Source organism: Ralstonia pickettii (assembly GCF_000607165.1).
Taxonomy (GTDB): Bacteria; Pseudomonadota; Gammaproteobacteria; order Burkholderiales; family Burkholderiaceae; genus Ralstonia; species Ralstonia holmesii.
In genome coordinates, this window is record NZ_JFZG01000006.1 from 796,269 (window position 1) to 852,837 (window position 56,569).

55 protein-coding genes and 1 other RNA gene (2 of these 56 only partly in view) are annotated in these 56,569 nt (G+C 65.1%); 39 read left to right on the forward strand and 17 right to left on the reverse strand.

The annotated features are described in order from the left end of the window. The 22 genes from BG83_RS0110005 to BG83_RS0110115 form a co-directional block, all read left to right on the forward strand. Nucleotides 1-56 carry the end of a 3-oxoacyl-ACP reductase gene (locus tag BG83_RS0110005; protein WP_024976591.1) on the forward strand. The gene continues 1,357 nt to the left of window position 1, outside the view, so only the last 56 of its 1,413 coding nucleotides appear in the window; its start codon lies beyond the left edge, outside the window; its stop codon occupies nucleotides 54-56. 34 nt (nucleotides 57-90) lie between these two features. Continuing rightward, the gene (locus BG83_RS0110010; RefSeq protein ID WP_024976592.1) at nucleotides 91-984 is read left to right on the forward strand and encodes a MaoC/PaaZ C-terminal domain-containing protein; all 894 of its coding nucleotides are present in this window, start codon (nucleotides 91-93) and stop codon (nucleotides 982-984) included. A 4-nt stretch (nucleotides 985-988) separates the two neighbouring features. Then, entirely contained in the window at nucleotides 989-2,308 is a 1,320-nt protein-coding gene (locus BG83_RS0110015; RefSeq protein WP_024976593.1) for an acetyl-CoA C-acetyltransferase, read from the forward strand. Between the two features lie 89 nt (nucleotides 2,309-2,397). Continuing rightward, nucleotides 2,398-4,137: an AMP-binding protein gene (locus BG83_RS0110020; RefSeq protein WP_024976594.1), complete on the forward strand. Its 1,740-nt coding sequence runs from the start codon at nucleotides 2,398-2,400 to the stop codon at nucleotides 4,135-4,137. Nucleotides 4,138-4,157: 20 nt separating this feature from the next. After that, the gene (locus tag BG83_RS0110025; protein ID WP_024976595.1) at nucleotides 4,158-5,063 is read left to right on the forward strand and encodes a DUF1571 domain-containing protein; all 906 of its coding nucleotides are present in this window, start codon (nucleotides 4,158-4,160) and stop codon (nucleotides 5,061-5,063) included. 211 nt (nucleotides 5,064-5,274) lie between these two features. Next, nucleotides 5,275-6,204, forward strand: coding sequence for an OmpW/AlkL family protein (locus BG83_RS0110030; protein ID WP_024976596.1), 930 nt, complete (start codon nucleotides 5,275-5,277; stop codon nucleotides 6,202-6,204). A gap of 140 nt (nucleotides 6,205-6,344) precedes the next feature. After that, complete coding sequence (locus BG83_RS0110035; protein WP_024976597.1) at nucleotides 6,345-7,343, forward strand: NAD(P)/FAD-dependent oxidoreductase; 999 nt, start codon at nucleotides 6,345-6,347, stop codon at nucleotides 7,341-7,343. A 90-nt stretch (nucleotides 7,344-7,433) separates the two neighbouring features. Beyond that, a complete protein-coding gene (locus tag BG83_RS0110040) occupies nucleotides 7,434-7,847 on the forward strand; it encodes a hypothetical protein (RefSeq protein ID WP_024976598.1) in 414 nt (137 codons plus the stop codon). Between the two features lie 52 nt (nucleotides 7,848-7,899). Beyond that, nucleotides 7,900-9,270 carry a tRNA (N6-isopentenyl adenosine(37)-C2)-methylthiotransferase MiaB gene (gene miaB, locus BG83_RS0110045; RefSeq protein WP_024976599.1) on the forward strand — a complete coding sequence of 457 codons (1,371 nt, stop codon included), beginning with the start codon at nucleotides 7,900-7,902 and terminating at the stop codon, nucleotides 9,268-9,270. A gap of 21 nt (nucleotides 9,271-9,291) precedes the next feature. Beyond that, nucleotides 9,292-10,284, forward strand: a complete 993-nt coding sequence (locus tag BG83_RS0110050) for a PhoH family protein (protein ID WP_024976600.1) — start codon at nucleotides 9,292-9,294, stop codon at nucleotides 10,282-10,284. A 12-nt stretch (nucleotides 10,285-10,296) separates the two neighbouring features. Continuing rightward, entirely contained in the window at nucleotides 10,297-11,109 is an 813-nt protein-coding gene (gene ybeY / locus BG83_RS0110055) for an rRNA maturation RNase YbeY (protein ID WP_024976601.1), read from the forward strand. Between the two features lie 371 nt (nucleotides 11,110-11,480). Next, on the forward strand, nucleotides 11,481-12,833 hold the full coding sequence (locus tag BG83_RS0110065) for a hypothetical protein (RefSeq protein WP_024976603.1): 1,353 nt from the start codon (nucleotides 11,481-11,483) through the stop codon (nucleotides 12,831-12,833). A 163-nt stretch (nucleotides 12,834-12,996) separates the two neighbouring features. Beyond that, complete coding sequence (locus tag BG83_RS0110070; protein WP_024976604.1) at nucleotides 12,997-13,890, forward strand: HlyC/CorC family transporter; 894 nt, start codon at nucleotides 12,997-12,999, stop codon at nucleotides 13,888-13,890. Nucleotides 13,891-13,954: 64 nt separating this feature from the next. Beyond that, complete coding sequence (gene lnt / locus BG83_RS0110075) at nucleotides 13,955-15,466, forward strand: apolipoprotein N-acyltransferase (RefSeq protein WP_024976605.1); 1,512 nt, start codon at nucleotides 13,955-13,957, stop codon at nucleotides 15,464-15,466. Between the two features lie 175 nt (nucleotides 15,467-15,641). Then, nucleotides 15,642-16,628, forward strand: a complete 987-nt coding sequence (gene glyQ, locus BG83_RS0110080) for a glycine--tRNA ligase subunit alpha (RefSeq protein ID WP_024976606.1) — start codon at nucleotides 15,642-15,644, stop codon at nucleotides 16,626-16,628. Beyond that, entirely contained in the window at nucleotides 16,625-17,284 is a 660-nt protein-coding gene (locus BG83_RS0110085) for a hypothetical protein (RefSeq protein ID WP_024976607.1), read from the forward strand. Before glyQ ends, BG83_RS0110085 begins: the two co-directional genes overlap by 4 nt. 86 nt (nucleotides 17,285-17,370) lie before the next feature. Next, nucleotides 17,371-19,464, forward strand: a complete 2,094-nt coding sequence (gene glyS, locus BG83_RS0110090; RefSeq protein ID WP_024976608.1) for a glycine--tRNA ligase subunit beta — start codon at nucleotides 17,371-17,373, stop codon at nucleotides 19,462-19,464. A gap of 31 nt (nucleotides 19,465-19,495) precedes the next feature. After that, entirely contained in the window at nucleotides 19,496-20,074 is a 579-nt protein-coding gene (gene gmhB / locus BG83_RS0110095; protein ID WP_024976609.1) for a D-glycero-beta-D-manno-heptose 1,7-bisphosphate 7-phosphatase, read from the forward strand. 11 nt (nucleotides 20,075-20,085) lie between these two features. Continuing rightward, a complete protein-coding gene (locus BG83_RS0110100) occupies nucleotides 20,086-20,838 on the forward strand; it encodes a lysophospholipid acyltransferase family protein (RefSeq protein ID WP_024976610.1) in 753 nt (250 codons plus the stop codon). Further along, on the forward strand, nucleotides 20,835-21,713 hold the full coding sequence (locus tag BG83_RS0110105) for a M48 family metallopeptidase (protein WP_024976611.1): 879 nt from the start codon (nucleotides 20,835-20,837) through the stop codon (nucleotides 21,711-21,713). The genes BG83_RS0110100 and BG83_RS0110105 overlap by 4 nt, the downstream gene beginning before the upstream one ends. 123 nt (nucleotides 21,714-21,836) lie before the next feature. Further along, entirely contained in the window at nucleotides 21,837-22,244 is a 408-nt protein-coding gene (gloA, locus tag BG83_RS0110110; protein WP_024976612.1) for a lactoylglutathione lyase, read from the forward strand. Then, a complete protein-coding gene (locus BG83_RS0110115; protein ID WP_024976613.1) occupies nucleotides 22,228-23,133 on the forward strand; it encodes a DMT family transporter in 906 nt (301 codons plus the stop codon). Before gloA ends, BG83_RS0110115 begins: the two co-directional genes overlap by 17 nt. Here the strand turns inward: BG83_RS0110115 and rsmA are convergent. From rsmA to lptD, 4 genes are all read right to left on the reverse strand, one after another. Then, nucleotides 23,120-23,965, reverse strand: a complete 846-nt coding sequence (gene rsmA / locus BG83_RS0110120; protein WP_024976614.1) for a 16S rRNA (adenine(1518)-N(6)/adenine(1519)-N(6))-dimethyltransferase RsmA — start codon at nucleotides 23,963-23,965, stop codon at nucleotides 23,120-23,122. The two genes, BG83_RS0110115 and rsmA, sit on opposite strands and share 14 nt — an antisense overlap. A gap of 31 nt (nucleotides 23,966-23,996) precedes the next feature. After that, nucleotides 23,997-25,013 carry a 4-hydroxythreonine-4-phosphate dehydrogenase PdxA gene (gene pdxA, locus BG83_RS0110125; RefSeq protein WP_024976615.1) on the reverse strand — a complete coding sequence of 339 codons (1,017 nt, stop codon included), beginning with the start codon at nucleotides 25,011-25,013 and terminating at the stop codon, nucleotides 23,997-23,999. A gap of 87 nt (nucleotides 25,014-25,100) precedes the next feature. Continuing rightward, on the reverse strand, nucleotides 25,101-26,588 hold the full coding sequence (locus BG83_RS0110130; RefSeq protein ID WP_024976616.1) for a peptidylprolyl isomerase: 1,488 nt from the start codon (nucleotides 26,586-26,588) through the stop codon (nucleotides 25,101-25,103). Nucleotides 26,589-26,595: 7 nt separating this feature from the next. After that, on the reverse strand, nucleotides 26,596-29,025 hold the full coding sequence (gene lptD / locus BG83_RS0110135) for an LPS-assembly protein LptD (protein ID WP_024976617.1): 2,430 nt from the start codon (nucleotides 29,023-29,025) through the stop codon (nucleotides 26,596-26,598). Nucleotides 29,026-29,201: 176 nt separating this feature from the next. Between lptD and BG83_RS0110140 the strand changes: the two genes are divergently transcribed. Genes BG83_RS0110140 through murU form a run of 4 tightly spaced genes read left to right on the forward strand, consistent with a single transcriptional unit; the run spans nucleotide 29,202 to nucleotide 32,024 of the window. Next, complete coding sequence (locus tag BG83_RS0110140; RefSeq protein WP_024976618.1) at nucleotides 29,202-30,263, forward strand: aminoglycoside phosphotransferase family protein; 1,062 nt, start codon at nucleotides 29,202-29,204, stop codon at nucleotides 30,261-30,263. Further along, the gene (locus BG83_RS0110145; protein WP_024976619.1) at nucleotides 30,263-30,991 is read left to right on the forward strand and encodes an AzlC family ABC transporter permease; all 729 of its coding nucleotides are present in this window, start codon (nucleotides 30,263-30,265) and stop codon (nucleotides 30,989-30,991) included. The genes BG83_RS0110140 and BG83_RS0110145 overlap by 1 nt, the downstream gene beginning before the upstream one ends. Then, the gene (locus tag BG83_RS0110150) at nucleotides 30,988-31,314 is read left to right on the forward strand and encodes an AzlD domain-containing protein (RefSeq protein WP_024976620.1); all 327 of its coding nucleotides are present in this window, start codon (nucleotides 30,988-30,990) and stop codon (nucleotides 31,312-31,314) included. Before BG83_RS0110145 ends, BG83_RS0110150 begins: the two co-directional genes overlap by 4 nt. A gap of 17 nt (nucleotides 31,315-31,331) precedes the next feature. After that, nucleotides 31,332-32,024, forward strand: a complete 693-nt coding sequence (gene murU, locus BG83_RS0110155) for an N-acetylmuramate alpha-1-phosphate uridylyltransferase MurU (RefSeq protein ID WP_024976621.1) — start codon at nucleotides 31,332-31,334, stop codon at nucleotides 32,022-32,024. A 4-nt stretch (nucleotides 32,025-32,028) separates the two neighbouring features. Here murU and BG83_RS0110160 read toward each other — a convergent pair whose 3' ends face one another. Then, nucleotides 32,029-34,086: a putative bifunctional diguanylate cyclase/phosphodiesterase gene (locus tag BG83_RS0110160; protein WP_024976622.1), complete on the reverse strand. Its 2,058-nt coding sequence runs from the start codon at nucleotides 34,084-34,086 to the stop codon at nucleotides 32,029-32,031. 227 nt (nucleotides 34,087-34,313) lie between these two features. Between BG83_RS0110160 and BG83_RS0110165 the strand changes: the two genes are divergently transcribed. From BG83_RS0110165 to BG83_RS0110215, 11 genes are all read left to right on the forward strand, one after another. Further along, nucleotides 34,314-35,693, forward strand: coding sequence for an aminopeptidase P N-terminal domain-containing protein (locus BG83_RS0110165; protein WP_024976623.1), 1,380 nt, complete (start codon nucleotides 34,314-34,316; stop codon nucleotides 35,691-35,693). Further along, nucleotides 35,690-36,925 carry a UbiH/UbiF/VisC/COQ6 family ubiquinone biosynthesis hydroxylase gene (locus tag BG83_RS0110170; protein ID WP_024976624.1) on the forward strand — a complete coding sequence of 412 codons (1,236 nt, stop codon included), beginning with the start codon at nucleotides 35,690-35,692 and terminating at the stop codon, nucleotides 36,923-36,925. Before BG83_RS0110165 ends, BG83_RS0110170 begins: the two co-directional genes overlap by 4 nt. Before the next feature lie 3 nt (nucleotides 36,926-36,928). Continuing rightward, a complete protein-coding gene (locus BG83_RS0110175; protein ID WP_024976625.1) occupies nucleotides 36,929-38,212 on the forward strand; it encodes an NAD(P)/FAD-dependent oxidoreductase in 1,284 nt (427 codons plus the stop codon). A 194-nt stretch (nucleotides 38,213-38,406) separates the two neighbouring features. After that, nucleotides 38,407-39,474, forward strand: a complete 1,068-nt coding sequence (gene dusB, locus BG83_RS0110180; protein WP_024976626.1) for a tRNA dihydrouridine synthase DusB — start codon at nucleotides 38,407-38,409, stop codon at nucleotides 39,472-39,474. Further along, complete coding sequence (locus tag BG83_RS0110185) at nucleotides 39,471-39,704, forward strand: Fis family transcriptional regulator (RefSeq protein ID WP_024976627.1); 234 nt, start codon at nucleotides 39,471-39,473, stop codon at nucleotides 39,702-39,704. Before dusB ends, BG83_RS0110185 begins: the two co-directional genes overlap by 4 nt. Nucleotides 39,705-39,800: 96 nt before the next feature. Beyond that, on the forward strand, nucleotides 39,801-41,375 hold the full coding sequence (purH, locus tag BG83_RS0110190; protein ID WP_024976628.1) for a bifunctional phosphoribosylaminoimidazolecarboxamide formyltransferase/IMP cyclohydrolase: 1,575 nt from the start codon (nucleotides 39,801-39,803) through the stop codon (nucleotides 41,373-41,375). 93 nt (nucleotides 41,376-41,468) lie between these two features. Beyond that, a complete protein-coding gene (gene ruvC, locus BG83_RS0110195) occupies nucleotides 41,469-42,014 on the forward strand; it encodes a crossover junction endodeoxyribonuclease RuvC (RefSeq protein WP_024976629.1) in 546 nt (181 codons plus the stop codon). Nucleotides 42,015-42,093: 79 nt separating this feature from the next. After that, complete coding sequence (locus tag BG83_RS0110200; RefSeq protein WP_024976630.1) at nucleotides 42,094-43,236, forward strand: glycerophosphodiester phosphodiesterase; 1,143 nt, start codon at nucleotides 42,094-42,096, stop codon at nucleotides 43,234-43,236. 100 nt (nucleotides 43,237-43,336) lie between these two features. Continuing rightward, a complete protein-coding gene (ruvA, locus tag BG83_RS0110205; protein ID WP_012761185.1) occupies nucleotides 43,337-43,918 on the forward strand; it encodes a Holliday junction branch migration protein RuvA in 582 nt (193 codons plus the stop codon). Nucleotides 43,919-43,981: 63 nt separating this feature from the next. After that, nucleotides 43,982-45,055 (forward strand): Holliday junction branch migration DNA helicase RuvB, encoded by a 1,074-nt coding sequence (gene ruvB / locus BG83_RS0110210; protein ID WP_024976631.1) that lies wholly within the window; start codon nucleotides 43,982-43,984, stop codon nucleotides 45,053-45,055. A gap of 23 nt (nucleotides 45,056-45,078) precedes the next feature. After that, a complete protein-coding gene (locus tag BG83_RS0110215) occupies nucleotides 45,079-45,795 on the forward strand; it encodes a queuosine precursor transporter (RefSeq protein WP_024976632.1) in 717 nt (238 codons plus the stop codon). Here the strand turns inward: BG83_RS0110215 and BG83_RS0110220 are convergent. The 3 genes from BG83_RS0110220 to tyrS are packed head-to-tail and all read right to left on the reverse strand — an operon-like array spanning nucleotide 45,792 to nucleotide 48,266. Then, nucleotides 45,792-46,472, reverse strand: a complete 681-nt coding sequence (locus BG83_RS0110220; protein ID WP_024976633.1) for a histidine phosphatase family protein — start codon at nucleotides 46,470-46,472, stop codon at nucleotides 45,792-45,794. The genes BG83_RS0110215 and BG83_RS0110220 overlap by 4 nt on opposite strands. 19 nt (nucleotides 46,473-46,491) lie before the next feature. After that, nucleotides 46,492-47,004: a D-aminoacyl-tRNA deacylase gene (dtd, locus tag BG83_RS0110225; RefSeq protein WP_024976634.1), complete on the reverse strand. Its 513-nt coding sequence runs from the start codon at nucleotides 47,002-47,004 to the stop codon at nucleotides 46,492-46,494. Beyond that, nucleotides 47,001-48,266 carry a tyrosine--tRNA ligase gene (gene tyrS, locus BG83_RS0110230; RefSeq protein WP_024976635.1) on the reverse strand — a complete coding sequence of 422 codons (1,266 nt, stop codon included), beginning with the start codon at nucleotides 48,264-48,266 and terminating at the stop codon, nucleotides 47,001-47,003. The genes dtd and tyrS overlap by 4 nt, the downstream gene beginning before the upstream one ends. 175 nt (nucleotides 48,267-48,441) lie before the next feature. Here tyrS and BG83_RS0110235 point away from each other — a divergent pair, with 175 nt between their 5' ends. Then, nucleotides 48,442-49,596 carry an anhydro-N-acetylmuramic acid kinase gene (locus BG83_RS0110235; RefSeq protein WP_024976636.1) on the forward strand — a complete coding sequence of 385 codons (1,155 nt, stop codon included), beginning with the start codon at nucleotides 48,442-48,444 and terminating at the stop codon, nucleotides 49,594-49,596. 66 nt (nucleotides 49,597-49,662) lie between these two features. Here BG83_RS0110235 and erpA read toward each other — a convergent pair whose 3' ends face one another. From erpA to rplM, 5 genes are all read right to left on the reverse strand, one after another. Beyond that, nucleotides 49,663-50,037, reverse strand: coding sequence for an iron-sulfur cluster insertion protein ErpA (gene erpA, locus BG83_RS0110240; protein ID WP_004633183.1), 375 nt, complete (start codon nucleotides 50,035-50,037; stop codon nucleotides 49,663-49,665). A 126-nt stretch (nucleotides 50,038-50,163) separates the two neighbouring features. Beyond that, nucleotides 50,164-50,568: a bactofilin family protein gene (locus tag BG83_RS0110245; protein ID WP_024976637.1), complete on the reverse strand. Its 405-nt coding sequence runs from the start codon at nucleotides 50,566-50,568 to the stop codon at nucleotides 50,164-50,166. Between the two features lie 43 nt (nucleotides 50,569-50,611). Next, a complete protein-coding gene (locus BG83_RS0110250; protein ID WP_024976638.1) occupies nucleotides 50,612-51,367 on the reverse strand; it encodes a DUF6776 family protein in 756 nt (251 codons plus the stop codon). Nucleotides 51,368-51,598: 231 nt separating this feature from the next. Then, complete coding sequence (rpsI, locus tag BG83_RS0110255) at nucleotides 51,599-51,991, reverse strand: 30S ribosomal protein S9 (protein WP_004633190.1); 393 nt, start codon at nucleotides 51,989-51,991, stop codon at nucleotides 51,599-51,601. 12 nt (nucleotides 51,992-52,003) lie between these two features. After that, the gene (gene rplM / locus BG83_RS0110260; RefSeq protein ID WP_009239122.1) at nucleotides 52,004-52,432 is read right to left on the reverse strand and encodes a 50S ribosomal protein L13; all 429 of its coding nucleotides are present in this window, start codon (nucleotides 52,430-52,432) and stop codon (nucleotides 52,004-52,006) included. 702 nt (nucleotides 52,433-53,134) lie between these two features. Between rplM and BG83_RS0110265 the strand changes: the two genes are divergently transcribed. After that, nucleotides 53,135-53,581, forward strand: a complete 447-nt coding sequence (locus BG83_RS0110265) for an OsmC family protein (protein ID WP_024976639.1) — start codon at nucleotides 53,135-53,137, stop codon at nucleotides 53,579-53,581. 1 nt (nucleotide 53,582) lies between these two features. On the opposite strand, the gene rnpB is transcribed toward BG83_RS0110265, so the two are convergent. The 4 genes from rnpB to BG83_RS0110280 form a co-directional block, all read right to left on the reverse strand. Then, nucleotides 53,583-53,924, reverse strand: an RNA gene (gene rnpB, locus BG83_RS28320) — RNase P RNA component class A. A 13-nt stretch (nucleotides 53,925-53,937) separates the two neighbouring features. Beyond that, nucleotides 53,938-54,735, reverse strand: a complete 798-nt coding sequence (locus tag BG83_RS0110270; RefSeq protein ID WP_419177599.1) for a DUF3025 domain-containing protein — start codon at nucleotides 54,733-54,735, stop codon at nucleotides 53,938-53,940. A 7-nt stretch (nucleotides 54,736-54,742) separates the two neighbouring features. Further along, entirely contained in the window at nucleotides 54,743-55,777 is a 1,035-nt protein-coding gene (gene pyrC / locus BG83_RS0110275) for a dihydroorotase (protein ID WP_024976641.1), read from the reverse strand. A 33-nt stretch (nucleotides 55,778-55,810) separates the two neighbouring features. Then, nucleotides 55,811-56,569: the 3' portion of a glycerate kinase type-2 family protein gene (locus BG83_RS0110280; RefSeq protein ID WP_024976642.1), read on the reverse strand. It continues 540 nt past the right edge of the window; the window shows 759 of its 1,299 coding nt (coding positions 541-1,299); the start codon falls outside the window, past its right edge — the gene reads right to left on this strand; its stop codon occupies nucleotides 55,811-55,813.

The window sequence follows — 56,569 nt, forward strand, 5'->3', positions numbered from 1 at the left end:
ACGGTGTGACAGGCAACATCGTGCGCGTGTGCGGGCAAAGCCTGCTGGGAGCCTGACGCAACCATGCGCTCGCTAGCCCTGCACTCCCCGATGATCGCGACCCAGACGCTGGTGACCGAGCCGCCGTCGCCGGGTGCATTGGCCTGGCGCGCGCTGCTTTCGCAACGCAAGGGCAAGCGCGGCGGGCCGTTGCCGCGCCACACGCTGGTACGCCAGGAAGTGCCGCTTGCGGCCGAACACATCGCGCAGTACGCAGCGGTATGCGGCTTCTCCTCGGCGCATGGCGTGCCGATGACGTATCCGCATCTTCTGGGCTTTCCGCTGCAGCTCATGCTGATGACGGAATCGGCGTTTCCGTATCCGGTAATCGGCCTGGTACACCTGTGCAACACGATCCGCCAGCACCAGCCTCTGCAGGCGGGCGAGCGTGTGCGCGTGGAAGTACGCCCGCGCCGGTTGTTCCACCATGCACGCGGGCAGGCGTTCGGCATCGAAACCGCCATCATCAAGGCTGGCGCAGTGGTGTGGGAATCGCTGTCGACCTACCTGCGCGTGGGCGTGCCGTCGCCACAGGGCGCGCCATTGATTGCACTGCCGAGTGCACAAGACCTGTCGCCCGATGGCCGCTGGGATGCACCCGCCGACACCGGCCGCCGCTACGCCGGGGTGTCGGGCGACTGGAATCCGATCCACGTGTCCAGCATCGGCGCAAAGCTGTTCGGCTTTGCGCACCCAATCGCCCACGGCATGTGGACGAAGGCCCGCGCGCTGGCCGCGCTGCTGCCGGCGGCACCGCTCACCCAGGGCGAGGTGGTGGCCGAGTTCAAAACGCCGCTATCGCTGCCCGGGGCAGCGACGCTGTGGCAAGCCAACGAAGCCACTCCCGGCCGCGCGTTTGAAGTGCGCAACGCCACTGGCGACAAACCCTATCTGCGCGGCATGCTGACGCTGCCGCAAGCACAACAAGAAAACACGGGAGACTGAATCCATGCTCGTCAACGCGCAGGTGCGCCGCGTCGCCATCCTCGGGGGTAACCGCATTCCGTTCGCGCGCTCGAATACGGCCTACGCTACGGCGTCGAACCAGCAGATGCTGACCGCCGCGCTGCAGGGCCTGATCGACCGCTTCAACCTCCACGGCCAACGACTGGACGAAGTCGTGGCCGGCGCAGTCATCAAGCACGCGCGCGATTTCAACCTCACGCGCGAGACGGTGCTCTCAACCACGCTCGCCAAGCAGACACCCGCATACGACATACAGCAGGCATGCGGCACGGGGCTGGAAGCGGCCATCCTCGTCGCCAACAAGATCGCGCTGGGGCAGATCGACGTGGGTATTGCCGGCGGCACGGATACCACCTCCGATGCGCCTGTTGGGCTGAACGAAAAGATGCGCAAGATCCTGCTGGAGGCCAACCGCGCCAAGTCCACCGGCGCGCGCGTCAAGGCGCTGGCCGGTCTGCGGCCGTCAATGTTCGTGCGCCCATTGCTACCGCGCAACAGCGAGCCGCGCACCGGCCTGTCAATGGGCGAACACTGCGAATTGATGGCAAAGCGCTGGGGCATCCGCCGCGAAGACCAGGACGCGCTGGCCCTGCGCAGCCACCACAACCTCACGGCCGCTTACGAACGCGGTTTCTTCACCGACCTCATGACCGCTCACCTCGGGCTGGATCGCGACAACAACCTGCGCAGCAACCTGACCCTCGAGCAACTGGCGAAGCTGCAGCCGGTATTCGACCGCGGCGCGGCCGGCACCATGACCGCCGGCAATTCCACGCCGCTCACCGACGGCGCATCGTGCGTGCTGCTCGCCAGCGAAGACTGGGCGCGTGCGCACAACCTGCCCGTTCTGGCCTACATGACCTGCGCGGATACGGCTGCCGTCGATTTCTTCAGCGGCACGCCGGAGCAGAACGAAGGGCTGTTGATGGCGCCGGCCTATGCCGTCTCGCGCATGCTGCAACGCGCGGGGCTCACGCTGCAGGACTTCGACTACTACGAGATCCACGAAGCCTTTGCCGCGCAGGTGCTCAGCACGCTCGCCGCCTGGGAATCGCCCGAATACTGCCGCGAAAAACTGGGCCGCAGCGCCCCGATGGGCAGCATCGACCGCACCAAGCTCAACGTGAACGGCAGTTCGCTGGGCACGGGCCATCCGTTTGCCGCCACGGGCGGGCGCATTGTCGCGACGCTGGCCAAGATGCTGGCACAGCGCGGCGGCGGGCGCGGGCTGGTGTCGATCTGTGCCGCTGGCGGACAAGGCGTGGTGGCCATTCTGGAGCGCCCCGAAACGATGTCGCATTGAACCTTCGGGCCAATACGGGAACGGCCCGACCCGAGAACCCGCGCGGCACATAACAAAACCACGCCGCGTTTTTCATGGACGGAGACACCATGAACACCGTTGCTGACCGCAACAGCCTTACCGACCGCATCTGGCTGAAGTCGTACCCCGAGGGCGTACCCGCCGAGATCAATCCCGATCGCTATCACTCGCTGGTCGAGGTGTTTCGTGAATCGGTCGAGAAGTACCGCACCCGCGTCGCCTACGTGAGTGTCGGCACCCAGATGACCTACGACGAATGCGAACGCCAGGCCAAGCAGTTTGCGGCATGGCTGCAATCGCGCGGCGTGAAGAAGGGCGATCGCGTGGCGATCATGCTGCCCAACAGCCTGCAATATCCCGTGTGCCTGTTCGGCACGCTGCTGGCCGGCGCCATCGTCGTCAACGTCAACCCGCTGTACACCGTGCCGGAACTGGCACACCAGCTGCGCGATTCCGGCGCACAGACGATCGTCGTGCTGGAGAACTTCGCACGCACGCTGGAACAGGCGCTGCCCGGCAGCGAGATCCGCAACATCGTCATTACCGGTATTGGCGATCTGATGGGCGGCGCGATCAACCTCAAGGGCCGCGCGCTGAACTTCGTGATGCGCAACGTGCAGAAGCAGGTACCGCCCTACAAGCTGCCCTCGCCGGTCTGGCTGCGCGATGCGCTGGCCGTAGGCCGCTCACGCGCGATGCAGCCAGTGCAACTGGCGCCGGAAGACATCGCCTTCCTGCAATACACCGGCGGCACCACGGGCGTGGCCAAGGGCGCGATGCTCACCCACCGCAACATCATCGCCAACCTGCTGCAGGCGGAAGAGTGGTCCAAGAGCATGCTCAACGGCGGCGTGGAAACCAACGTCACGCTGCTGCCGCTGTATCACATCTTCTCGCTCACGGTGAACCTGCTGATGTTCATGACGCTGGGCGGGCGCAATATCCTGATCGCCAATCCGCGTGACACCAAGCGCGTGATCTTCATCCTGCGCAATGAGCGCTTTTCGGGCATTGCGGGCGTGAACACGTTGTTCAATGCGCTGCTGGAAGATCCGGACTTTGCCAAGCGGGATTTCTCGGCCATGAAGATCACCATCGGTGGCGGCATGGCAGTGCAGCGCGCGATCGCGCAGCGCTGGAAAGAGGTGACGGGCCATACCATCGTTGAAGGCTACGGGCTGACGGAGTGCTCGCCAGTCGTGTCGATGAACCCGCCGCACGTAACCGAATTCAGCGGCACGATCGGGCTGCCCGCGCCGTCCACCGAAGTACGCTTCAAGCGCGACGACGGCACGATCGCGCCGCTGGGCGAACCCGGCGAACTGCAGGTGCGCGGGCCGCAAGTCATGCGCGGCTACTGGCAGCGCCCGGAAGAAACCGCCAAGTCCATCGATGCCAAAGGCTGGTTCTCCACTGGCGACATCGGCGTGATGGACGCCAACGGCTACATCCGCCTGATCGACCGCAAGAAGGACATGATCCTGGTCTCGGGTTTCAATGTGTACCCGAACGAGATCGAAGACGTGGTAGCGCTGCACCCCGAAGTGCTGGAGGTGGCGGCCATTGGCGTGCCAGACCCGGTGGCTGGCGAACGCGTGAAGATCATCGTGGTGCCGCGCACCGGCGCACTGACCGAGCCCGCACTGCTCGAACACTGCCGCGCCCATCTGACCGGCTACAAGATGCCGCGCATCGTCGAGTTCCGCCACGAAGAGTTGCCCAAGTCGACGGTGGGCAAGATCCTGCGCCGCGAACTGCGCGATGCCGATCCGGACATCAAGCGCGCCCGCGCGCAGGCGCAGCAATAACAACATCACCGGAGACTTGTATGCGCTTGCGTACTCTCGCCCTGGCCATGGTACTGGCAGGCGCCGCACACGCCTGGGCCCAGCCCGCCACGCCGGATGCTTCCGTGCCTGCGGCAGCCGCACCGACGGCCACATCGCAATCGGCGGCCATCGGCAGCTTTGCCGCCATGGACATCGCCAGGCAGACGGCTTGGCTCGGCAGCCAGGTCCACGCCAACGCGTTTGCGGGCTGGTCTGACGAAGACGTCCTCGCCATGGCGCAGGCCATGAAGCCCGAAACACTGGTGCGCTGGCTCAAGGGCGAGGCGGCCAAGCTGCCCGAATATGAATACCGCATGCGCCGCCAGGAACGCGTGAAAGACCAGTGGCAAAGCCAGCCGGCGCTCATGCTCATCCGCTACCGCAACGCGCCCCGACAGGTCTACGCGCGCTGGCTCAAGGGCGGCTCGCACGCTGGTCAGGAAATCATCTATGACGAAACCGTGCGCAAGGACGAGATGTACGGCCACCTGGGCGGCCTCGTCGATTTCGTGGCGATCTGGAGCGCGCTGGATGGCTCGCTGGCCAGATCGCAGTCGAACCACACGGCACGCGAGCTGGGGCTGCAGTTCATCGTCGATACGCTCGAGCGCGACGGACGCGCCCACGTGGCAGCCGGCAGCAGCGGCAAGTTCAGTGAAGCCAAAATGGTGACCGAAGACGGTGAGCGCATGCTGCGGCTGACCTGGGATGCGCCAAGCGGACCACCCACGTTCTACGCCAAGCGCGTGCGCCTGTACTTCGACCTCAAAAACCCGTGGGTGCGCATTGAAGAAGCGTGGGATGAATCGGGCAATCAGCTCGAGAAAATCGTCATTGAGAGCGTGGCGCGCAAGACGTGGAGCGACCAGACTTTCAACCCGAAAAATCCGGAATACAAATTTTAGACAGCAGCCCGGAGACCGTTGTGGGCCAAGGCTCCGCCGACCGGTGGAGAGTATGAAACGAGACTAGGGGAAACCCCTTGTTGCGTGCGTACACGCTAGAGGAAAACTTCGATCGTCGCAGCGCAACCGAACAAAAGCGCTGCGTTATGCTGCGGAAACACAAATCGCCACACCAAGGCGTGATAACAATCCAATCCAGAGAGACAACCACATGAACCGCACCGCCCTCCGCCTTGCTGCAGCCCTTGCCTGCGCTGCCGCCAGCACCCTTGCTGCCCCCCTGGCTCACGCCCAATCCACCGCAGAGGCCAACGTGGCCGCAAGCGCCAGCAGCGGTAGCGGCAGTGGCATCAGCAGCAGTGGTGGCGGATTCAGCGGCTTCATGGACAACTACGTCTGGGGCCGCAACGTCATGGCACTGGGCTGGTTCTACATCCGCCCGATGGATTCGGCCACGCCGCTGACCACCACCACCAGCGCACTGGGCCTGGGCACCTACCAGTCGCCAGGAACTGACGTGAAAGTCAGTAACGCCAATACGCTGTCGCTCACGTTCACGCACTTCTTTACCGACAACATCGCCGGTACGTTCGTGGGTGGCGTGCCTCCCAAGTTCAACCTGTATGGCAGCGGCAATGTGATCGCGCCGGTGCCGGTTGTTGGGCCGCTGACGCTGATCAATCTGGGCCTGCCGCAAAACAACCCGGTCGCCACCGTGCGTGAATGGAGCCCGGCAATCGTCGCGCAGTACTACTTCGGCACCAAGGAAAGCAAGCTGCGCCCGTTTGTCGGCGCAGGCGTCAGCTACAACTTCTTCACCAACCTGAAGCTGAACCAGAACTTCGTCAACGGCCTGCAAAACCTGGGGCAGGTGCTGCAGCTCGGCATGGGCCAGGTTCCGACGGGCCCGGCCAAGGTGACGGCGGAAACGTCCAGCTCGTGGACGCCGGTCGCCAATGTGGGCGTGTCGTATGAGTTCGCCAAGAACTGGACCGCCATCGGCACGGTGTCATACCTGCCGCTGAAGACGACCTCCACCATCACGATCCGCAGCCAGCAAGGCCAGGTGCTGGCGGTCAACAAGACCGACATCAAGGTCGACCCGATCGTGTTCGGGCTGGCTGTGGGTTACAAGTTCTAAGCCGCAGAATTGCTCCATCGCAAAACGCCACCTCCGGGTGGCGTTTTTCATTGGGGCGCGACCCGATATCATGGCGGACTATTACGCGCCGATTTGCGCGCCGATTTCCGGATCCCTCGCCCCACACCCACGTCACATCCATGAGCCAGCCTTCCATCGCCATCGTCGGAGCCGGCATTGCCGGTGTTGCCTGTGCCAACGCGCTTGCCGCAGAAGGCATTGCCACCACGGTCTATGAGCGCGCGGGCGGTGTGGGAGGCCGGCTGGCCACCACGGTGCTACCCGAGTCCGCCCCTGCGTATGCGTTCGACCACGGCGCGCAGTCGTTCAACGTGCGCAGCGAGGCCTTCCGCCGCGCGGTAGATGCTGCTGGCCGTCAGGGTTCGGTGCTGCCGTGGCCCGCGCGCTGGGGCCATCGCACGGTCGACGCCCTGCAAGCCGATTCACGCGACGAAGCCCGTTACGTCGGCCTGCCCGGCATGGGCGCGCTGGTGCGCAGCCTGGCCGCGCCACTGGATGTGCGTTTCGGTCACGCCGTCACGCGTGTCGCGCACGATGGCCGGCGCTGGACGATTGAGCGCAACGGCACGGACACCGCCTACGCCGACATCGTCGCCCTGGCCTTGCCAGCGCCTGAACTGCCGGCGCTGTTTCATGGCGCCACGCCGGCGTCGCTGCAGGAAGCCATCGCCCCGGTGCATTACGCCCCGTGCTGGGCGCTGATGATGGGTTTTGCGCAACCGCTGGACCTGCCGTATGACGGCATCCGCATCGACGACGACATGCTCGCCTGGGCGGCCCGCGACAACACCAAGCCGGGGCGCGTCATGGTCGATGAATCCTGGGTGGTGCATGCGTCGCCGGGCTGGTCGGCAGCGCACGCTCAGGACACCCCCGAACAGGCGCTCCACGCCATGTACGCACGCTTTGCCGAAGCCTTCCCGGGCACGCCGCAGCCTGATGTGGTGGCCGCGCACCTGTGGCCGCACGCGCTGGTGGAGCAGTCCGCCGGCATGCCGTGCCACTGGGACGCCGCCGCCCGCCTGGGCGCCTGCGGTGACTGGTGCGAAGGCCCGCGCGTGGAAGCCGCGTTCCTGAGCGGTGTTGCACTGGCGGCCAAGATTGCCGAAGCGCTATAAGACTTGGCCCCGGAACGCTACAATATCGGGTTGTCTCGTGTTTCGTGTGCCGGGTCGCTCACCCGGCGGTGGCTTTCTTCTGACGACGCCATGCGCACCCGACGCCAAGTCCTCGCCCTCGCCTTTGCTGCCGTTACTGCGGCCGCGGCGCCGCTGCTGTCTCATGCGCAAGTGCTGCGTAACATTCCGGCGACGGCTCCGGCGGCCCAGTTGACCATCAATTCGGCCAACTCCGGCACGCTGAGTACCGGCAGCACCGGCGTCGTCCGTATCCTGCTGTTGGGCTTCGGGAGCACCAGCGCCGATATCCGCTTCGCCCCTGGCGTGCGGATTCTGTCGCTGGATGGGCGCCTGTTGCCGACCTCCACGGTGGTCGGCCAGACGTTCAAGGTGCGCTATCAGCTCGATCTGTATCAGCAGTTGCTGACCGCCTGGGTTGTCAGCGATGACGATTACAAGGCCGCGGTGGCTGCCCAAAATCAGGCGCAAACGCAGTCTCAGTAGTCAGAGCACCCCACGAAGCACGTGCCCCCAGGTCAACCACTGTGAACGGCACATGAAAAAAGTCTTCATCAAAACCTACGGCTGCCAGATGAACGAGTACGACTCGGACAAGATGTCCGACGTGCTCAACGCGGCTGAAGGCCTCGTCCCCACCGACACGCCCGAAGATGCGGACGTGATCCTCTTCAACACATGCTCCGTGCGCGAGAAAGCGCAGGAGAAGGTGTTCTCCGAACTCGGCCGCGTGAAGGCGCTCAAGGCGCTCAAGCCGGATCTCGTGGTCGGCGTGGGCGGCTGCGTGGCCAGTCAGGAGGGCGCCTCCATCGTGGCGCGCGCACCTTACGTAGACGTGGTGTTCGGCCCGCAGACGCTGCACCGCCTGCCGGAGCTGATCGCCGCGCGCCGCCGCACGGGCCGCTCGCAGGTCGACGTGTCGTTCCCCGAGATCGAAAAATTCGACCACCTGCCGCCTGCGCGCGTCGATGGCGCCACCGCTTTCGTGTCGATCATGGAAGGCTGCTCGAAATACTGTAGCTACTGCGTGGTGCCGTACACGCGCGGCGAAGAAGTCTCGCGCCCGTTCGACGACGTGCTTGCCGAAGTGGCCGGCCTGGCAGAACAGGGCGTGCGCGAAGTCACCCTGCTGGGCCAGAACGTGAACGCCTACATGGGCAAGATGGGCGACACGAGCGAGCGCGCCGATTTCGCGCTGCTGCTCGAATACGTGGCCGAGATTCCGGGCATCGAGCGCATCCGCTACACGACCAGCCACCCGAAGGAATTCAGCTCGCGCCTGATCGAGGCCTATGCCACCAACCCGAAGCTCGTCGACCACCTGCACCTGCCCGTGCAGCATGGCTCCGACCGCATCCTGATGGCGATGAAGCGCGGCTACACGGTGCTCGAATACAAGAGCAGCATCCGCAAGCTGCGCGCGATCCGGCCGAACATCTCGATCGCCACCGACTTCATCGTCGGCTTTCCTGGCGAGACCGATGCGGACTTCGCCAAGACGATGGACCTGATTCACGAGATCGGCTACGACACCTCGTTCAGTTTCATCTACAGCCCGCGCCCCGGCACGCCGGCCGCCAACCTGCACGACGATACGCCGCAGGCCGTCAAGCTCGAACGCCTGAAACATTTGCAGGCGACCATCGAAGAAAACGTAGCGCGCATCAGCCAAGGCATGGTCGGCAGCGTGCAGCGCATTCTGGTGGAAGGCCCGTCGCGCAAGGATCCGACCGAACTGCACGGCCGCACCGAGAACAACCGCGTCGTCAACTTCGCGCTGCCAGATCTGCCGCAGGCGCGCCGCGAACAGCTGATCGGCCAGATGCTGGACGTGCGCATCGTGCACGCCTTCCCGCATTCGCTGCGTGGCGAAGTGGCGGAACAGCGTACGGCCAGCGCGACTCACTGATCGTCAACACGACCTGACTTGATGAAACCAACCACCGCAGAATTCACAGCGCCGAAGAACGACAACACGCGCCTGCAGAACCTGTGCGGGCCGCTGGACGAGAACCTGCGCCAAATCGAGCAGGCGCTGGACGTGACCATCAACCGGCGCGGCAGCAAGTTCACCGTGCGCGGCGCCAACGCACAAGGCGCGGCCAACGCGCTGGAAACGTTCTACAACGCCGCGCGCGAGCCGCTGTCGGTGGACGACATCCAGCTCGGCCTGGTGGAAACCCGCCAGGTGGCCGCACACGGCGCTTACCTGCCGGAATCGAGCGCCGACGTGCCGGATGGCAATGATCTGTCGCCGGTGCTGCACACGCGCCGTACCGATCTGCATGGCCGCACACCGATGCAGCGCGAGTACCTGCGCAGCATCCTCTCGCACGACCTGTCATTTGGCATCGGCCCTGCGGGTACGGGCAAGACGTATCTGGCCGTGGCCTGCGCGGTGGATGCGCTGGAGCGCGACGCCATCAAGCGCATCGTGCTGACACGCCCGGCGGTGGAAGCTGGCGAGCGCCTGGGCTTCCTGCCCGGCGATCTCGCACAAAAGGTGGACCCGTACCTGCGTCCGCTGTACGACGCGCTGTACGACCTGCTTGGCTTCGACAAGACGCAGAAGATGTTCGAGCGCCAGATGATCGAAATCGCGCCGCTGGCGTACATGCGCGGGCGCACGCTCAATCACGCCTTCATCATCCTGGACGAAGCCCAGAACACCACGCCGGAACAGATGAAGATGTTCCTCACCCGGATCGGCTTCGGCTCCAAGGCGGTGATCACCGGCGACACAACGCAGATCGATCTGCCGCGCGGCCAGAAGAGCGGCCTGATCGAAGCGCAGCATGTGCTGCGTGACGTGCGTGGCGTGTCGATGACGCGCTTTACCAGCGTCGACGTGGTGCGGCACCCGCTGGTGGCCCGCATCGTCGAGGCCTATGACGAATTCCATGCCCAGCATAAAGATGCATAAGGACGCCTGAACGTGGCTAAAGCAAAGACCGATACCAAAGCAAAAACCAAGAAAACCCAACCCGCGGCGGCCGAGTCATTCGGCCCACGCGTCGACGTGTTCGACGCTCAAGGCAAACCCAAGACGGTCGACGCCAGCGCGCTGCGCATCGCATTTGCCGATGGCCGCAGCCTGATCCTCGGTCTGCCGAATACCGTGGACGGGCCGATCACCCTGGTTGCCGAGCACGCCGACGCCGACATGCACGCCATGCTCTCGCTGCGCCCCGAGCACCACGACAGCATCACGTTGCGCATCGAAACCCAGGCCGCTGAGTTGGCAGACTCCACGGAAGAAGCCTTCGATGACGACACTGCCGGCGCCGAGATGCTCACGCTCGACCTGACGGTGCAGTACGGCGACGAACTCAAGGCTGCCGCTCGCAAGGCATTGCCGAAAGAACGCGACATCGAGGCGTGGATCGCCCCCGCGCTGTTTGCCGATGCGCAACTCAACGTGCGCTTCGTCGGCGAAGAAGAAGGTCGCACGCTCAACCGCACCTACCGCAGCAAGGACTACGCCACCAACGTACTGACCTTCTCGTACGCAGAGAGCGCAGAAGACCCGGTCTCCGCCGACATCGTGCTGTGCTGCGCGGTGGTCGAAAAGGAAGCGAAGGAACAGAAGAAGCCGCTGCTCGCACACTACGCGCATCTGATCGTGCACGGCGCGCTGCACGCCCAGGGCTACGACCACGAAGACGCGGCCGATGCAAAGGAAATGGAAGGCATCGAAACGGAGATCCTCCGCGACCTCGGTTTTGCCGATCCGTACGCAGATCGTTAAAGCGCCACGCGCTTGATGTTCAGACGCCGGCTTCGCGCCGGCGTTTTGCTTTTTCATGTTCCATTCTTGCAGCATGCCGTTTCAACGGTGAATCAACCCGTATTGACACAAACCCAGTCCTGACAACGTTTTACGGGTTCTCCTCCGCCATTCGGCGCATGCTCGCGCCGTTCGAATCGCGCATACACGTCGCACAGGCCGTCCGCCATCCGGGACCCTTGCTGCTCTCCGTATGGCGCATGGGTTTTGCCGTAGCGATTTCTATCCTCCACGCATAAGCCGCCGCTCGAGCGCGCTTCACGAATTCGGCGCAAACGAGCGCCATCGGCCAGCCCGCGCACAGACGGGCAAGGCCACGCGGGGAGGTCATCATGCGTCAACGCTTCATGGATAGCATTCCGTGGGCCACGCTGCTGCTTGGCGTGGGTGTCGGCACGGCGCTCGCGGTCACGCCGCGCATCGCACACGCTGATCACAAGCAATCATGCTATGCGGGCATCGTCGTCGTCTTCGACGGCGCCTGGCATCCGGGCGCGGTGGTCGGCTGCCGCACGGTCAACATCTCGGACAGCAACAACGTGATCGGCGCAGAAGTGAACCTGATGGTCGCGCAAGGCACCATCCGGCCGCGTGTGCAGGCGGTGGTGGGCAGCACGAGCGTGCAGGCACTCATTGGTGGCGGCTACGACTTTGCGAGCAGCAAGGCGCTGGTGGGCGTCGGAGCCACGGGCGACCACTGGCTCGCTGGCGTCGACATGGAAATCGCCGGACGTTGGACAGCCTACGGCGGCGCGAGCACGCTGGGCCGGTATCACAGCAATTCGCATCCCGCAGACCCGGCACCAGCCGCAACCACGCCGACGAGCAACAACGACGCACCGCCACCCACCGGCAACAACACGCCGCCGTCCAAGCCCAGTCCCACACCGGCACCAGCACCGGCACCTGGCGCATCGCCCAGCCCCGGCCCCGCTCCGGCCCCAACACCCAGCCCCGGGCCGAGTCCATCGCCAACCCCGAGTCCGACGCCTGCTCCAACGCCAACGCCAACCCCGAGTCCGAGTCCGACGCCAACGCCTGCCCCAACGCCCACGCCGAGCCCATCGCCAGTCCCTTCGCCGTGCGGAAGCTGCCACGGCGGCGGTCACCACCACGGGCACCACCATGATCACGACCACGATCATGACCACGATCATGACCACGGTGGTCATCACGGCGGTGAACATGACCATGGTGGCAATGGCAACCACGACGGTGACCACGATCACGGCGGCGATGGCAACCATGGTGGCGACCACGATCATGGCGGCAACGGCAATCACGGCGGTGACCACGATCATGGCGGCGATGGCAATCACGGTGGCGACCACGACCATGGCGGCAACGGCAACCACGGCGGTGATCACGATCACGGCGGCGATGGCAACCATGGTGGCAATCACGATCATGGCGGCGATGGCAACCACGACGGTGATCGCAACCACGACGGTGATCGCGACCACGGCGGTGACGGCAACCACGGCGGTGACCACGACCACGGCGGTGACGGCAACCATGGCGGTGACCACGATCATGGCGGCGGCGGCGACGACCCTGGCGGACACAGCCCGCATCACGGTCAGGGCGATGGCGACCACGGCCAGAACGACAATCACCAAGGCAACGAAGGCAGCAACACGCACGGCAACGGCCAGCAACGCGGCGGCGACGGCGGACGCGACTGACCGCTCCCCCTTCGGCAGATCGTCCGTCCTTAACGCGCCCGAACCCGGCCTCCAGATGTGAAATAAACCGCACTTCAGGAGGCCGGGCGGCCACCCCGCGTCATCGGGACGGCAGGGCTTTTGGTGTATGCTGGGCCGATGTTTAACGACGCGCGACCGCGCCATGAATGATCCGTATCCCAGTCCGAAGCCAGCCGACAAACCCCGTACGCTGCTGGAACGCCTGACCGACCTCATCTCGCCCGAGCCCGAATCGCGGGCCGAGCTGCTCGAAATCCTCCAAGACGCCCATGCGCGCAACCTGATCGACGCCGACTCCTTGTCGATGATCGAAGGCGTCTTCCAGGTCTCAGACCTGTGCGCGCGCGACATCATGATCCCGCGCGCGCAGATGGATGCGCTCAACATCGCCGACGCGCCGTCAGAATTCATCCCGTTCGTGCAAGAAGCCGCGCATTCGCGCTTCCCCGTCTACGAGGGCAGCCGCGACAACATCATCGGCATCCTGCTCGCCAAGGACCTGCTGCGCTTCTACACCGACGAACGCTTCGACGTGCGCGACATGCTGCGCCCGGCCGTGTTCATCCCCGAATCCAAGCGACTGAACGTGCTGTTGCGCGACTTCCGCGTCAACCGCAACCACATCGCCATCGTCGTTGACGAATACGGCGGGGTGGCCGGCCTCATCACCATCGAAGATGTGCTCGAACAGATCGTCGGCGACATCGAGGACGAATACGACTTCGACCAGGAAGAAGACAACATCCTGCCGACCGCCGACGGCCACATGCGCGTGCGCGGGCTGACCGAAATCAGCCAGTTCAACGAAGCCTTCGGCACGCATTTTTCCGACGAAGACGTCGATACCGTGGGCGGGCTGCTGTCCAACCACCTGGGCCGCGTGCCGCACCGTGGCGAGAAGATCGTCATGGGCACGCTGCAGTTCGACGTGCTGCGCGCCGATGCGCGCCAGGTGCAGGTGCTGCTCGTGCGCCGCCTCACCACGCCGGCCGGCGGCAATGCCACGGCCGACACTTCTGGTTCCCACCCCGCCTGATCTTTCCGTGCCCGCTCAGTTCTCTTCCCCTGCCGCACCGTCCCGTCGGCAGGACGCCCAAGCTGTGCCGCTCGCGCGGCTGCGCTTTGCAATGCCTGTGGCAGCGCTGCTTGGCGTCATGCATACGCTGTCGTTCGCGCCGAACCACTGGTGGTGGCTGCAGATCCTTTCGTTGACGGGGCTGGCCGCGCTCGTGCAGCGCGCGCCGCGCTTGCGTGATGCGGCATGGGTTGGCTATGCCTTCGGACTCGGCTGGTTCCTCTCGGGCGTCTGGTGGCTCTATATCAGCATGCACGTCTACGGCGACATGCCGGCATGGATGGCGGCGCTGGCCGTGCTGCTGTTCGCCGGCTATCTGGCGCTGCATCCAGCGCTGGCGGTGTGGGCATGGCAGTGGCTAACGCGACGCGGACGGTGGTCCGGTACCGCATCCGCGCTGGTATTTGGCGCGGCATGGGCCGTCACGGAGTGGCTGCGCGGCACGGTCTGGACGGGCTTTCCCTGGATCAACGGCGGCTACGCTCACACCGATGGCCCGCTGGCCGGCTACGCGCCGCTGGTGGGCGTATACGGAATCGTGCTGATCGCAGCCGTGCTGGCTGGTCTGCTGTGCGTCGCGGCCGAGCGACGCCTGCACTGGCTGGCGGGCATCGCCGGTGCGCTCGTGCTGGTGGCCGGCTGGCCCCTGCACGGCATTGCGTGGACGCAACCGGTGGGCAAGCCCATTTCCGTACGCCTCTTGCAGGGCAATGTGCCGCAGGACGTGAAGTTCCAGCAGACCGGCATCGAGCGCTCGCTGGAGCTGTACACCAAGATGGTCACCGAGAAGCCCGCGCAACTCGTGGTCACGCCCGAGACGGCCTTCCCGATCATGATTCAGGAGATGCCGCAGGAGATCGCGCTGGCCATCCGCACTTATGTGGATACCACCGGCTCCAGCGTGCTCTTTGGCGCCGCCAGCGAGGACTCGCGTGTCGACTACACCAACAGCGTGTTCGGCGTCGGCCCGCAACTCCAGGGCGTGTACCGCTACAACAAGCACCACCTCGTGCCCTTCGGCGAGTTCATCCCCTTCGGCTTCCACTGGTTCGTCAACATGATGAACATGCCGCTGGGCGACTTCCGGCGCGGCCTGCCCGTGCAGCCGCCCATGGCGGTGGCCGACCAACGCGTCGCACCCAACATCTGCTACGAGGATTTGTTTGGCGAGGAAATTGCCGCATCGCTGCGACATGCGGATCAGCCCGCCACGATGCTCGCCAACGTGACGAACCTTGCGTGGTTTGGCGACACGATCGCGTTGGACCAGCACCTGCAGATCTCGCGCATGCGCGCACTGGAAACGGGCCGTCCGATGCTGCGCGCCACCAACACGGGAGCGACCGCCGTGGTGCGGCCGGACGGCAGCGTACAGGCCCGCCTGCCCGTCTTCACGCTTGGCACGCTGCAGACTGACGTGCAGGGCATGCAAGGCTTGACGCCATTCGTGCGTGCCGGCAACGCGCCTGCACTGGCCCTGGGCGCGCTGGTTCTGCTGGTGGCATTCGTGCGCCGCCGCCGGGCATCGGCAGATTGATCGTTCAGCGTCCGGAGGGCTTTCGAGCCACTTTCCGGAGTCGCTGACAAAAAACGCTAAAATTCAACGTTTTACGGCGGGCACGGAGCCAGGCGCTTCTCGTGCCCGCCGCTGCATTCCACCGTCGCGCGGCGCAACGCACGTTCCGTGCCGCCGCGGACCACCGGGTACCACCATGCTCACCTTCCAGCAACTCATTCTCAAGCTGCAGTCGTACTGGGACGCCCAGGGCTGCGCCCTGCTGCAGCCGATCGACCTCGAAGTCGGCGCCGGCACGTCGCACGTGCACACCTTCCTGCGCGCGATCGGCCCTGAGCCGTGGCGTGCCGCCTACGTGCAACCGTCGCGCCGCCCCAAGGACGGCCGCTACGGCGAGAATCCGAACCGCCTGCAGCATTACTACCAGTACCAAGTGGTGCTCAAGCCGGCACCGGAAAACATCCTCGATCTGTACCTCGGTTCGCTGGAAGCGCTGGGCCTGGACCTGAAGCAGAACGACGTGCGCTTTGTCGAAGACGACTGGGAAAACCCCACGCTCGGCGCCTGGGGCCTGGGCTGGGAGGTGTGGCTCAACGGCATGGAAGTCACGCAATTCACGTACTTCCAGCAAGTCGGCGGCCTCGACTGCAAGCCTGTGACCGGTGAGATCACCTACGGCATCGAACGTCTGGCGATGTACCTGCAGCAGGTCGAGAACATCTACGACCTGGTCTGGACGGAGTGGGAAGAGCCGGGCCCGAATGGCCCCGTGAAGCGCCGCCTGACCTACGGCGACGTCTATCACCAGAACGAAGTCGAGCAATCGACGTACAACTTCGAGCAAGCCGACACGACTGTGCTGTTCCGCCGCTTTGCCGAGCACGAAGCCGAAGCCAAGCGCCTGATGGGCGTGCGCGCAGAAGGTGACGCCGCCGCCGAGGGCGACGCACCTGTCGTGCAACTGGCCCTGCCCGCCTACGAGCAAGTGCTCAAGGCCGGCCACACCTTCAACCTGCTGGACGCACGCGGCGCGATTTCGGTGACGGAGCGCGCAGCCTACATCGGCCGTATTCGCAACCTGTCGCGTCTGGTCGCGCAGGCCTACTACGACTCGCGCGAGCGCCTGGGCTTCCCGATGTGCGGCACGGCCGCTGCCGCCGCCAAGACCACGGAGGCCGCATGACGGCCAACCGAGCACGGCGTGGCCTGGCGCTGCTGACGGCAGCGTCCATGGCCGCGCTGGCGCTACCGGCGAGCGTCGCGCAAGCGGCGCGGCATCGCACGTCCAAGGCGGCATCGACAGAGAAGGTTTTTGTCGTGCCCAGCACCCTGACGCAGCTTTGCGTGGCCGATTCCAAGCCGCTTCAGCAAGCGCTGAGCACGGCGTGGACGCCGCCGCCGCCGTCGATCGATCAATGGACGAGCTTGGTGCGCACGATGGCCTGCGACCTGTCCGGCGCGCGTGACCTCGGCTGGCATCGCGTGCCGTTGCGCACGTATGCGACGGCCCTGCGCTTCCCGCTCACGTGGGTGGAGTGGCAAGGCACCGGCGCAAAGGCACAGCGCCGTGCGCGCGTGTTCCGCTCGGCGGGGCAACTGCCGAGCCGTCTGGAATTCAACGTGTCCGGCACGCTGCAAGAGGTGCGTTACGACGCGCGACGCGGCTTGCTGTCGGCCCGCTTCCTGCGCCGCGATGCGGCTGCGCCCGGCACCACCCCTGCGCCGATTGCGCCGCCTCCGCCGCCGGGCCAGTGCGCCGGCACGCAATTGCAGTTCCAGCAGCAGAACGGCGTGTGGCTGCTGTCAGGCGTGGAGCCCGTGCCCGGCTCGCCCTGCTGATCACTGAACCGAACAACACAACGTACCGCCGCAACTGATCTGAACACCAAGCGGCGCAGAACAACGACGTCACCGATTCAAACGCTATGTCCACCCTCCTGATCGAACTGCTGACCGAAGAACTGCCGCCCAAGGCGCTGGCCCGCCTGGGCGAGGCGTTTGCGCGCGGCCTGTTTGACGGTCTGTCGGCGCAAGGCCTGCTCGAAGAGGGCGCCGCCGTGGAAGGTTTTGCCACGCCGCGTCGCCTGGCTGCATCGATCACCGGCGTGCGCCGCACCGCGCCCGATCGCGAGCTGCGCGAGAAGGTGCTGCCCGTGACCATCGCCTTCGATGCCGAGGGCAAGCCTGCCGCGCCGCTCGTCAAGAAGCTGGCTGCGCTGGCCAAGACCGTGGGCGTGGACGCCATCGCGCCCGAATCGCTCGAACGCGCACCTGACGGCAAGGCCGAAGCGCTGTTCTATCGCTATACCGCGCGCGGCGCCGTGCTGGCCGACGGCCTGCAGACTGCACTGTCGCAGACCATCGCCAACCTTCCGATCCCGAAGGTGATGACGTATCAGCGCCCGAACGGCGAGAACGTTCAGTTCGTGCGCCCCGCACACAAGCTGATCGCACTGTTCGACAGCGAAGTCATCCCTGTCAGCGCATTTGGCCTGCAAGCGGGCAACGTGACGCTGGGCCACCGTTTCCTGTCGGCCGGCGAAATCGTCATCAAAGACGCTACATCGTATGCGAGCGCGCTGGAGTCGCAGGGCAAGGTCATCGCCAGCTATGGCAAGCGCAAGGAAGCCATCCGCGCCGAACTGCTCAAGACGGCCGGCGCCGATACGGTGGTCATGCCCGAAGCGCTGCTCGATGAGGTGAACGCGCTGGTCGAATGGCCTGTGGTCTACCCTTGCCATTTCGAGGAAGCCTTCCTCGCCGTGCCGCAGGAGTGCCTGATCCTGACCATGCAGACCAACCAGAAGTACTTTGCACTGACCGATGCACAAGGGCACCTGCGCAACCGCTTCCTGATCGTCTCGAACATCGCCACGGGCACGCCCGAGGCCATCATTCAAGGCAACGAACGCGTGGTCCGCCCGCGCCTGGCCGACGCCCGCTTCTTCTTCGAGCAGGACAAGAAAAAGCCGCTGGCCGATCGTGTGCCGTTGCTTTCGCGCGTGGTCTATCACAACAAGATCGGCACGCAGCTTGAGCGTGTGTCGCGCCTGCAGGCCATCGCCGGCCAACTGGCCGAGAAGCTCGGCGCGGATGTGGCACACGCCTCGCGCGGCGCGTTGCTGGCCAAGGCCGATCTGCTGACCGACATGGTGGGCGAGTTCCCCGAGCTGCAGGGCACGATGGGCACTTACTACGCCCGCCACGATGGCGAGCCCGACGACGTGGCGCTGGCCTGCTCCGAGCATTACCAGCCGCGCTTTGCCGGCGATGCGCTGCCCAGCACCGCCACCGGTACCGCGGTGGCACTGGCCGACAAGCTGGAAACGCTGGTCGGTATCTGGGGCATCGGCCTGCAACCCACGGGGGAGAAAGACCCGTTCGCGCTGCGCCGCCACGCCCTGGGCATCCTGCGCATGCTGATCGAAAAGCCGCTCGCGCTCACGATCGACGATGCCCTGCAGATTGCCGCTGCCAGCTTCGACGGCATCGCCGCTGTCAAACCGGACCTGGCCGCCATCTCCGACTTCCTGTACGACCGCCTGCGCGGCTACCTGAAGGACAAGGGCTACAGCACCAACGAGGTGGAAGCCGTGGTGAGCCAGCGGCCGCAGCGGCTGGACGACATCGTCGCGCGCCTCGAAGCCGTGCGCGCCTTTGCTGCCCTGCCACAGGCAGAAGCGCTGGCCGCCGCCAACAAGCGCATCACCAACATCCTGAAGAAGACCGACGTGGCCATTGGCGCCGTGCAGCCGCAACTGCTCAAGGAAGACGCCGAGCGTGCGCTGCACCAGGCCGTGGCTTTGTCGGAGCCACAAGTGCACGATGCCTTCGCACGCGGCGATTTCACCACCGCGCTCAAGACGCTGGCTGGCCTGCGCGAAGCGGTCGACACTTTCTTCGACGGCGTGATGGTGATGGCCGACGACACCGCGCTGCGCGACAACCGCCTCGCGCTGCTGGGTGAACTGCACGGCTTGATGAACCGCGTCGCGGACATCTCCAAGCTGGCCGCCTGATCGGCACCCCAAGCACCGTTCGGAGCCCACCATGCCCCATGTTCCCAAACTGGTGATTCTCGACCGCGATGGCGTCATCAACCGCGACAGCGACCAGTTCATCAAGTCGCCAGACGAGTGGATCGCCCTCGACGGCAGCCTGGAAGCCATTGCCGAGCTGAACCAGGCCGGCTACCAGGTGGTGGTGGCAACCAACCAGTCGGGCATCGGACGCGGCCTGTTCGAGGCCGCCGCGCTCAACGCCATGCACGAGAAGATGTACAAGGCGCTGGCCACCTACGGCGGGCGCGTCGATGCCGTCTTCTTCTGCCCGCACACCGCCGCCGATGCGTGCGAGTGCCGCAAGCCCAAGTCCGGCATGCTCCGCGAGATTGCACGCCGCTTCGACATGGACCTGACGGGCGTGCCGGTCGTGGGTGACTCGCTGCGCGATCTGCAAGCCGGCGTCGAAGTCGGCGCCGTACCGCACCTCGTACTGACCGGCAAGGGCGCCAAGACCCGCGATGCCGGCGACCTGCCCCCAGGCACCCAGATTCATGAGGACCTGCGTGCGTTTGCGCGTGCGCTGCTATCCCCTGCGCCCCAGGGCACGCCCACGCGCGCCCCTTGAATTCGCCCCCAATGACTTTTATCCGTTCGCTGCTGTACCTGGTTTTCTTGATCGTCTGGACACCGATTTATGCGGTGGCCTGCTTCATCGTCTTTCCGTTCATGAACCCGCACCGCCGCTTCTGGATGGTGTCCGGCTGGACGAAGTCTGCCATCTGGATGGCGCGCTGGCTGCTCGGCATCCGCTGGCAATACGAGGGCTGGGAGAACATCGAGGAAGCCGTCGCCACCAACAAGCAGGTGGTGCTGCTTTCCAAGCATCAGTCGGCGTGGGAAACCATGGCCTATGTTGCGACCATGCCGCGCCCGCTGTGCTACGTGTTCAAGCGCGAGCTGCTGTATGTACCGTTCTTCGGATGGGCGCTCGGCATGCTCAAGATGGTGCACATCAACCGCAAGGACGGCGCCAATGCGTTCACCTCGGTCGCGCGCCAGGGCAAAGAGCGCCTTGCAGACGGCGCATGGGTGATCATGTTTCCGGAAGGCACGCGCACGCGCTCGGGCGACCCGAAGCCGCGCTACAAGAGCGGCGGTGCGCGCTTTGCCGTGGATACCGGCGCATGGGTCATTCCCATCGCGCACAACTCCGGCCGGGTGTGGCCGCGCAATTCGTTCCTGAAGCATCCGGGCTTGATCACGCTGTCGGTCGGGCCAGCCATTTCGAGCGCCGGCAAGACCAGCGACGAACTCAACCGCGAAGTCGAAGCGTGGATCGAAGCAGAAATGCGTAGAATCGACGCCGATAGCTACCGCGAGCACGCATGAAACTGCTGCGCCCACCGACTTCACCCACCACCGCCGACAGCGTCCAGCTTGAGCTGCCGCTGCTCGCGCCCGAAGCCCCGTCGCCTTCGCAGCCGCCTGACGCGTCCCTCCTCGCCCCGCCCGCACTCGACTTTTCCACCGCACCGCTCGGCCCCAACCAGCGCCGTCTGACGCTGGGCGAGCGCGCGCTCATCTATAACCTCAAGCGTTCGTCGCGGCGCACCATCGGCTTTGTCATCGACGACCGCGGCCTGTCGATCACGGCACCGCGCTGGGTCACACTCGCCGAGATCGAGCACGCCATCGCCGAAAAGCAGAAGTGGATCTTCGCCAAGCTGGCCGAATGGCGCGCGAACGCCGCACGCCGCATGCTGCCGCCCATGGAGTGGCAGGACGGCGCCGCGCTGCCGTTCCTCGGCAAAACGATCACGCTTAAGCTGGAATCGCCCATCGGCGCGTTGATGTTCGATGCCGACGCCAGCATGCTGCACCTGGGCCTGCCGCCCAGCACCACCGAGCAGCAGATCAAGGACCGCGTACAAGGCTGGCTGCAGACGCAGGCGCGACGCCTCTTCGGCGAACGGCTTGAGGTGTATGCCGAGCGCCTGGGCGTGCGGCACAGCGCGTATGCGCTGTCCTCAGCGGCCACGCGGTGGGGAAGCTGCACCGCCGACGGCAAAATCCGTCTGAACTGGCGCCTCGTGCATTTCCCGCTGAGTCTGATCGACTACGTGGTTGCGCATGAGCTCGCGCATCTCAAGGAAATGAACCACAGCCCGCGCTTCTGGGACACGGTGGAGTCGATCTTCCCTGAGTTTCGTGAGGCGCGCGAACAACTGCGCTCGCATCCGCCGGAATACTTGCCGGCATTCTGATTCGCCTCGCCCCCGCCGCAACGGCGTAAGAGGGATGCGGCTGCAGCAAAAACTCCTCGCCTGCACGCTCCGCCACACCCTCCTACAATATGGCCTTCCGCAGTCCCCCAGGAAGGAAATCCCATGCGAATGCTCCACACCATGCTGCGCGTCGGCGACATGCAGCGATCGATCGACTTCTACACCAAGGTGCTCGGCATGCAGCTGCTGCGCACCAGTGATAACCCGGAATACAAATACTCCCTCGCGTTCGTCGGCTACGGCCCGGAGGCCGGCAACACCGTCATTGAGCTGACCTACAACTACGGCGTGAGCGAATACGACCTCGGCTCAGCGTTCGGCCACCTTGCCATCGAGGTCGACAATGCCGCGCAAGCCTGCGACCAGATCCGCAACGCGGGCGGCAAGGTCACGCGCGAAGCCGGCCCGGTCAAGGGCGGCAGCACCATCATTGCGTTTGTGGAAGATCCGGACGGCTACAAGATCGAGCTGATCCAGGCGCGCTCGATGCCCGATGGCAACCGCCACTGACGCCCTCCGCCGGCCGCTGGACGGCACCGCCATCGGCCTGATGGTGGTGCTATGCATGTGCTGGGGCTTTCAGCAGGTCGCCATCAAGGTGGCCGCGCACGACGTGGGCCCCGTCATGCAGGCTGGCGTGCGTTCGGCAATTGCGTCAGTCCTGGTGTTCGCATTTGCGCTCTGGCGCGGCACGTGCCTCTCGTTGCGCGACGGCACGCTGGCCGGCGGCCTGATAGCCGGCGTGCTGTTCGGCGTCGAGTTCCTGTGCATCTTCATCGGCCTTGGCTACACGACCGCTTCGCGCATGGCGGTGTTCCTCTACACCGCCCCTATCTTCACCGCGCTCGGCCTGCATTTCTTTGTGCCGGGGGAGCACCTGCGCCCGCGCCAGTGGGCGGGCATCGGCATTGCGTTTGCGGGGATCGTGCTGGCGTTTGCCGACGGTGTCCTGCACCCGGCGGCCGGGCCGTCGACCTCGTTGGGCGACGCGCTGGGCGTGGTGGCAGGCGCGCTGTGGGGCGCGACGACCCTCGTCGTGCGGGCAAGCAAGCTCTCCGAAGCACCGGCGGCGAAGACGCTGCTGTACCAATTGGCCGTCTCGGCCGTGCTGCTGCTGTTGATGGCCGCCGGCACCGGCCAGGTCTTTACCGCGAACCTCACGCCCACGGCGCTGGCCAGCCTTGCTTACCAATCCGTGCTGATTGCATTCGCCAGTTACCTGACGTGGTTCTGGCTGCTGCGCCGCTACCTGGCGTCCCGGTTGTCGGTGTTCTCGTTCCTGACGCCGCTGTTTGGCGTGGCGTTTGGCGTGCTGCTGTTGCACGAGCCGGTGGGCCTGCGGTTTGCGCTGGCGGCGGTGCTCGTGCTGTCGGGCATCCTGCTGGTCAATCTTCGCTAAGAGCGGAAACGCTGCCGGCGATGCGGTTGGCCGGCAGCGCATTCGCCACCGCCACGAATTCTTCTACCGGCACTTCTTCTGCGCGGCGGCCCAGATCAAAGCCAAGCGCTTCGAAATCGATCACGTCGCGCAGCGCCCCCAGCGTGTTGCGCAGCACCTTGCGCCGCTGCGAAAACGCCATCGTCACCACCGTGCCCAGCGCGCGCATGTCGACCGGCGCATACGGCGATTTATCGGCCGGCCAGGGAATCATCCGCACCACCGCTGAATCCACCTTGGGCGGTGGGTTGAACGAGCCCGGCGGCACATCCAGCACCAGCTCCATGTAGTAGCGCACCTGCAGCATCACCGACAACCGGCTGAACGCCTTGCTACCCGGCGCGGCCACCATGCGCTCAACCACCTCTTTCTGCAGCATGAAATGCTGATCGCGCACACGATCGGCGAACGTAGCCAGATGGAACAGCAGCGGGCTCGAGATGTTGTACGGCAGGTTGCCGACGATGCGCAGCGGCCGGTCTGCCTCCACCAGCGATCCGAAATCAAACGCGAGTGCATCACCTGCATGCACGATCAGCCGATCGCCGAAACGCTTCTGCAAGCGCGCGACGAGGTCACGGTCCAGCTCGACGACCTGCAGCGTGCGCACGCGCTCCATGAGCGGCACGGTGAGCGCGCCCAGGCCCGGGCCGATCTCGACGAGCACATCGTCGGGCTTCGGATCAATGGCGGCAACAATGGCGTGGATCACGCCGTCATCGACCAGGAAGTTCTGGCCGAAGCGCTTGCGGGCCTGGTGCCCCTGGTGAACGCCGGTCGTGGATCGTGCCATTGCGAACTCGAAATCGAAAAGGTGAAGAAACTCAGGAACGTACCGTGTGCCGCGCCATGGCGATGGCGGTATCGATCGCCTCGATCATGCTGCCGAACTCGGCGCGACCCGTGCCCGCCAGGTCCAGCGCCGTACCGTGGTCCACCGACGTGCGCACGAACGGCAGGCCCAGCGTGATGTTCACGCCATGCCCAAAGGTGCCGTACTTGAGCGGCGCCAAGCCTTGGTCGTGGTACATCGCCAGCACGCAATCGGCGTCTGCCAAAAGGCGCGGCTGGAACAGCGTATCGGCTGGATACGGACCGCGCGCATCGATTCCGCGCGCACGCGCACGCGCGATGGCAGGCTCGATCACCTCGAGCTCTTCGCGGCCGAGGTGACCTGATTCACCCGCATGCGGATTCAACCCCGTCACGAGGATGCGCGGTGCGGTCAAGCCGAAGCGTGTGCGCAAATCTCGCTGCACGATGTCGAGCGTTTCGTCGAGCACTGCGGGCGTGATGGCTTCCGGCACCTCGCGCAGCGGCAAATGCGTCGTCGCCAGCGCGACGCGCAGCATGGCGTTGTCGTGCGCCGGCTGCGGGCCGGCGAGCATCATCACCACGCGCGGCGTGCGGCTGCGCTCCGCCAGGTATTCGGTGTGGCCGGTAAACGGCACGCCTGCGTCGTTGATCGTGCTCTTCTGCACCGGCGCCGTGACCATCGCGTCGTAACGGACGCCCTCCGCCGTGCCAACCTGGCAGCCGTCGATGGCTGCATCGAGCAGGTCCAGCACATAGGGACCGTTGGCGGCATCAAGCACGCCAGCGCGCACCGGCGCACCCAGCGGGCGCTCCACAATAGTCAGCGCCGTGGAGGCAACGCGCCAGAAATCGCCCTGCCCGATCGCATCAGCGCGCGCCTGCAGCAATGCCGCGTCGCCAATCACGTGCCACTGCACATCGGCGTAGCGCGGCGACGCCTGCCGCGCCAAATGCAGCAACGCGGCCACGGTGATGTCGGGGCCGATACCGGCAGGTTCTCCGGTGGTGATGGCAATGTTCAGCATGCAGCGCTTTCCTGCAATGATTTCCGATCGGTCTAGAAACGCCACGGCCGCCCGCAGGCGGCCGTGAGCGATGCGGATCTCCGTAGCTTACTGCTGACGGTTCACACGATATTCCACGTGTGCCGAGTCGCGCAGCTCACGCAGCCAATCTTCATAGGCGGCCTGCACCTTCTGCTCGCGAATCACAGAGCGTGCGTAGTCGCGCTGGCGATCTCCCGACACCTCGGCCTCGCGGCGGCCTTCCACTTGGATCAGATGCACTCCGAACTGGCTCTGCACCGGCTGCGATACATCGCCCGGCTTGAGCTGGTTCATCGCCTGCTCGAATTCCGGCACGAGCTGACCCGGGGACACCCAGCCCAGCTCGCCACCCGCACCGGCCGAACCGTCCTGCGAATACCGGCGTGCCGCATCGCCAAAGTCATAGCCGTGGACGATCCGATCACGCAGGCCCACCAACTGGCGGCGCGCGTCGTCCGCGGACATCGTCGGACCGGTCTTGATCAGGATGTGACGCACTTGCGTCTGCTGCACCTTGGCGGCAATCGCCGTGCTCGGTGCACGCTTCTCCAACAGCTTGATCACGTGATAGCCGGCCGGGCTTTCTACCACTTGGCTCGCTACTTGGCCGGCCTTCATGTCGACCACGGCGTTGGCAAACACTGCCGGCAAGCGACCGATCGGACGCAGCCCAAGTTCACCGCCTTGCGAGGCATCCGGCGCGCCAGAATTGTCACGGGCCAGCTTGGCGAAATCCGCACCGCCCTGTGCCTGTTTGAGCAGAGCCTCGGCCTTGCTGCGCGCTGCGGCCTTCTCGGCATCCGTGGCGCCTTCGGCGACCGGCACGAGAATCTGCGCGACGTTGTATTGCTGCTCGCCAGCCGGGGCCGTCCCGCCGCCCTGCTGCGCCAGATAGTTGTCGATCTCGCCGTCGTAGACCTGCACCTTGGAGTCGACCTCACGCTCACGCAGGCGAGCCAGCAGGATTTCCTGACGCAGGTCGTCGCGGTACTTGTCGTACGTCATGCCGGCGTCCTTCAGCTTGCTCTTGAGCTGCGGCACGGACAGGTTGTTGCGCTGGGCCACGCTTTCCACGGCACGATCCACATCGGCGTCGGACACGCGGATGCCGCTTTCCTTGGCGGTCTGCGCCTGCACGCGCTCCAGGATCAGTTGCTCAAGCACTTCGCCGAGCATATCTGCGCGCGGCGGCAGCGGACGATTCTGCGCGCGGAACGTGCGCTCAACCAGATCCGCGCGGTTGAGCAGTTCGCGGCGGGTGATGACGTCGGTGTTGACCACGGCCACCACCTCGTCGACCAACTGGCTGCGCGGCGCACCCGGAGCCGTCGGCTCGGGCAGTGTGCCCTGCAGCAGCGGCTGGCTCGGGGACGAACCCGGGTTGGCGAAGATGCCGCGCACCGGTGCGCTCTTCTTTGCCGGTTGCGCCTGCTGCGCGTGGACGGCTGGCGACAGCGTGGTCCCCGCCATCAGCGCGACCAGCACGCCGGTGGCAACACGCAAGCGGCCCAGAGGAGCCACACGCGTGGCGAAAGCGGTTGATTGGAAAGCCATGATGTCGTTATTCATATTGATCCAGCACGGACGGCGTGATCGGCTGTGCGGTCACCGGCTGGTAGCCGGGCACGTTCAGACGAATCACGTCGATCGGATTGTTCCCCACCTTCGACAAACCCTTGAATTCGATCTGGGCAAAGATATGCGTCGTATAGCCCGAAACCGCATTGCTGTAGCGCTGTACCGCCAGTCGGCCGACCCAGCAGTCCGCCACATATTCAAGGCCAAGCAGCATATCCGATGGCTTGCGCGCATCCAGGTCGTAGCCGATGCGGCCCAGACCGTAGAGGCGCCGTGTAATCGGCCACTGCGTTGAGATATCGGCCTGTTCCAGCGGCAGCTGACCGGTATTGGCGTCTTGCCGGTAATAGCGGTAGCCGAGGTTGATCACCTTGTTGGCTTCCGGCTTCCAGCTGAATGCGACGGTCGAGCGCATGATGCGGTCGATGTCCTGATTGTACTGAAGGTTCGTATCGAAAAAGATGCCGCGGAACATCTGGATCGTAGTCGCGCCCAGAAGGTCCGAATAGCGGCGCACCGACGTCGGTGCCGCACCGGCCAGCGTCACGCGCTGGCCTTCGAAATCGATACGTTGCGCGATCGTGGCACGCAAACGCTCAATGCCCGATTCCGCTTCAATAAAGCGCGTAGTCACGCCCGCCGTCAGTTTGTTGTTGTCGGCAATGCGGTCGTAACCCGTGTATGGGTTCTCGGTAAAGATCTGGCCGAGGTTGTAGTCCGACTGCGCAGTATCGAACAGCGGGATCTGCGACTGGTCGCGATACGGCGTGTACACGTAGAACACGCGCGGCTCCAGCGTCTGGATGTAGCTCACGCCAAACAACTTGGTGACCAGTGGCGCATCGCGCTCGAAGGTCATGCCCGAATCGAGCGAGAACGTCGGCAGCGTGCGATTGATCTGCGTGTCCTGCGTATCACCTGCAGGACGGTCCAGGCGGTATGCGGTGGTGTTCAGGATGAACTTCGGCGTGACGTACCAGCCGGGGCGGACGATCGGGTAGCTGATCGTCGGCTGCATGAATAGGCGCTCGCCCTGGACGGTGTTAGCCGTCGGGATCGAGAACCGCGTGTAATCGGTGAGGAAATTGACGTCAAACCCGCCAAGATCGAATCGCGTATATGTCAGGCTCAGTTCCGGCACACGCTCGTACGGTGCAGAGAGTGGCGTGGTGGCGGTCGACAAGGTCTGGAACTTCTGCACGCGCGCCTGAGCCACCCAGTCGCCGATGGAATAGGTGACGCCGCCTTCCTGCGTGTACTGGCGCTGCGTCGCCGTGACGATGCTGCGGCCAAGGTCATCCGGATAGGTGTTATCGGAGACCTTGTTGTAGTTGATGTAGCCGGTCAGGCCAGGCGCCAGGCGCTGCGTGTGTACTGCCGAAATCGACCAGCGGTTGCGGCCTGCTTCGCGGTCATCGGGCAGGAATTCGCCGCGCAGGACGCCGCTGTACGACGTATCGAGATAGCGGTATTCGGCACCAAGCTGCAGACCACGCTGACTCAGCAGACGCGGGTACAACGTCAGATCGCGATTCGGCGCGATGTTGAAGTAGTACGGCAGCGTGACGTCCGTCCCGCTGCGGCTGTTGTAGCCGAAGACCGGTGCCAGGAAACCGCTGCGGCGGTCGTCATTGAGCGGGAAGTCCATGATCGGCGCGGCAAACACCGGCACGCCGAAGAAGTGCAGCACGCCGTTGCGGCCAGTACCGACCTGGCGATCGCTGTCGATGTCGATGCGACTCGCGCTGAAGTACCAGTCGACATTGTCGGGCGAGCACGTGGTGTACGTACCGCGCGTGATGCGGCTGTTGTCCTTGTCGATGAAGTCGATGCGGTCTGCGGTACCGCGGCCGCCGGTCGTGTGGAACTCGTAGGTCGGCGTGCTGATGGTGCCTTCGTTGGCGGTGACCTTGAGCTTGGCATCCGGGCCGGTGACAAGCGTGCCGCCCTTGAACAGCCGCACGTTGCCGGTGGCGGTCGCAACGTCGGTGTCCTGGTCGTAGTCGAGGGTGTCGCCCTTGAGCACCGACCCGTTGCGGCGCAATTCGCCATTGCCGCGCAGATGAATGTCTTCGTTGGTGCGGCCGTCCATCTTGTCGGCCGCGGTAAAGGTGGGGACAGTGTTGTCCGGTCGCTGGACGGGCTCGGCCATCTTGGGCACCAGCGGACTGCCGCCGGGCGTGGTCGGGCCGGACGTGGCCAGCGCTGTCACCGACGAGGCCGGGGTGACAGCAGGCGCCGTCGCTTGCGTGGTGTCCGCGCTCTGCGCCGCGGACGTCGCCGTCCAGACACCGGCCACCGCGAACACCAGCGGGCGCAATGCCAGCGTGCCGCGCCGGATGGCGGGCCGCTGATCGGGCGCGGCAACAGCAGCGCGCTGCCGGTTTTTCCTGGCTCGGTTCGGTTCGGTCATGCAGATCGGGAACAGGGCCGCACGCGCAACGGCACGCACAGGCACAAAATCAGTCAGTACTGCGGTCAATCCCGCCGCCGGACGCGGCCTGGACAGGGCCGGCGCTCGCTCGCGGCGAAACTCGGTCGGGTATTATACGGGGCTTCCTTCCAGCCACATTCCAGCATTCTCTCAGCATGGCTTCGACCCCTGGCGCCGCAGCAGGCGCAACCGACGCACGTCTCAGTCAACTGCGCGACTGGCTCGGCACATTGCCCGCCGCCCACGGCCTGCGCATCGACACGCTGCAGCCCGCTTCGGCCGATGCCAGCTTCCGCCGTTATTTCCGCCTGGACAGCGCCAACGGCACGCTGGTGGTCATGGACGCCCCGCCACCGCAGGAAGACTGCCGCCCGTTCGTTCATGTGGCGGGCCTGCTGAATGGCGCCGGCGTGCATGCACCTCAGGTGCTGGAGCAGGATCTCGCGCAGGGCTTCCTCCTGCTGACCGACCTGGGCCCGCAAACGTATTTGCAATCGCTGCGCGAACGCGATTTCGACCTCGCCTACGCCGACACGCTGTTCCGCCCCGCCATCCATACCCTGGTGCGGTGGCAATTGGCCTCGCGCGAAGGGGAGCTGCCGCCGTACGACGAAGCGCTGCTGCGCCGCGAGCTGTCGCTGTTTCCCGACTGGTATGTCGATCGCCATCTGCAACGCCCATTGGACGCCGCCCAGCGGGAATCGCTCGACAAAGTGTTCAAGCTGCTGGTCGACAGCGCCCTGGCCCAGCCCCGCGTGTACGTCCACCGCGACTACATGCCGCGCAACCTGATGATCAACGCGGCCGACCCGTCGCAGCCGGGCGTGCTGGACTTCCAGGATGCTGTCTACGGCCCGATCACCTACGACGCCGCCTCGCTGCTGCGCGATGCATTCCTGTCGTGGGATGAAGAGCAGGAGCTGGATTGGGCCGTGCGCTACTGGGAAGCTGCCCGCGCCGCCAAGCTGCCGGTGGATGACGACTTCGGCGAGTTCTACCGCGCGCTCGAATGGATGGGCGCGCAACGCCATCTGAAGGTGGCCGGCATCTTCGCGCGCCTGCGCTACCGCGACGGCAAGACCGGCTACGTGGAAGACACCCCGCGCTTCATCGCCTACCTGCGCCGTGTGTGCAGCCGCTACAACGCGCTGGCGCCGTTGGCCCGCCTGCTCGATCAACTCGAAGATCGCGCGCAGCAGATCGGCTATACGTTCTGATGGCTTCCCCCCGCGCCGTCGAGTTTCGCGCCGGCATGCTGGCACTCGCGCCCATGCTGCTGGGCGTGGTGCCGTTCGGCATGATCTACGGCGTGCTGGCCACGTCCGCCGGCATGCCCGCGTGGCTTGCCGTGGCGATGAGCGCCATCGTTTTCGGCGGCGCCTCGCAGATGATCCTCGTGCAGTTGTGGGCCGGTGGCGCGCCCGCGCTGGTGATTGCAGCGACGGTATCGATGGTGAATCTGCGGCACGCGCTCTACTCAGCCAGCATTGCACCAACGCTGGCGCACCTGCCGCGCCGCTGGAAATGGCTGATCGCCTATCTGCTGACCGACGAAGCGTTCGCCGCCATGAACCGTCGGGTTGTCACCGCGCAGCCCGGCAGCGAGGAAGCCGCCTACCGCCACTGGTATTTTCTAGGCGCAGGCGTGGCGCTGTGGTCGAGCTGGCAGGCGTCGACGATCGTCGGCGTGGTGCTGGGCGCGCAAGTGCCTACGACTTGGCCGCTCGACTTCTTCCTCCCGCTCACGTTCATCGCCATCGTGGTGCCGGCGCTGCGTACGCGTGCGCAACTGGCCGCCGCCCTGACCGGCGCCGCGCTGGCCGTGGCGTGGACGGGCTGGCCGCACAAGCTCGGGCTGATGAGCGCGGCGTGTGTCGGCATTGCCGTCGGCGCGCTGATTGAGCGCCTGCTCGCCCGACCGTCCGACAAGGGGGCTACCGCATGAAAGCCCTGGTCCTCTTCGGCGTGTTGCTGATTTCCGGCGCGGCCACCTACCTGATCCGCCTATCGTTCATCGCGCTGGAAGGGCGCATGAATCTGCCGATGTGGTTCCGCAGCGCCCTGCCCTACGTGCCGGCCGCGATGCTGACCGCGCTGATCGCGCCCGACCTGCTGATGCGCGACGGCGCGCTCGCGGTGTCGATCGACAACCCGCGCCTGCTTGCCGGCATCGTCGCCATCGTCATCGCACGGGTGACGAAGAGTGCGATGTGGACCATCGTCGGTGGCATGGCTGTGCTGCTGATTCTCATGAAGGTGATGGCTTGAATTCCACGACGCGTGCCATGATTTTTGCGGCGGGCCGCGGCGACCGCATGCGCCCGCTGACCGACCACACGCCCAAGCCCCTGCTCAACGTGGGCGGCAAACCGCTGATCGTCTGGCAGATCGAGCGCCTGGCTGCGGCAGGCGTGCGCGACATTGTCATCAACCACGCGTGGCTCGGCGCGCAGATCGAAGCCACGCTCGGGGATGGCAGCACGTGGGGCGTGCGCCTCGCGTATTCACCGGAAGGGCAAGCGTTGGAAACCGCAGGTGGTGTCGCCCAGGCCATGCCGCTGCTGCATGCCGGCGATGGGCACAGCGTATTCATTGCCGTCAGCGGCGATGTGTTCTGCGATTACGACTACGCCGTACTGCGGGACCGGGCGCCGGCAATGGCCGCGCAAGCGGCGCCCAGCATGCACCTGGTGATGGTGCCCAATCCGCCTTACCACGTGCGCGGCGATTTCGCCCTGGATGACGAAGGCACGCTCCACGCCGACGGCCCCGAGCGCCTCACGTTCGGCAACATCGGCTTGTACGACACGCGCCTGTTTGCCGGCATCGCGGCCGGCACGCGGCTGGCGATGACGCCGCTGTACCACCAGGCGATCGCAGAAGGCCGCGCCACCGGTGAGCGCTTCGACGGCCGCTGGGAAAACGTCGGCACGCCGGCCCAGCTGGCCGCGCTCGACGCCGAAGTTGCGGCGCGCTAAGCGCTTACGCCATCGCGGCGCTCAGTGATTCCGCCGTCATCGGGCGGCCCAGCAGATAGCCCTGCAGCGAGTGACAGCCGAGCCGCGTCAGGAACGCCTGCTGCTCGGCCGTCTCCACACCTTCCGCGACGATGCGCAGGTTCAGCGTCTGGCCAAGCGCCACGATGGCCGAGACGATGGCCGCGTCTTCCGTGTCGTGCGCGAGATCGCGCACAAAACCGCGGTCGATCTTCAACTCGCTGGCAGGCAAACGCTTGAGGTACAGCAGGCTCGAATAGCCTGTGCCGAAATCGTCGATCGAAATCCGCACGCCCATCGCGTCGAGCTGCTGCAGGATCTGCAGGCTCGCATCGACATCGCGCATGGCGGTCGACTCCGTAATCTCGAGCGTCAGGCTGCGCGGGTCCAGCGCATGGCGCGCGAGCGTGTCGCGCACGGTGTCGATGAGTGCGGCATGGCCAAACTGCAGCGCGGAGAGATTCACAGCGACGGTCCACGCGGTGCGCCCCTCGCGATGCCATTGCGCCATCTGGCGACAGGCTTCGTCCAGCACCCAAGCGCCCAGCGGCACGATGAGGCCGGTCTTCTCGGCCAACGGGATGAATTCATCGGCGGGCACCAAACCGCGCTGCGGATGCTGCCAGCGCACCAGCGCCTCCACGCCCATGATCGGCCCATTGGGCGCGTTGAACTTGGGCTGGTAGTGCAGCACGAGTTCATGCCGCTCGACCGCGCGGCGCAAGTCCTGCACGAGCTGCAACTGGTGATGCACGTCGGCGTTCATCGAGGGCTCGAAGAAACTGTAGGCGTTCCGGCCCAAACCCTTCGCGTGATACATCGCCGCATCGGCATTGGTGAGCAGATCGTGTTGGTTGTCACCGTTGCCGGGGTAGATCGCGATGCCGATGCTGGTCGACACCCGCAGTTCGTGACCGCCGGCCATGAAGGGCTCGCGCACCACTTCCAGCAGCGCGTCGGCCAGGGTGCCAGCGTCTTCCGGATCGTCCACGTAGGCGAGCACAACAAATTCATCGCCGCCCACACGCGCCACGGTGTCCTGCTGGCGCACCCGCGCGCCGATGCGCTGTGCCACGTCGATCAGCAACAGATCGCCCACATGGTGCCCATAGACATCGTTGACTGCCTTGAAGCCATCCAGGTCCATGAACATGAGCGCGAAGCAGCGCTTCTCGCGTTCAGCCGTGCGGATCGCCTGGGTCAGGCGGTCTTCCAGCAGCACGCGGTTGGAAAGCTTGGTCAGGTTGTCGTGCAGCGCAAGGTAGGCCAGCTCCTTGTTGGCCGCGGCCAGTGAGTTCGCCAGCAAGGCGGTGCGCGCCTCCATGCGCAAGTCGAGCACCGAGATGATCAGCGCGATGGCCAGCACTGCCAGCGTCACGATGATGATGACCAGCGCCAGCCACTCGGCACTCGCCCCGGTGTGCGCAGCCCCGCACACACTGCCGAATGGAAACGATGCCGCCGACATGCCCATGTAATGCATGCCGACGATGGCCACGCCCATCACCACCGCCGAACCTGCACGCAGTGCGCGAACGCGCCGCGACTGCCGCCGCAGGCGGAACGCGATCCACAGCGCCACGCCCGAGGCCAGCACCGCAATCACGATCGACAGCGCAAACCTCGCGGGGTCGTATTGGATGCCGGGGTTCATGCGCAGCGCGGCCATGCCGGTGTAGTGCATGCCCGCGACGCCCGCACCCATGAGCAGTGCGCCGCCCGCCAGGCGCGGCCACGGCAAATCACGTCGGCTGACCAGCCACAACGCAAACATCGACGCCCCAATACCGATGGCGAGCGACGTAAGCGTGATCCCGACGTCATATCCAACCGGGATCGGCAGGTTCAGCGCCAGCATGCCGACAAAGTGCATCGACCAGATGCCCAGCCCCATGGCCGATGCGCCGCCGGTGAGCCACCACAACGCCGCGCGACCTTGTGCGGTGACGACACGTCCTGCCATATCCAGCGCCGTATACGACGCCAGGATGGCCACGAAGAGGGAAAGCAGGACGAGAAGAGGGTTGTAACTGCTGGCGAGCATCGGTTCTCCTGGGCAGGCCGATCCAATGCGGCCAATCCACTGCAGGCGGAGGTCGCAACCGGGATGCAAAACAGATCAGTATTAACGGCGGTGGCCGCCCGAGACTTTAGGAGAGGCCGCCCGCACCGCACAAGTCTCCTTTTGGGTGTGGCAATGCCCCTCCCCCGAATGCCCACCAAGCGCGGCGTTACAATCCACGCATCCTTTCTGCCGCTGGAAAACACGCCATGTCCGCCACCGAACTCGCTTTCCTCCAGACCTATCGCCAGCGCCGCGAGCGCGTCGTGCAGTGGCTGCGCGCGGCGGGTGGCGGGGTCGCCATCGTGCCGACCGCACCGGAAGCGATGCGCAACCGCGACAGCGACTACCCCTATCGGCACGACAGCTACTTCTATTACCTGACCGGCTTTACCGAGCCCGAAGCGGTGCTCGCCATCGTGGTACCCGCGGGCAGTGCACCCGCGCGCAGCGTGCTGTTCTGCCGCCCGAAGCATGAAGAGCGCGAGATCTGGGACGGCTTCCGCTTCGGCCCCGAAGCCGCGAAGGAAGCCTTCGGCCTGGATGAGGCGCACTCGGTGGAAGAGATCGACGCGACGCTGCCCAAGCTGCTCGCCAACGCCGCCGCCGTGGCATATCCGCTGGCAGAAAGCGGCATGTTCGACCGCCGCATGCGCCGCTGGCTCGACGCGGTGCGCATGCAAGGCCGCGCGGGCGTGTCTTCGCCGCACCAGGCGCTGGACGTGCGCGCCATCCTCGATGAGCTGCGCCTGTTCAAAGACCCGAACGAACTCGACATCATGCGCCGCGCCGGGCGCATCTCCGCTGGGGCCCATGTGCGCGCCATGCAGGCCTCGCGGGCCGGCCTGCGTGAATACCATCTCGAAGCCGAGCTGCTGTACGAATTCCGCCGCCACGGGGCGCAAAGCGTCGCCTACAACTCCATCGTTGCCACCGGCCCCAACGCATGCGTGTTGCACTACCGCGCCGGCAACGCCGAACTGCGCGACGGCGATCTGTGCCTGATCGACGCCGGCTGCGAGCTGGACGGCTACGCGTCGGACATCACCCGCACGTTCCCCGTGAACGGCCGCTTCACCGGCCCGCAACGCGAGCTGTATGCGCTTGTGGTTGCCGCGCAGGAAGCCGCCCTTGCCGAAACGCGCCCCGGCGTGCCGTACAACGTACCGCACGATGCTGCCACGCGCGTGCTGGCGCAAGGCATGCTCGACACCGGCCTGCTTGACCGCAACACGGTCGGCACGCTCGACGACGTGATCGCCGGAGGCCAGTACCGCCAGTTCTACATGCACCGCACCGGCCACTGGCTCGGCATGGATGTGCATGACGTGGGCGAATACCGCACGCCCGGCACCGCCGCTCCTGCGGAAGGCGAACGCCCATGGCGCCCGCTGGAGGCCGGCATGGTGCTGACCGTCGAACCCGGCATCTACGTGCGCCCCGCACCCGGCGTGCCGGAAAAATATTGGCACATCGGTATCCGCATTGAAGACGACGCCATCGTCACGCCCGAAGGCTGCGAAATCATCACGCGCGACGTGCCCGTAGCCCCAGACGAAATCGAACTGGTGATGCGGAGCCAGGCATGACCGACAGCATCACAGCAAGCAGTGCTGCTCCGGACTTCGACGTCGCCATCGTCGGCGCGGGGCCTGTCGGGCTGGCGCTGGCCAACTGGTTGCTGCGCGACACCGACTGGCGCGTCGCCCTGTTCGATGCGCGCGATGCCGAAGCCGCCGCGCGAGACCCGCGCTCGCTGGCGCTCTCGCATGGCTCGCGCGTGCTGCTGCAGGAGATTGGCGGCTGGCCCACGCGCGCCACGCCCATCACGCACATTCATGTCTCGCAGCGCGGTCATTTCGGGCAGGCGCATATCCGCCGTGAAGACTACGACGTCCCCGCGCTCGGCCACGTCGTGCAATACGGCGACCTGAGCGCCGCGCTCAACGCCGCACTCGCCACGCAGATGGAGCGTCACCCGAAGCGCCTCACCCGCTACGACCACACACCCGTGGAGCGCGTCGAGCAACTGCCGCGCGCCGACGGCACCGTCGCCCCGGCCCGCGTGCGGGCGCTACGCGAAGGACGTCATCCGCTGGCCATCGAAACCGAAGTCGTCATCCAGGCCGAAGGCGGCTTGTTCGACGACGCACGTAAGCAGGAAGGCGGCATCGCCCATGCGCGGCGCCGCGATTACGGCCAAACCGCCATCGTCGCGCACGTGCGCTGCAGCGCGCCGCTGGAAGGCTGGGCGTGGGAGCGCTTCACACCCGACGGCCCACTCGCTTTGCTGCCGCAGGATGACACGCACGGGCCCGGCTACGCGCTCGTCTGGTGCTGCGCACCCGATGAAGCACGCCGACGCGCAGCGTTGCCCGACGACGCCTTCCTCGCTGAACTGGGCGCGGCCTTTGGCGAGCGCATGGGCCGCTTCACGCACGCCAGCCCGCGCCACACATTCGCGCTCGGGCTGCATGCCCAGCGCATTCCGGTCGACCGCCGTGTCGCCGCGATCGGCAATGCCGCGCAGACGATCCACCCCGTGGCGGGCCAGGGCTTCAACCTCGGCCTGCGCGATGCATTCGAGATGGCGCGCGCGCTTCGGGATGGGGCAACGGCAGCCACCCTCGCCCGTTTCGCCCGCGAACGCGCGTTTGACCGCGCCGTCACCATCGGCCTGACCGATTTGCTGCCGCGTGCGTTTGCCGTGCCGGGCCGGCCGTTTGGGCATCTGCGCGGCGCGGCGCTTACGCTGCTGGAATGCCTGCCACCGCTCAAGCACGGGCTGGCCCGGCAGATGATGTTCGGTCAGCGAGGCTAGCGCGTGGCGACTTCCGAGGCCAGCACTGCGGGCGATCGCCAACAGATCACCGTGGTGGGCGCCGGCATTGTCGGCACAGCATGCGCGCTGCAACTGCAACGTGAAGGCCATCAGGTCACGCTGCTCGATCAGGCCGGCATTGGCGAAGGTTGCTCGTTTGGCAATGCCGGCTGCCTGAGCGTCGCATCGGTCGTGCCGATGGCGCTGCCCGGCATGCTCAAGCAGGTGCCCAAGTGGCTAGCCGATCCGATGGGTCCGCTGACGGTGCGTTGGCCCTATCTGCCGCGCGCGCTGCCCTGGCTGCTGCAATGGGTACTCGCAGGCAATGAGGCGCAGGCCCGTGCGACTGCGCAGCCGCTGGAGAGTCTTTTCAGCGCGACCTTCCCCGGTTATCGCGACCTGCTCGACGCCGCGCAATACGACAGCCTGATCCGCCAGAGTGGCCATTTGTATGTGTGGCGCACACTGGCGCGCTCCTCGGGCGATGTGCTGGCGCAAGCCATTCGCGACGCCACCGGCGTGCGCTCGCAAGCCCTGAGCGCCGGTGAAGCCCGCGAGCTGGAGCCCGCATTGGCCGCCGACATCCAATCCGGTCTGCTGCTGCCTGACAACGGCTTCACCGTCAATCCGGAACGGCTGGTCAAGACCCTGGCGACCAACTTTGCCGCAGCGGGCGGCACCTTCCTGCGCCGCAAGGTGTTGGACGTGGAATTCGGCCGAAGCGACTACGGCGGCCCGACGCGGCTGCATACCGATTGCGGCACGCTGCCCGTGTCGAAGCTCGTGCTCTGCGCGGGCGCGTGGTCGATGCGGCTGGGGGCCAAGCTTACTGGCATCCGCATTCCGCTCGACACCGAGCGCGGCTATCACGCCACGCTGCGCGCGCCCAGCGTGCAGCCCTCGCGGCCGATCATGGATTGCGAGCGCAAGTTCATCGCCACACCCATGGAAGGCGGCTTGCGCATTGCCGGCACCGTGGAAATCGGCGGGTTGGACGCGTCGCCCGATTACCGCCGCGCGCGCATCCTCATGCAGCAGGGCCAGCAGCTCTTCCCCGGCCTCAGCTTCACGGACGACAGCCAGTGGATGGGCCATCGTCCCTCTCTACCCGACAGCCTGCCCGCAATCGACCGCTCGGAGCGCTACCGCAACGTGTTCTTCGCGTTCGGGCACGGCCACCTGGGCATGACGGGCGCGCCGGGCACCGCCCGACTCATCGCCGATCTGGTCAGCGAGCGCAGGCCCTTCATCGACGCCCGCGCCTACGGCCTGCAACGGTTCCGGTAACGCCAGCCACGGCAAGAAGCGCGCCGCCGACCGCACTGCCGCATAGTTTGTGCACAACATTTAGGCAATCCGGCGGTTTGGCGGTAAAATCCCGTCCTCGCATTTTTCACTCCCGTCGCTCCGCCCGGTCGTCATTCGACTCTGGGCGGAAGGGGTGATTTTTCGTTTCTTTCAGCCGCTTCTTCCTCGCAGCCTTGCAGATCGGACCGCATACCCTCCGCAACAACCTGTTCGTCGCCCCCATGGCGGGTGTGACGGACCGCCCGTTCCGTCAGCTGTGCAAACGGCTGGGCGCGGGCTATGCGGTGTCCGAGATGGTCGCGTCCAACGCGCAATTGTGGAAAAGCGAGAAGACGATGCGGCGCGCCAACCACACGGGCGAGGTCGAGCCGATCGCCGTGCAGATTGCCGGCGCTGAGCCGATGATGATGGCCGAGGCCGCGCGCTACAACGTCGATCGCGGCGCGCAAATCATCGACATCAACATGGGCTGCCCGGCCAAGAAAGTGTGCAACGTGGCCGCCGGTTCTGCGCTGCTGCAGAACGAGCCGCTGGTCCAGCGCATTGTCGAGGCCGTGGTGGGCGCAGTGGGCGATCGCGTGCCCGTAACGCTGAAGATCCGCACCGGGTGGGACCGCGAACACCGCAACGCATTGAGCGTGGCGCGCATTGCGCAGGATGCCGGTATCAGCATGCTGACCGTGCACGGTCGCACACGGGCAGATCTGTACCACGGTGATGCTGAATACGACACCATCGCCGCGGTCAAGGCGTCGGTGCGCATTCCAGTGGTGGCCAACGGCGACATCACCACGCCGGCCAAGGCCAAGCACGTGCTGGCCGTGACCGGAGCGGACGCCATCATGATCGGCCGCGCGGCGCAGGGGCGCCCGTGGCTGTTCCGCGAGATTTCCCACTTCCTGCAAACCGGCACGTTGCTGCCCGCGCCGGAAGTGGAAGAGATTCGCGGCATCATGAATGCACATCTGGAAGAGCACTACGCGTTCTATGGCGAATACACCGGCGTGCGCACCGCACGCAAGCACATCGCCTGGTACACGCGCGGGTTGGCGGGGGCCAACCTGTTCCGCCACCGCATGAACACCATCGAGGACACCGCGGCCCAGTTGGCCGCCGTCAATGCGTTCTTCGACGAGCAGCGTGCGCTGTCCGACCGTCTGGTCTACGAAGACCAAGCCAGCGGTGGCGACCACCCCACGACGGGCAACAACGACAATAACAAGGAACTGCTTGCCGCATGAGCCGCAATCCGATCGAACGTTGCATCCGCGACAGCCTGGATGCGTATTACCGTGACCTGGACGGCGAGAACCCGTCCAATGTCTACGACATGGTGCTGCAGGCCATTGAACGGCCGCTCCTGGAAACCGTGATGGGATGGGCTTCCAACAACCAGTCGCAGGCGGCCGACTACCTCGGCATCAACCGAAACACGCTGCGCAAGAAGTTGCAGCAGCACGGCCTCATCTGAGGTCGCAGGCCGGCCTTTGAACCGATTTCCTTTCTGACGGCGCCTCCTGCCAGTTCGGCAAACCCAGCGCCACACCCGCCCACCGGCGTTTCCACCATGATCCAGCAAGCCCTGCTTTCCGTTTCCGACAAGACCGGCATCGTCGACTTTGCCCGTGCCCTGCACGAGCGCGGCGTCAAGCTCCTCTCCACCGGCGGTACCGCCAAGCTGCTCGCCGAGTCCGGCCTGCCCGTGACGGAAGTGGCGGATTACACGGGCTTTCCGGAAATGCTCGACGGCCGCGTCAAGACGCTGCACCCGAAGGTGCACGGCGGCATCCTCGCCCGCCGCGACTTGCCCGAGCACATGGCCGCGCTGGCCGAACACAGCATCCCGACCATCGACCTGCTGGTGGTGAACCTGTATCCGTTCCAGCAAACCGTGGCCAAGGACGAATGCTCGCTGGCCGACGCCATCGAAAACATCGACATTGGCGGCCCGACCATGCTGCGCTCGGCGGCCAAGAACCACCGCGACGTGACCGTCATCGTTGATCCGGCCGACTACGCCACCGTGCTGGCCGAAATGCAGGCCAACAACAACACGGTTGGCTACGAGACCAACTTCATGCTGGCCAAGAAGGTGTTCGCGCACACCGCGCAGTACGACGGCGCCATCACGAATTACCTGACGAGCCTGGGCGCCGACAAGTCGCACAGCACGCGCAGCGCTTATCCGCAAACGCTGAACCTGGCCTTCGACAAGGTGCAGGAAATGCGCTACGGCGAGAACCCGCACCAGTCCGCCGCCTTCTACCGTGACCTCAAGGCAGTGGATGGCGCGCTCGCCAACTACAAGCAACTGCAGGGCAAGGAACTGTCGTACAACAACATCGCCGACGCCGATGCCGCGTGGGAATGCGTGAAGTCGTTCGATCCGGCCAAGGGCGCCGCCTGCGTCATCATCAAGCACGCGAACCCGTGCGGCGTGGCCATCGGCGGTACCGCGCAAGAAGCGTATGAGAAGGCCTTCAAGACCGATTCGACCTCGGCTTTCGGCGGCATCATCGCCTTCAACGTGCCGCTGGATGAAGCCGCAGCGCAGATCGTCGCCAAGCAGTTCGTGGAAGTGCTGATCGCCCCGGGCTTCTCGGAAGGTGCGCGTGCCGTATTTGCCGCCAAGCAAAACGTCCGCGTACTGGAAATTCCGCTCGGCAAGGGCGTGAACGCGTATGACTTCAAACGCGTTGGCGGCGGCCTGCTGGTGCAGAGCCCGGACGCCAAGAACGTGCAGCCGAGCGAGTTGCGCGTCGTCACCAAGCGCCACCCGACCCCGAAGGAAATGGACGACCTGATGTTCGCTTGGCGCGTCGCCAAGTTCGTCAAGTCGAACGCCATCGTTTTCTGCGGCGGCGGCATGACGCTGGGCGTGGGCGCCGGCCAGATGAGCCGCGTGGACTCCGCACGCATCGCCAGCATCAAGGCGCAGAACGCAGGCCTGACGCTGGCCGGTTCGGCCGTGGCGTCCGATGCGTTCTTCCCGTTCCGCGACGGTCTGGACGTGGTGGTCGATGCCGGCGCCTCGTGCGTAATCCAGCCGGGCGGCTCGGTGCGCGACGATGAAGTGATCGCCGCCGCCGACGAGCGCAACGTGGCGATGATCTTCACGGGCACCCGCCACTTCCGCCACTAATCGCTCACCAAACAGCACCGTCCACGCGACGAACAAACGGGGCAAGGCGTAAACTGGCGCCTTGCCCCGTTTCCATTTCTGCCTACCTCCTTCATGCGCATCCTCGGCATCGACCCCGGCCTTCGCACCACGGGTTTTGGCGTGCTCGAACGGCACGGCCACAAGCTCGTCTACGTGGCCTCGGGCACGATCAAGAGCAACGGCAATGCCGACCTGCCCAGCCGCCTGAAGACGCTGTACGACGGCGTCTCTGAACTGGTGAGCACCTACCAGCCGGACTGCGCTTCCATCGAAAAGGTGTTCGTCAACGTCAACCCGCAATCGACGCTGCTGCTGGGCCAGGCCCGCGGCGCGGTGATCTGCGGCCTGATGAGCGGCAACCTGCCGGTGTTCGAATACACCGCGCTGCAACTGAAGCAGGCCGTGGTCGGCTACGGCCGCGCCAACAAGGACCAGGTGCAGGAAATGGTCGTGCGCCTACTCAACCTCGAAGGCAAACCCGGGGCGGATGCGTCTGACGCGCTGGGCGTGGCAATCTGTCATGCGCACGGCGGCGAGACGCTGGCTGCCATGGCCGGGCTGGCGCCGCAGCTTGCGCAAAAGGGCTTGCGCGTGCGGCGCGGGCGCCTCGTTGGCTGACAGGATTCTTGAAGACGGCAGGTAGCTGCACGCACACACGGCGACTACCATGCGGGGTATCCGTCTTCAGGAGACCCCGATGCTGCGCCGTCTCATCCTGCTGAGCCCGTTCTTTTTGAGTGCCTCCCTGGCCTTGTCGGCCTGCCGACTGGAATATAACCACGGTGGTGGCAGCGGCGGGGGCAACACCACGCCCATCGCCACCGTCCAGGTGATCGGCCACCGCGGTGCGCCTGCATTGCGGCCCGAGCACACGCTGGCCTCCTACCAGAAGGCCATCGACGACGGCGCGGACATCATCGAGCCGGATCTCGTATCCACCAAAGACGGTGTGCTGGTTGCACGCCACGAGAACGAAATCTCCGGCACAACCAACGTGGCCGACGTGGCGGCGTTTGCCGGCCGCAAGACCACCAAGACGATCGATGGCCAGAGCGTCACCGGCTGGTTCACCGAAGACTTCACGCTGGGTGAATTGAAAACGCTGCGCGCACGCGAACGCATCCCGAGCATCCGTCCCGACAACGTCGCGTACAACGATCAGTTCGACATTCCCTCGCTGGACGAGATCATCGCGCTGGCGCGTGACCAATCCGCCAAGCTCGGCCGCAACATCGGCATCTATCCCGAGACGAAACATCCGACGTACTTTCAGTCGATCGGCCTGCCGCTGGAAGACAGGCTGATCGACGGCCTACGCCGCGATGCCTTCACGGCCAGCCGCACGACGGTCTACATCCAGTCGTTCGAAGTCGCCAATCTCAAGGCCATTCGCAACAAGATCGGCAGCAGCCAGCCCAATTGGAAGCTCGTGCAATTGATGGGCACATCCAGCCGGCAGCCCTACGACTTTGTGGTCGCCAAAGACAGCCGCACGTTCGGCGACATGATGACCAGCCAGGGCATGCGCGACATCGCCGCGTATGCCAACGGTGTCGGCCCTGACAAGAGCAGCATCATGGGCCTGGATGCGAACGGCCGACTCACCGATCCGACCGACCTGATCCGCAACGCGCACAACGCAGGGCTGGTCGTCCACCCGTACACGTTCCGCCCCGAGAACACCTTCCTGCCGCCGTCGCTGCGCAGCGGTGCCGACAACACGCGCAACGTCAACGGCTCGATCACCGAGATCCAGGCATTCCTGCGTGCGGGCGTCGACGGCTTCTTCACCGACGATCCTGCCGTCGGGCGGCAAGCCGTGTCGACCTTCACGCGCTAGTCTTCGCGCATCGGAACCGTAGCGAGCGGCCGAGCCAGGATCGGGCCGCACAGTAGGTTTGGGCTACACTGCGTCCCGTTTTGGAGGAGGAACCCCACCCATGATCGGACGCATTGCCGGGACGCTGATCGAAAAGAACCCGCCGCACCTGCTGGTCGATTGCCACGGCGTCGGCTACGAGATCGACGTGCCGATGAGCACGTTCTACAACCTGCCCGCGACTGGCGAGAAGGTCGTCCTGCTGACGCAGCAGATCGTGCGCGAGGATGCGCACCTGCTCTACGGTTTCGGCACCGCCGCCGAGCGCGAAACCTTCCGCCAGCTCATCAAAATTTCGGGCATCGGCGCCCGCATTGCGCTGGCGGTGCTGTCGGGCATGTCGGTGGCCGAACTCGCGCAGGCCGTCACGCTGCAGGAAGCCGGGCGGCTGACGCGCATTCCGGGCATCGGCAAGAAGACGGCGGAGCGTCTGCTGCTCGAACTCAAGGGCAAGCTCGGCGCCGACCTGGGTGCGGTGCCCGGCGGCCCAGCTGTGTCGGACGACGCGGTCGACGTGCTCAACGCCCTGCTGGCGCTTGGGTACTCAGACAAGGAAGCGGCCCTCGCCATCAAGCAGGTGCCGGCCGGCACGGGCGTGTCCGAGGGGATCAAGCTGGCGCTCAAGGCGCTGTCCAAAGGCTGACGCCCGGGCGCGGCGAGACGGTAGAATGGCCTGCTCGCGCCTTCCCGGCGCCGTCTGCCCGTCATGATCGAAACCGACAAGCTCGCCGCCAAGGCTGTCTCTGCTGAGCGCATCATCTCAGCCTCCCCCGCCTCCCCCAACGAGGAGGCGTTCGAGCGCGCGCTGCGCCCCAAGCTGCTTGACGAATACGTCGGCCAGGAAAAGGTGCGCGGCCAGCTCGACATCTTCATGACCGCGGCCAAGAACCGCAGCGAAGCACTGGACCACGTGCTGCTGTTCGGCCCGCCGGGCCTGGGCAAGACGACGCTGGCGCACATCATCGCGCGCGAGATGGGCGTCAACCTGCGCCAGACCTCCGGCCCCGTGCTGGAACGCCCGGGCGACCTGGCCGCGTTGCTCACGAACCTCGAAGCCAACGACGTCCTCTTCATCGACGAGATTCATCGGCTCTCGCCCGTGGTGGAGGAAATCCTGTACCCGGCGCTGGAGGACTACCAGATCGACATCATGATCGGCGAGGGCCCGGCGGCGCGCTCGGTCAAGCTCGATCTGCAGCCGTTCACGCTGGTGGGCGCCACGACGCGCGCCGGTATGCTGACCAACCCGCTGCGCGACCGCTTCGGCATCGTTGCGCGGTTGGAGTTCTATACGCCTGCCGAGCTGGCAAAGATCGTCACGCGCTCGTCGGGCCTGCTGAACGCTCATATCGTGGATGAAGGCGCGCTGGAAATTGCCAAGCGCTCGCGCGGCACGCCGCGTATCGCCAACCGCCTGCTCCGCCGCGTGCGTGACTATGCCGAGGTCAAGGCCGATGGCATCATCACCCGCGAAGTGGCCGATGCCGCCCTGGCCATGCTCGATGTGGATGCGGTCGGCTTCGACCTGATGGATCGCAGGCTGCTCGAAGCGATCCTGCACAAGTTCAACGGCGGCCCGGTCGGCATCGACAACCTGGCGGCCGCCATCGGCGAGGAGCGCGACACGATCGAGGACGTACTCGAGCCCTACCTCATCCAGCAAGGCTACCTGCAGCGCACTCCCCGTGGTCGTATCGCCACGGCTTCGGCGTACCAGCACTTCGGGCTGGGCGCCCCCAAGAGCGGCCCCGTACGCGATCTCTGGGACGACAACCAATAAACGCCCACCCGGACCGCCCCGACATGTCCGCCGCCCCGCGCCACCCGAACCGCACGTTCCGCTACTACGACTTCGTCATGGCGGCCTTCGTGACGGTACTGCTGTGTTCCAACCTGATCGGCGCGGCCAAGGCGGCGCAGGTCACGCTGCCGATCATCGGGCCGGTCACCTTTGGCGCTGGTGTGCTTTTCTTCCCGATCTCATACATCTTCGGCGACATCCTCACCGAGGTGTACGGCTACGGGCGCGACCGGCGTGTGGTGTGGGCGGGTTTTGCCGCACTGATCTTCGCGTCGTTCATGTCGCTGGTCGTGCTGGCGCTGCCAGTAGCGCCATTCATGGCGGACTACCAGAAGAGCCTGAACGACGTGTTCGGCAACACCCCCCGCATCGTCGCCGGGTCGCTCATTGCGTTCTGGTGCGGCAGCTTTGCCAACAGCTACACGCTGGCGAAGATGAAAATCGCTACGGAAGGAAAATGGCTGTGGACGCGCCTTATTGGGTCCACGGTGGTGGGCGAGGCAGTGGATTCTTCGCTGTTCTACGTGATCGCCTTCTACGGGATCTGGCCCCACCAGCAGGTGCTTCGCGTGGCCATCGCGCAATACATCCTCAAGACCGGCTGGGAGGTCGTGGCGACGCCCCTTACCTACCGGGTCGTCGCCTTCCTCAAACGCGTCGAGCACGAAGACTACTACGACCGCGACACCAACTTCACGCCATTCCGGCTGAAGGTTTAGGGAACGCGGCGGTCCACCTCGTCGAGCACCAGCAGATCCAGGTGCGCGACATCCCCCCATTGCAGTACAGTCAGTTGATGGCCATCGGATGAAAGCCGGTTGATGCTCGCGTTGCGCAGTTCATGCTGGCGCGGCTCGGTGAGCGTCATGGCGTTGGCCCGGCGATACAGGCAATCGAGCACGCCGCCGTGGCTAACCAGCGCGATGCGCTCGCCGGGGTGGCGACGGATCAGGCGAAGCGCAGTCTCGACCGCACGTTCGTGGAATTCAGTCAGCGTCTCGCCGCCAGGCGGGGCGAACTCGGGCACGCGGTTTTGCCAGGCATCAAAGTCGGCCGGATGCTGTGCGGCGACTTCAGCGTAGGTGAGGCCTTCAAACTCGCCATAGCAGCGCTCGCGCAAACCGGCGTCGTCACGCACCGTCACACCCACTTCATCTGCAAGCGCCTGCGCCGTCTGCCTGGCGCGCGACAGATCGCTCGCATAGACCGCATCGAACCGCTCGCGCGCCAGTGCCTTGCCAAGCTGCGCCGCTTGCTCCAGCCCTTGCATGTTCAGCGGCACGTCGAGCTGGCCTTGCAGGCGGCGCTCACGGTTCCAGTCGGTCTCGCCGTGGCGGATGAGCACGATGTGGGTGATCTGCGGCATCGGCAGAGGGATGGTGGCGGCGCGTGACATCACAGGGTTCCCGAGCGAATCAGACAGATTTGGCCGCTTCCGGCGTGGCCGCTTTTGCGACAGACGGCGCGGCTTGCGGCGCGATCTGCAGCCAGAATGTGACCGGACCATCGTTGACCAGCGACACCTTCATGTCGGCGCCAAACTCGCCGGTCGCCACGATGGGGTGCTGCGCACGGGCGCGCGCCACGAAGTGGTCGTACAGGCGGCGGCCATCTTCCGGCGCAGCCGCGGGTGTGAAGCTCGGCCGCGTGCCAGACTTGGTATCGGCCGCCAGCGTGAACTGCGATACCACCAGCAAGCCACCGGCCTGCCCGTTGCCGTCGATGTTGCGCACGGGCAGGTTCATCTTGCCCTGCGCGTCGGAGAACACGCGGTAGTTGAGCAGCTTCTCCAGCAGACGATCTGCCTCGGCGGCGGTGTCCCCCCGCTCGGCACAGACAAGCGCGAGCAGGCCCGGGCCGATCTCGCCAACGACGCGGCCGTCCACCCGGACAGCCGCTTCAGACACACGCTGGATCAGTCCAATCACTTCAGCACCACGCGCGCAAAGCGACGCTTGCCGACCTGCATGACGAAGGTGCCTGCCTCCACCTTCAGGCCCTTGTCGCTGACGACGGTGCCGTCGATCTTCACGCCGCCCTGTTCGATGTTGCGGTTGGCATCCGACGTGGACGGGCAGAGCCCAGCCTGCTTGAGCAGTTGCGCAATGCCCAGTGGCGCGCCTGCCAGCTCAATCTGCGGGATATCGTCCGGCACACCGCCGCGTGCGCGGTGATTGAAGTCTTCCAGCGCGCGTTCGGCATCGGCCTGGCTGTGGAAGCGCGCGACGATCTCCTGCGCCAGCAGCACCTTGCAATCGCGCGGGTTGCGGCCCAGCGCGATCTCCGCCTTCATCAAATCGATCTCGGCCAGCGGGCGGAACGACAGCAGCGTGTAGTACGTCCACATCAGGTCGTCGGAGATGCTCATCAGCTTGCCGAACATCTCGTTCGGCGCCTCACTGATACCGACGTAGTTGCCCTTGGACTTGGACATCTTCTCTACGCCGTCCAGGCCAACCAGCAACGGCATGGTCAAGATGCACTGCGGCTCCTGGCCGTATTCCTTCTGCAATTCGCGGCCGACCAGCAGGTTGAACTTCTGATCGGTGCCGCCGAGTTCCAGGTCGGACTTGAGCGCGACCGAGTCGTAACCCTGCATCAGCGGATAGAGGAATTCGTGCACCGAGATCGGCACGCCAGCCTTGTAGCGCTTGGTAAAGTCGTCACGCTCCATCATGCGGGCGACGGTGTACTTGGCGGCAAGCTGGATGATGCCGCGCGCGCCCAGCGGGTCGCACCATTCGCTGTTGTAGCGAATTTCGGTCTTGCTCGGGTCCAGCACCATGCTGGCCTGACGGTAATAAGTCTGCGCGTTGGTCTCGATTTGCTCGCGCGTGAGCGGCGGGCGCGTGGCATTGCGGCCGGACGGGTCACCGATCGTCGAGGTGAAATCGCCGATCAGGAAGATCACCTGATGCCCCAGGTCTTGCAACTGACGCATCTTGTTGAGCACCACGGTGTGGCCGATGTGGATATCGGGCGCCGTCGGATCCAGGCCCAGCTTGATGCGCAGCGGCACGCCGGTCGCGGCGCTCTTGGCTAGCTTCTGCTCCCATTCGGCAGCAATCAACAGTTCGTCGCAGCCGCGCAGCGACACTTCCATTGCGTGCGCCACCTCCGGGGTCACCGGGTACTTGGGTTTGGCCGGCGTGGCGTTATCGGAGGCGGCGGAAGTGTCAGGTGCAGTCATGGCAAAAAGAAAGGTCACCGCGCCGCACATGGAAAACGGCGCGAACGAATCAACAATCGGGGAAACGGTGCGTGCACGATGGCCGACATCGATTGAAACGTGCCGGCCGCGCAATCCCGGGATTTTACCGTGATGTGTCCGTTTGGCCCGCCATTGCGCTGGTAAGCTGTCGCGCATGAGCCATCCTGACCACACCGCACTCTCCACCGATCGCTACATCGGCTTGATGTCGGGCACCAGCCTGGACGGTGTCGACGGCGTTCTGGCGGACTTTTCCGGCGAACACCCGACCGTCCTCGCCGACGCCTACGTGCCCTTCTCGCCCGAACTGCGCCAGCGCTTTCTTGACCTGCAACACGCCGGCCCCGACGAGATCCATCGCGAGGCCCTGGCCGCCAACGCGCTGGCCATGGTCTACGCCGACTGCGTTGCCCAACTGCTCGCTGCCACCGGTCTGGCCGTGCACGACGTGCGGGCCATCGGCGCCCATGGGCAGACGATTCGTCATCAGCCCGGCACGCATGATGGCATCGGCTACACGCGCCAAACCCAGCACCCGGCGGTATTGGCTGAACGCACCGGCATCGACGTCATTGCCGATTTTCGCAGTCGCGACATCGCCGCCGGCGGCCAGGGCGCACCGCTCGTACCAGCGCTGCATCGCGCGCTGTTCGGCCTGCCTGATGCGTGGCGTGTGGTCTGCAACATCGGGGGCATCGCCAACCTCACCGTCGTGCCGCCGCAAGCCCCCGACGCGCGCAACGCCGTACTCGGCTTCGACTGCGGCCCCGGCAACGCGCTGATGGACTACTGGGTTCACAGGCACCGCGACACCCGCTACGACGCCGACGGCGCCTGGGCCCGCACTGGGCGTATCGACGAAACGCTCCTCGCGCGTCTCAAGGCCGAGCCGTTCTTTGCAGCGCCACCGCCCAAGAGCACCGGCCGCGACCTGTTCAACCCGGCGTGGCTGCAACAAACCCTCGGCGATGCGCTGAACGCCGCGCGCCCTGAAGATGTTCAAGCGACGCTGCTCGCCCTCACCGCCGACACCATCACCGATGCCGTACGTGCCCATGCGCCGCAGGCCGCGTCACTGCTGGTCTGCGGTGGCGGCGCCCGCAATGGCGCGCTCATGGCACGTATCGCGCAGCAATTGCCGGGCGTGCGAGTCGCTCCGACAGATGACTACGGCGTGCCCGCGCATCAGGTGGAGGCCCTCGCTTTCGCATGGCTCGCGCGCCAGTGCATGCTCCGTGCCCACGGCAATCTGCATACCGCGACCGGCGCATCGGGCGATCGCATCCTCGGCGCAATCTACCCCGCTTGAGCGCACAATTTGCAGGCAACAAAAAAGCGCACCGAAGTGCGCTTTTTCTTTTACAGCGATGCGGCGTCAGACCGAGAACGACGAGCCGCAACCGCACGTGGTCGAAGCATTCGGGTTCTTGATGACGAACTGCGCGCCGTTGATGTCTTCCTTGTAGTCGATCTCGGCGCCCACCAGGTACTGGTAGCTCATCGAGTCGATCAAGAGCGAGACGCCATTCTTGGTCATGGTCGTATCGTCTTCGTTGGTCTCTTCGTCAAAGGTGAAACCGTACTGGAAGCCCGAGCACCCGCCGCCTTGCACGAATACGCGCAACTTCAACTCCGGGTTGCCTTCTTCTTCAATCAGTTGCTTGACCTTGTCCGCAGCGCTGTCGGTAAAGACCAGCGGAGCCGGAACCTCGTTCACATCGGGCGTGGCTGCCTGCGCGACTGCGTTCATGAAAATCTCCTGTGGGAACGTCTGAAACTTGCTTGTATTTTAAGCGCAAGCTGCAAATCGTGCCGAAGCCCCGCGTTTCAAGTGGGCATTGTGCGGTGCGCCAGCAACGGCTGACGCGCGATGTGATCAATCCTGATTGGACGCCAGCTTCAGATTGGGCAGCAACTTCACATCGCCAGGCGCCGCGTGCATCAACGTGCCCATGACGACAGCGCCTTGGTGCATTTCCAACGCCGCATATTGCACGTTGCCCTCAATGCGCGCCTTCGGCTGCAACTCAAGCAGCTCCGCCACATGTACGGGGCCAACCACGGTGCCATTCAGGATCAGGTGCCCGACGTGCACCTCGCCCTCGACGCGTGCGCTATCGGTAATCACCAGCATGCTGGGCTTGTCCGGATCGCCGTAGATGTTGCCGCTGATCTCGCCGTCGATCCGCAGACCGCCCGAGAAGCGCAGATTCCCTTCCAGTTTGGTATGAGCCCCCAGCAGCGTTTCAATCGCCAGCCCTTTCTTTTTGCCAAACAGCATCGTCGACTCCTCTGTGTACGGATCCTCGACAGGACAACGCCCGTCAGATGGAAAAACTCTGGCTCGCTTTGATCTTGCCGTTCTGCAGCACTTTCACCATCACCGATTGCACCGTGGTGCCGGGGGGCACGTCTACCCAGCCCTCAAGGCGCTGGTAGTGCGTGAGCTTGACGCGGGCGCTGGCAACGGGTGATCCGCTGGCCACCGTTCCCGGGAAATCGATCGTAGCAGCTTTGCCACCCTGTACCACGTTCAGCGTGAGCGCCAGTTGCCCCTCGAATTCGGAGACCGGCGCGAACGCCTTTCCGCCGCCTTGCATCAGCAGAACGCGGAACCGCATGCGTGTCGGCTGCGCCTCGTCCGGCGCGATGCGGAAGCTGCGCACGTAAATACCAGCGGAATTGGTAGGTGCGGGCAACAGGCTGTCAAAGAAGGCTAGGTCCTCTTTCAACTGCGCGTTTTCGGTTTCCAGCGCCTTGAGTTGCTCAGCCATCTGCGCTTGCGCGCCTTCGGCAATACCCAGCCTGGCATCCACCGTGCCAGCGGACGCGGAAAGCTTGTCTCGCTCGGCTTGCATGGCGGCCAACTTGGTGGTCAGCTCGCGGTTCATAGCGCGCAAATCGGCGTCGTGCGGCCCCGTCAGCCGGCGCCCTTCTTCGAAGGCCCACAGCGCCGCAGCCGCCGCAAGCCCAAATACCACGGCAATCAACAAAACCGTTACCGGCCAAGGCAGACGCGAACGCACCGTGACGTTCGGGGCGAGCACGGAAGCGCGACGCAACAAGCGACGCGCCTTCATGCGCGCGCCTCCCGACCCGCCTTGCGGATCAGAATCGGATTAGGAGAAACAGCGGATTGCATCATACGGGCCGAACGCTAACGAAATGTGAATTGTAGTCCCGCGGACATGTCGGAGCTGTTGCAAAGGGTAAGCGAGGCGACGGAAAGATCACCCTGTTTAGTTCGAACGCTCAAAAACAAAAAACCACACCCGAGGGTGTGGTTCTTTGCTGAAGCAGCAGGAAGCGGATTAACGCTTCGAGAACTGCTTGGCGCGGCGGGCCTTGCGCAGACCGACCTTCTTACGCTCGACTTCACGTGCATCGCGCGTCACCAGACCAGCCTTCGACAGGGCGGGCTTGAGCGTTGCATCGTAATCGATCAGGGCGCGGGTGATGCCGTGACGCACAGCACCGGCTTGGCCGGTTTCACCACCGCCGACCACGTTCACCTTGATGTCGAACGTAGCTGCATGGTTGGTCAGTTCCAGCGGCTGACGCACGATCATCAGCGAGGTTTCACGAGCGAAGTACTCGTTGATGGCCTTGCCGTTGACGATGATGTCGCCCTTGCCGGACTTGATGAAGACACGTGCCACAGCGCTCTTGCGGCGGCCGGTGCCATAGTTCCAGTTTCCGATCATGGATTAGGCCCCTTAGATTTCCAGCGCTTTCGGCTGCTGAGCTTCGTGCGGATGCGAGCCTTCGGCGTAAACCTTCAGCTTCTTGATCATCGCGTAGCCCAGCGGACCCTTCGGCAGCATGCCCTTCACAGCCTTCTCCAGGGCGCGGCCCGGGAAACGCTGCTGCATCTTGCCAAACGTCGTTTCGTAGATACCGCCCGGGTAACCCGAGTGGCGATAGTACTTCTTGTCGGTCGTCTTGGCGCCCGTCACACGCAGCTTGGCTGCGTTGATGACGATGATGAAATCGCCGGTATCGACGTGCGGAGTGAATTCGGGCTTGTGCTTGCCGCGCAGTCGGTGTGCCACTTCGCTGGCGACACGCCCGAGGACCTTGTCCGTCGCGTCAATCACGTACCAATCGCGCTTCACCTCATGGGGCTTTGCGGAAAAGGTCTTCATGATTTTTCCAAATATTGAGTCAGTGCCCGAGTGGACCCGTATCGCGCTGAGAACTTGCGTTCAGACTGCTCACGAACGGATCGTCTTGCGGACGCCTGCGCAACCCCATGCGAGGTCATCGCCGGCCCGCCTTCCCGCTTGTTGGTGCGGGCTCTCTAAATTTCTCTTTTCCGCGGGCAATCCGGAAAAGATTTCGATTGTACCCCGCACAGACTTCTTGACACAAGGAAAAAGGTGCGCGCGGGTTCTGCAGGCGAAAAAAAACCCAAGCCATCAAGCTTGGGTTTGAATCCACCAAAGGAGGAGGGTGGAGGAGACACCTGCTGATCGTTGACTTGGTGGGTTGCACCGCATCAGCCGATCCAATGGTGCAAATTATACCCATTTCTGGGGCACGCGCAAGGAAATTTGCACTACGAAATCGCATTTCGTAATGCGGAAAGCCGATAAGAAGACAGAAGGCAGTTTAATTTCCCAACAAATCAAACACTTGCATTCATTTCGTGTGAGACAAGCTGCTGCGCGCTAGAGCTATTCCTCCAATTTCGGCGCAATTTCGGTGCAAAAAGAACGGGTTGCACCTTTTCGAGCGGGTATCACTGTCAAGCCGCGTTCACCCTAGGGCGTCAACGCGCGCGAGGGCTGGTGGCTACAATGTGGCTTTTCGTCGGCGATGGTCGACCCTCTGCACAAGGATTGGACATGGATTGCACAGTGAGCTGGACTGGCCCGGATGGCATGGCCTTTTTGGCGGAAACCGGCAGCGGCCATCTCGTCACGATGGATGGCGCGCCCGACGGCGGCGGCCGCAACCTTGCACCGCGCCCGATGGAAATGGTCTTGCTGGGCACCGGTGGCTGCACCGCCTATGACGTGGTGCTGATCCTCAAGCGAGGCCGCCAGGACGTGCAAGGTTGCAGCGTCAAGCTGCAGGCCGACCGTGCCGAGACCGACCCGAAGGTCTTCACGCGCATCCACTTCACCTTCACGGTGACTGGGCGCAACCTGAAGCGGGAAACGGTGGAACGGGCTGTGCAGCTTTCGCACGAGAAGTACTGCTCGGCGTCGATCATGCTGGCCAAGACGGCCGAGATCACGCACTCGTTGGAACTGGTGGATCTGGCCACGCAGCCGACGGCATCGGAATAAGAAGCGAAGCGGACCGATAAGCCGGATTCTGTGCGCCGCGTGGCCGAAACCAGCGGCGTGACAACCATTCCTCTAGACCGGCTGTTGCCAGCCGGCTCAAGCTCCCTACCCGCAGACTCAGCGAGCCGCTTCATCGCCTGCTTACTTGGGATTGCTCCGGGTGGAGGTTACCGCGTTTCACCCTTCGCCCTGGCCGAAGCCGGGGCGAAGACTCGTCTCTGTGGCCCTATTCCGCACGTCACCGTGGATGGTCATTAGCCATCACCCTGCTCTATGGAGTCCGGACTTTCCTCCCCTTCCGCTCGCACGAGGCGGCGGAAGCAGCGGTTGTCTGATCCGCTTCGCGAGGCGCGAGTCTAGCACTGTTCGGGTACCAATCGCCGCCGGCCCGGGCGAAAGACGGTCGTATCCAGATAGAAGCCGGCGTCGTCATTGGCATCGCACCAACCGGGGATGCCCATGACGGGCAACGGACGGAAATTGCTGGGCGCCAGATCGACATGCAAAAGCATCTCTGCCAGCGCGGCATCGAGCGAGGGACGATCCGCTGGTAATGCTGCCACGTGCAGCGGCCAGGCATGTGCAGTGATCGACTTGTACGGCGCAACCAACTTTTCCAGCAGCGCATGGCCGAACGGCAGAACTGCACAGGTTGCGCCCCACGCTGCTCTGCCCTCGACGAACAAGCCGCGCCAATCGAACCCGGTCAGGCTTCGCTCAGGCGCGTCTTCAGTGTGCAGGAAGATCAGGGCGTTTTCGTCGAACAGCGTGGCGGCATCGCGTACTGTGCCGCGTGCCGCGCCAATCCCGTCCCGCGTAATTGCCCGCGCCTGGCGCGCGTTCAGCGCCGCCTTGGCAAGCGGCCAATGCAGCCAGATCAGTGCGTTGAAGAAATCGTGGAGATTGTCCCGCGTCGGCACCCGGCCGGTGGCGGCGACGTGTGCTTCATAGGCCGTGCCGGCCGGCAGCGCATCTTGCGGGATGAAGCGCAGCGTATGGCCGCCGGAGGTGCGAATTGCCTGCGCGGCCGGATGCGCGTTCAGTGCGTCTCGAAGATTGGCGCCGCCCTCAATCGCGCGTGCAATTGGGGCGCCGACCGCTGCCAGCGGCGCGAACGCCGGATGGCTCCAGTCGATCGCACGCAAACATTCAATCGCCAAGTCAGACGGATTTCCAGCGCAGCATCTCGCCGCCGCGCAGTGGCACCAGCGTCTGCTCACCGAACGGGACTTCGGCGGGAAGCTGCCATTGCGAGCGCGTGAGCGTGAGCGTGCCGGCGTTGCGCGGCAGGCCATAGAAGTCCGGCCCGTGCAGGCTCGCAAAGCCTTCGAGCTTGTCGAGCGCGTTGGCGTCTTCAAAGGCCTCGGCGTACAGCTCCATGGCGTGCAGCGCGGTGTAGCAGCCGGCGCAACCGCAGGCGTGTTCCTTCACACCCTTGGCGTGCGGCGCACTGTCGGTACCAAGGAAGAACCGCGGGTGGCCCGAGGTGGCGGCGGCCACCAGCGCCAGGCGGTGCGTTTCACGCTTGAGCACCGGCAGGCAGTAGTAATGCGGGCGGATGCCGCCAACAAACAGAGCGTTACGGTTGTACAGCAGGTGGTGCGCGGTGATGGTCGCGCCAACCGGGCCCTCGGCATCGCGCACGTATTCGGCAGCGTGCTTGGTCGTGATGTGCTCGAACACGACCTTCAGCGCCGGGAAGTCTCGACGTAGCGGCAACATCACCGTGTCGATGAAGACGGCCTCGCGGTCAAAGATGTCGACGGTCGGATCGGTCACCTCGCCGTGCACAAGCAGCGGCATGCCGACTTCCTGCATGGCTTCAAGCGTCTTGGCGCACCGGCGCAGGTCGGTCACGCCAGCATCGCTGTTGGTGGTGGCGCCAGCCGGGTACAGCTTCACGCCGTGGATGAAACCGCTGGCGCGGGCCTCGCGAATGACGTCGGGCGAGGTGTTGTCTGTCAGGTACAGCGTCATCAGCGGCTCGAACTGCGTGCCGGCTGGCAACGCGGCGAGAATGCGCTCGCGGTAGGCACGCGCCTGCGCAGTGGTGGTCACCGGCGGCTTGAGGTTGGGCATGATGATCGCGCGGCCGAACTGGCGTGCGGTGTCGCCCACCACATCGGCGAGGGCATCGCCATCGCGCAGGTGCAGGTGCCAGTCATCGGGGCGGACGATCGTAAGAGTATCGGTCATGGTGCGTGCAGAAGCGGTCAGCAAAAACGTGAATCAGAGAATGAGGATGACGCGGTAGTCGTTGACGTTGGTGCGCGTCGGGCCGGTGACGATCAGGTCATCGGCGGCAGCAAAGAAACCGTAGGCGTCGTGTGCGTCGAGCGCGGCGCGGGCGGCGATGCCCTTGGCGGCGGCGCGGGCGATGGAGTCGGGGTCAAGCAGCGCACCCGCATTGTCCTCCGATCCGTCAATGCCGTCTGTATCGGCGGCGAGCGCATAGACATCATCCATGTCTTCGAGCGTGACGCCGAGCGAGAGCAGGAACTCCGCGCAGCGCCCGCCGCGGCCGCCGGTCAGGCCCGGCGGAATCGTCACCGTGCACTCGCCGCCGGAGATGAGTGCGACCGGCGCCACAAACGGGGCGCCATGCTGGCGCACCTGCCTCGCCAGCGCCCCATATACCTGGGCGACCTCTCGCGCTTCGCCGGTCACCGTGTCGCCGAGGATGGCCGTGTGGATACCGCGCGCCGCAAACACCTGCGCGCCGGCCTGGAGACTCTGTTGCGCGGTGGCGATGACGTGATTGGTCACGCGTGCAAAGCAGGCGTCGCCCGGCTTGGGCGTTTCGGCAATCTCGCCGCGTGCTCCGCATTCCAGGTGTGCGCGCACGGTATCGGGCATGTGAGCGCCCCAGCGTTTCAGAATGGCAAGCGCATCGGCATAAGTGCTCGCATCCGGCACGGTCGGGCCGCTGGCAATGGCGCTCGGATCATCGCCGGCCACGTCGGAAACAATCAACGTCGTGACCGGCGC

Excerpts from the sequence above, each read along its gene's own strand:
- murU (WP_024976621.1), top strand. The coding sequence starts at position 31,332 with ATGATTTTTGCGGCGGGCCGCGGCGACCGCATGCGCCCGCTGACCGAC.
- pyrC (WP_024976641.1), bottom strand. The coding sequence starts at position 55,777 with ATGACCGATACTCTTACGATCGTCCGCCCCGATGACTGGCACCTGCAC.
- glyS (WP_024976608.1), top strand. The coding sequence starts at position 17,371 with ATGTCCACCCTCCTGATCGAACTGCTGACCGAAGAACTGCCGCCCAAG.
- BG83_RS0110245 (WP_024976637.1), bottom strand. The coding sequence starts at position 50,568 with ATGCTGTTTGGCAAAAAGAAAGGGCTGGCGATTGAAACGCTGCTGGGG.
- lptD (WP_024976617.1), bottom strand. The coding sequence starts at position 29,025 with ATGACCGAACCGAACCGAGCCAGGAAAAACCGGCAGCGCGCTGCTGTT.
- purH (WP_024976628.1), top strand. The coding sequence starts at position 39,801 with ATGATCCAGCAAGCCCTGCTTTCCGTTTCCGACAAGACCGGCATCGTC.
- ruvB (WP_024976631.1), top strand. The coding sequence starts at position 43,982 with ATGATCGAAACCGACAAGCTCGCCGCCAAGGCTGTCTCTGCTGAGCGC.
- BG83_RS0110070 (WP_024976604.1), top strand. The coding sequence starts at position 12,997 with ATGAATGATCCGTATCCCAGTCCGAAGCCAGCCGACAAACCCCGTACG.
- gmhB (WP_024976609.1), top strand. The coding sequence starts at position 19,496 with ATGCCCCATGTTCCCAAACTGGTGATTCTCGACCGCGATGGCGTCATC.
- BG83_RS0110185 (WP_024976627.1), top strand. The coding sequence starts at position 39,471 with ATGAGCCGCAATCCGATCGAACGTTGCATCCGCGACAGCCTGGATGCG.
- BG83_RS0110040 (WP_024976598.1), top strand. The coding sequence starts at position 7,434 with ATGCGCACCCGACGCCAAGTCCTCGCCCTCGCCTTTGCTGCCGTTACT.
- BG83_RS0110265 (WP_024976639.1), top strand. The coding sequence starts at position 53,135 with ATGGATTGCACAGTGAGCTGGACTGGCCCGGATGGCATGGCCTTTTTG.
- BG83_RS0110215 (WP_024976632.1), top strand. The coding sequence starts at position 45,079 with ATGTCCGCCGCCCCGCGCCACCCGAACCGCACGTTCCGCTACTACGAC.
- gloA (WP_024976612.1), top strand. The coding sequence starts at position 21,837 with ATGCGAATGCTCCACACCATGCTGCGCGTCGGCGACATGCAGCGATCG.
- BG83_RS0110140 (WP_024976618.1), top strand. The coding sequence starts at position 29,202 with ATGGCTTCGACCCCTGGCGCCGCAGCAGGCGCAACCGACGCACGTCTC.
- BG83_RS0110015 (WP_024976593.1), top strand. The coding sequence starts at position 989 with ATGCTCGTCAACGCGCAGGTGCGCCGCGTCGCCATCCTCGGGGGTAAC.
- BG83_RS0110150 (WP_024976620.1), top strand. The coding sequence starts at position 30,988 with ATGAAAGCCCTGGTCCTCTTCGGCGTGTTGCTGATTTCCGGCGCGGCC.
- BG83_RS0110010 (WP_024976592.1), top strand. The coding sequence starts at position 91 with ATGATCGCGACCCAGACGCTGGTGACCGAGCCGCCGTCGCCGGGTGCA.
- BG83_RS0110035 (WP_024976597.1), top strand. The coding sequence starts at position 6,345 with ATGAGCCAGCCTTCCATCGCCATCGTCGGAGCCGGCATTGCCGGTGTT.
- BG83_RS0110020 (WP_024976594.1), top strand. The coding sequence starts at position 2,398 with ATGAACACCGTTGCTGACCGCAACAGCCTTACCGACCGCATCTGGCTG.
- ruvA (WP_012761185.1), top strand. The coding sequence starts at position 43,337 with ATGATCGGACGCATTGCCGGGACGCTGATCGAAAAGAACCCGCCGCAC.
- BG83_RS0110235 (WP_024976636.1), top strand. The coding sequence starts at position 48,442 with ATGAGCCATCCTGACCACACCGCACTCTCCACCGATCGCTACATCGGC.
- BG83_RS0110145 (WP_024976619.1), top strand. The coding sequence starts at position 30,263 with ATGGCTTCCCCCCGCGCCGTCGAGTTTCGCGCCGGCATGCTGGCACTC.
- pdxA (WP_024976615.1), bottom strand. The coding sequence starts at position 25,013 with ATGCTGAACATTGCCATCACCACCGGAGAACCTGCCGGTATCGGCCCC.
- rpsI (WP_004633190.1), bottom strand. The coding sequence starts at position 51,991 with ATGATCGGAAACTGGAACTATGGCACCGGCCGCCGCAAGAGCGCTGTG.
- BG83_RS0110030 (WP_024976596.1), top strand. The coding sequence starts at position 5,275 with ATGAACCGCACCGCCCTCCGCCTTGCTGCAGCCCTTGCCTGCGCTGCC.
- BG83_RS0110200 (WP_024976630.1), top strand. The coding sequence starts at position 42,094 with ATGCTGCGCCGTCTCATCCTGCTGAGCCCGTTCTTTTTGAGTGCCTCC.
- BG83_RS0110160 (WP_024976622.1), bottom strand. The coding sequence starts at position 34,086 with ATGCTCGCCAGCAGTTACAACCCTCTTCTCGTCCTGCTTTCCCTCTTC.
- ruvC (WP_024976629.1), top strand. The coding sequence starts at position 41,469 with ATGCGCATCCTCGGCATCGACCCCGGCCTTCGCACCACGGGTTTTGGC.
- BG83_RS0110250 (WP_024976638.1), bottom strand. The coding sequence starts at position 51,367 with ATGAAGGCGCGTCGCTTGTTGCGTCGCGCTTCCGTGCTCGCCCCGAAC.
- BG83_RS0110165 (WP_024976623.1), top strand. The coding sequence starts at position 34,314 with ATGTCCGCCACCGAACTCGCTTTCCTCCAGACCTATCGCCAGCGCCGC.
- miaB (WP_024976599.1), top strand. The coding sequence starts at position 7,900 with ATGAAAAAAGTCTTCATCAAAACCTACGGCTGCCAGATGAACGAGTAC.
- BG83_RS0110050 (WP_024976600.1), top strand. The coding sequence starts at position 9,292 with ATGAAACCAACCACCGCAGAATTCACAGCGCCGAAGAACGACAACACG.
- BG83_RS0110025 (WP_024976595.1), top strand. The coding sequence starts at position 4,158 with ATGCGCTTGCGTACTCTCGCCCTGGCCATGGTACTGGCAGGCGCCGCA.
- glyQ (WP_024976606.1), top strand. The coding sequence starts at position 15,642 with ATGCTCACCTTCCAGCAACTCATTCTCAAGCTGCAGTCGTACTGGGAC.
- erpA (WP_004633183.1), bottom strand. The coding sequence starts at position 50,037 with ATGAACGCAGTCGCGCAGGCAGCCACGCCCGATGTGAACGAGGTTCCG.
- BG83_RS0110100 (WP_024976610.1), top strand. The coding sequence starts at position 20,086 with ATGACTTTTATCCGTTCGCTGCTGTACCTGGTTTTCTTGATCGTCTGG.
- rplM (WP_009239122.1), bottom strand. The coding sequence starts at position 52,432 with ATGAAGACCTTTTCCGCAAAGCCCCATGAGGTGAAGCGCGATTGGTAC.
- BG83_RS0110105 (WP_024976611.1), top strand. The coding sequence starts at position 20,835 with ATGAAACTGCTGCGCCCACCGACTTCACCCACCACCGCCGACAGCGTC.
- BG83_RS0110085 (WP_024976607.1), top strand. The coding sequence starts at position 16,625 with ATGACGGCCAACCGAGCACGGCGTGGCCTGGCGCTGCTGACGGCAGCG.
- rsmA (WP_024976614.1), bottom strand. The coding sequence starts at position 23,965 with ATGGCACGATCCACGACCGGCGTTCACCAGGGGCACCAGGCCCGCAAG.
- tyrS (WP_024976635.1), bottom strand. The coding sequence starts at position 48,266 with ATGACTGCACCTGACACTTCCGCCGCCTCCGATAACGCCACGCCGGCC.
- BG83_RS0110220 (WP_024976633.1), bottom strand. The coding sequence starts at position 46,472 with ATGTCACGCGCCGCCACCATCCCTCTGCCGATGCCGCAGATCACCCAC.
- BG83_RS0110130 (WP_024976616.1), bottom strand. The coding sequence starts at position 26,588 with ATGGCTTTCCAATCAACCGCTTTCGCCACGCGTGTGGCTCCTCTGGGC.
- BG83_RS0110065 (WP_024976603.1), top strand. The coding sequence starts at position 11,481 with ATGCGTCAACGCTTCATGGATAGCATTCCGTGGGCCACGCTGCTGCTT.
- BG83_RS0110115 (WP_024976613.1), top strand. The coding sequence starts at position 22,228 with ATGGCAACCGCCACTGACGCCCTCCGCCGGCCGCTGGACGGCACCGCC.
- BG83_RS0110170 (WP_024976624.1), top strand. The coding sequence starts at position 35,690 with ATGACCGACAGCATCACAGCAAGCAGTGCTGCTCCGGACTTCGACGTC.